Origin of the sequence: Wolbachia endosymbiont of Ctenocephalides felis wCfeT (assembly GCF_012277295.1) — a bacterium.
GTDB lineage: Bacteria > Pseudomonadota > Alphaproteobacteria > Rickettsiales > Anaplasmataceae > Wolbachia.
Window position 1 is genome coordinate 1441189 of record NZ_CP051156.1, and the last position, 54350, is coordinate 1495538.

41 protein-coding genes, 1 tRNA gene and 7 pseudogenes are annotated in these 54350 nt (G+C 34.6%); 24 read left to right on the top strand and 25 right to left on the bottom strand.

Features of this window, described 5'->3' with window-relative positions:
- Window positions 1-730: 730 nt before the first annotated feature.
- From HF197_RS07090 to HF197_RS07105, 4 genes are all read left to right on the top strand, one after another.
- Entirely contained in the window at window positions 731-2080 is a 1350-nt protein-coding gene (locus tag HF197_RS07090; protein WP_168464853.1) for an IS110 family RNA-guided transposase, read from the top strand.
- Between the two features lie 77 nt (window positions 2081-2157).
- Window positions 2158-3504, top strand: coding sequence for an IS110 family RNA-guided transposase (locus tag HF197_RS07095; RefSeq protein WP_168464813.1), 1347 nt, complete (start codon window positions 2158-2160; stop codon window positions 3502-3504).
- An 8-nt stretch (window positions 3505-3512) separates the two neighbouring features.
- A complete protein-coding gene (locus HF197_RS07100) occupies window positions 3513-3833 on the top strand; it encodes a helix-turn-helix domain-containing protein (RefSeq protein WP_218938895.1) in 321 nt (106 codons plus the stop codon).
- A 382-nt stretch (window positions 3834-4215) separates the two neighbouring features.
- A complete protein-coding gene (locus HF197_RS07105) occupies window positions 4216-5100 on the top strand; it encodes an arsenite methyltransferase (RefSeq protein WP_168464815.1) in 885 nt (294 codons plus the stop codon).
- Window positions 5101-5539: 439 nt separating this feature from the next.
- On the opposite strand, the pseudogene HF197_RS07605 reads toward HF197_RS07105, so the two are convergent.
- The 3 genes and pseudogenes from HF197_RS07605 to miaB all read right to left on the bottom strand — a co-directional run.
- Window positions 5540-6213, bottom strand: a pseudogene (locus HF197_RS07605) (transposase); the annotation flags it as partial.
- A gap of 439 nt (window positions 6214-6652) precedes the next feature.
- Window positions 6653-7063: a hypothetical protein gene (locus HF197_RS07110; RefSeq protein ID WP_168464816.1), complete on the bottom strand. Its 411-nt coding sequence runs from the start codon at window positions 7061-7063 to the stop codon at window positions 6653-6655.
- 170 nt (window positions 7064-7233) lie between these two features.
- Window positions 7234-8559 carry a tRNA (N6-isopentenyl adenosine(37)-C2)-methylthiotransferase MiaB gene (gene miaB, locus HF197_RS07115; protein WP_168464817.1) on the bottom strand — a complete coding sequence of 442 codons (1326 nt, stop codon included), beginning with the start codon at window positions 8557-8559 and terminating at the stop codon, window positions 7234-7236.
- A gap of 159 nt (window positions 8560-8718) precedes the next feature.
- Between miaB and HF197_RS07120 the strand changes: the two genes are divergently transcribed.
- From HF197_RS07120 to tnpC (HF197_RS07145), 6 genes and pseudogenes are all read left to right on the top strand, one after another.
- The gene (locus HF197_RS07120; protein ID WP_168463866.1) at window positions 8719-9675 is read left to right on the top strand and encodes an IS5 family transposase; all 957 of its coding nucleotides are present in this window, start codon (window positions 8719-8721) and stop codon (window positions 9673-9675) included.
- Between the two features lie 67 nt (window positions 9676-9742).
- On the top strand, window positions 9743-10018 hold the full coding sequence (locus HF197_RS07125) for a hypothetical protein (RefSeq protein WP_168464818.1): 276 nt from the start codon (window positions 9743-9745) through the stop codon (window positions 10016-10018).
- Window positions 10019-10031: 13 nt separating this feature from the next.
- Window positions 10032-10304 (top strand): 30S ribosomal protein S15, encoded by a 273-nt coding sequence (rpsO, locus tag HF197_RS07130; protein WP_168464819.1) that lies wholly within the window; start codon window positions 10032-10034, stop codon window positions 10302-10304.
- 13 nt (window positions 10305-10317) lie between these two features.
- The gene (pnp, locus tag HF197_RS07135) at window positions 10318-12570 is read left to right on the top strand and encodes a polyribonucleotide nucleotidyltransferase (protein ID WP_168464820.1); all 2253 of its coding nucleotides are present in this window, start codon (window positions 10318-10320) and stop codon (window positions 12568-12570) included.
- Between the two features lie 94 nt (window positions 12571-12664).
- Window positions 12665-13831, top strand: a complete 1167-nt coding sequence (gene ubiG / locus HF197_RS07140; RefSeq protein WP_168464821.1) for a bifunctional 2-polyprenyl-6-hydroxyphenol methylase/3-demethylubiquinol 3-O-methyltransferase UbiG — start codon at window positions 12665-12667, stop codon at window positions 13829-13831.
- An 86-nt stretch (window positions 13832-13917) separates the two neighbouring features.
- Window positions 13918-15278 (top strand): annotated as a pseudogene (gene tnpC, locus HF197_RS07145) (IS66 family transposase).
- A 72-nt stretch (window positions 15279-15350) separates the two neighbouring features.
- On the opposite strand, the gene uvrC reads toward tnpC (HF197_RS07145), so the two are convergent.
- From uvrC to HF197_RS07185, 8 genes and pseudogenes are all read right to left on the bottom strand, one after another.
- Window positions 15351-17201 (bottom strand): excinuclease ABC subunit UvrC, encoded by a 1851-nt coding sequence (gene uvrC / locus HF197_RS07150; protein WP_168464822.1) that lies wholly within the window; start codon window positions 17199-17201, stop codon window positions 15351-15353.
- A complete protein-coding gene (gene glyS, locus HF197_RS07155) occupies window positions 17185-19302 on the bottom strand; it encodes a glycine--tRNA ligase subunit beta (RefSeq protein ID WP_168464823.1) in 2118 nt (705 codons plus the stop codon). The genes uvrC and glyS overlap by 17 nt, the downstream gene beginning before the upstream one ends.
- A 3-nt stretch (window positions 19303-19305) precedes the next feature.
- On the bottom strand, window positions 19306-20145 hold the full coding sequence (locus tag HF197_RS07160) for a glycine--tRNA ligase subunit alpha (RefSeq protein WP_168464824.1): 840 nt from the start codon (window positions 20143-20145) through the stop codon (window positions 19306-19308).
- 55 nt (window positions 20146-20200) lie between these two features.
- Complete coding sequence (locus HF197_RS07165; RefSeq protein WP_168464825.1) at window positions 20201-20947, bottom strand: phosphatidylglycerophosphatase; 747 nt, start codon at window positions 20945-20947, stop codon at window positions 20201-20203.
- Between the two features lie 154 nt (window positions 20948-21101).
- A pseudogene (locus HF197_RS07170) lies at window positions 21102-22763 on the bottom strand (hypothetical protein); the annotation flags it as partial.
- A 70-nt stretch (window positions 22764-22833) separates the two neighbouring features.
- The gene (locus HF197_RS07175; protein WP_168464826.1) at window positions 22834-23730 is read right to left on the bottom strand and encodes a cation diffusion facilitator family transporter; all 897 of its coding nucleotides are present in this window, start codon (window positions 23728-23730) and stop codon (window positions 22834-22836) included.
- 112 nt (window positions 23731-23842) lie between these two features.
- Window positions 23843-24547 (bottom strand): ABC transporter ATP-binding protein, encoded by a 705-nt coding sequence (locus tag HF197_RS07180; protein ID WP_168464827.1) that lies wholly within the window; start codon window positions 24545-24547, stop codon window positions 23843-23845.
- On the bottom strand, window positions 24540-25322 hold the full coding sequence (locus HF197_RS07185; RefSeq protein WP_168464828.1) for an MlaE family ABC transporter permease: 783 nt from the start codon (window positions 25320-25322) through the stop codon (window positions 24540-24542). Before HF197_RS07185 ends, HF197_RS07180 begins: the two co-directional genes overlap by 8 nt.
- Window positions 25323-25578: 256 nt before the next feature.
- Here HF197_RS07185 and HF197_RS07190 point away from each other — a divergent pair, with 256 nt between their 5' ends.
- From HF197_RS07190 to tnpC (HF197_RS07200), 3 genes and pseudogenes are all read left to right on the top strand, one after another.
- Window positions 25579-26394, top strand: a complete 816-nt coding sequence (locus HF197_RS07190; RefSeq protein WP_168464829.1) for a YihY/virulence factor BrkB family protein — start codon at window positions 25579-25581, stop codon at window positions 26392-26394.
- A 12-nt stretch (window positions 26395-26406) separates the two neighbouring features.
- Entirely contained in the window at window positions 26407-27144 is a 738-nt protein-coding gene (locus tag HF197_RS07195) for an SDR family NAD(P)-dependent oxidoreductase (protein WP_168464830.1), read from the top strand.
- Window positions 27145-27225: 81 nt separating this feature from the next.
- Window positions 27226-28586 (top strand): annotated as a pseudogene (gene tnpC, locus HF197_RS07200) (IS66 family transposase).
- A 24-nt stretch (window positions 28587-28610) separates the two neighbouring features.
- Here the strand turns inward: tnpC (HF197_RS07200) and HF197_RS07205 are convergent.
- Window positions 28611-31751, bottom strand: a complete 3141-nt coding sequence (locus tag HF197_RS07205; RefSeq protein WP_174855544.1) for an FAD-dependent oxidoreductase — start codon at window positions 31749-31751, stop codon at window positions 28611-28613.
- Between the two features lie 173 nt (window positions 31752-31924).
- Here HF197_RS07205 and HF197_RS07210 point away from each other — a divergent pair, with 173 nt between their 5' ends.
- The 6 genes from HF197_RS07210 to HF197_RS07235 all read left to right on the top strand — a co-directional run bounded on the left by HF197_RS07210 (window position 31925) and on the right by HF197_RS07235 (window position 37764).
- Entirely contained in the window at window positions 31925-32332 is a 408-nt protein-coding gene (locus HF197_RS07210) for a GNAT family N-acetyltransferase (protein ID WP_168464831.1), read from the top strand.
- 288 nt (window positions 32333-32620) lie between these two features.
- Window positions 32621-33577, top strand: a complete 957-nt coding sequence (locus HF197_RS07215; protein WP_168463866.1) for an IS5 family transposase — start codon at window positions 32621-32623, stop codon at window positions 33575-33577.
- A gap of 476 nt (window positions 33578-34053) precedes the next feature.
- Window positions 34054-35430, top strand: a complete 1377-nt coding sequence (gene gltX / locus HF197_RS07220; protein WP_168464832.1) for a glutamate--tRNA ligase — start codon at window positions 34054-34056, stop codon at window positions 35428-35430.
- A 159-nt stretch (window positions 35431-35589) separates the two neighbouring features.
- The gene (locus HF197_RS07225) at window positions 35590-35946 is read left to right on the top strand and encodes a hypothetical protein (protein WP_168464833.1); all 357 of its coding nucleotides are present in this window, start codon (window positions 35590-35592) and stop codon (window positions 35944-35946) included.
- Window positions 35947-35993: 47 nt separating this feature from the next.
- Entirely contained in the window at window positions 35994-36503 is a 510-nt protein-coding gene (locus HF197_RS07230; protein ID WP_168464834.1) for a hypothetical protein, read from the top strand.
- A 178-nt stretch (window positions 36504-36681) separates the two neighbouring features.
- Window positions 36682-37764 (top strand): efflux RND transporter periplasmic adaptor subunit, encoded by a 1083-nt coding sequence (locus tag HF197_RS07235; protein WP_168464835.1) that lies wholly within the window; start codon window positions 36682-36684, stop codon window positions 37762-37764.
- Between the two features lie 79 nt (window positions 37765-37843).
- On the opposite strand, the gene HF197_RS07240 is transcribed toward HF197_RS07235, so the two are convergent.
- The 11 genes and pseudogenes from HF197_RS07240 to HF197_RS07290 form a co-directional block, all read right to left on the bottom strand.
- The gene (locus HF197_RS07240; RefSeq protein ID WP_168464836.1) at window positions 37844-38236 is read right to left on the bottom strand and encodes a hypothetical protein; all 393 of its coding nucleotides are present in this window, start codon (window positions 38234-38236) and stop codon (window positions 37844-37846) included.
- 163 nt (window positions 38237-38399) lie between these two features.
- Window positions 38400-38645, bottom strand: coding sequence for a hypothetical protein (locus HF197_RS07245; RefSeq protein WP_168464837.1), 246 nt, complete (start codon window positions 38643-38645; stop codon window positions 38400-38402).
- Window positions 38591-39951: pseudogene (gene tnpC / locus HF197_RS07250) on the bottom strand (IS66 family transposase). The gene HF197_RS07245 and the pseudogene tnpC (HF197_RS07250) overlap by 55 nt, the downstream one beginning before the upstream one ends.
- A 102-nt stretch (window positions 39952-40053) precedes the next feature.
- Window positions 40054-40129, bottom strand: a tRNA-Met gene (locus HF197_RS07255).
- A complete protein-coding gene (purB, locus tag HF197_RS07260) occupies window positions 40129-41421 on the bottom strand; it encodes an adenylosuccinate lyase (protein WP_168464838.1) in 1293 nt (430 codons plus the stop codon). Before purB ends, HF197_RS07255 begins: the two co-directional genes overlap by 1 nt.
- Window positions 41418-41984: a 50S ribosomal protein L9 gene (rplI, locus tag HF197_RS07265; protein ID WP_168464839.1), complete on the bottom strand. Its 567-nt coding sequence runs from the start codon at window positions 41982-41984 to the stop codon at window positions 41418-41420. The genes purB and rplI overlap by 4 nt, the downstream gene beginning before the upstream one ends.
- A gap of 7 nt (window positions 41985-41991) precedes the next feature.
- On the bottom strand, window positions 41992-42267 hold the full coding sequence (gene rpsR, locus HF197_RS07270) for a 30S ribosomal protein S18 (RefSeq protein WP_168464972.1): 276 nt from the start codon (window positions 42265-42267) through the stop codon (window positions 41992-41994).
- Window positions 42267-43031 carry a 30S ribosomal protein S6 gene (gene rpsF, locus HF197_RS07275; protein WP_168464840.1) on the bottom strand — a complete coding sequence of 255 codons (765 nt, stop codon included), beginning with the start codon at window positions 43029-43031 and terminating at the stop codon, window positions 42267-42269. The genes rpsR and rpsF overlap by 1 nt, the downstream gene beginning before the upstream one ends.
- A 48-nt stretch (window positions 43032-43079) precedes the next feature.
- Complete coding sequence (dnaE, locus tag HF197_RS07280) at window positions 43080-46463, bottom strand: DNA polymerase III subunit alpha (RefSeq protein ID WP_168464841.1); 3384 nt, start codon at window positions 46461-46463, stop codon at window positions 43080-43082.
- Window positions 46464-46621: 158 nt separating this feature from the next.
- Window positions 46622-47446: a CPBP family intramembrane glutamic endopeptidase gene (locus tag HF197_RS07285; protein ID WP_174855545.1), complete on the bottom strand. Its 825-nt coding sequence runs from the start codon at window positions 47444-47446 to the stop codon at window positions 46622-46624.
- Window positions 47447-47706: 260 nt separating this feature from the next.
- Entirely contained in the window at window positions 47707-48663 is a 957-nt protein-coding gene (locus HF197_RS07290; RefSeq protein WP_168463866.1) for an IS5 family transposase, read from the bottom strand.
- A gap of 603 nt (window positions 48664-49266) precedes the next feature.
- On the opposite strand from HF197_RS07290, the gene HF197_RS07295 reads away from it, so the two are divergent.
- From HF197_RS07295 to HF197_RS07310, 4 genes are read left to right on the top strand one after another with little or no spacing between them, the layout of a single operon-like run.
- Window positions 49267-50499 (top strand): IscS subfamily cysteine desulfurase, encoded by a 1233-nt coding sequence (locus HF197_RS07295; protein ID WP_174855546.1) that lies wholly within the window; start codon window positions 49267-49269, stop codon window positions 50497-50499.
- Window positions 50500-50501: 2 nt separating this feature from the next.
- Window positions 50502-50654: a hypothetical protein gene (locus tag HF197_RS07300; protein WP_168464843.1), complete on the top strand. Its 153-nt coding sequence runs from the start codon at window positions 50502-50504 to the stop codon at window positions 50652-50654.
- A gap of 13 nt (window positions 50655-50667) precedes the next feature.
- The gene (locus HF197_RS07305) at window positions 50668-51255 is read left to right on the top strand and encodes an MlaC/ttg2D family ABC transporter substrate-binding protein (protein WP_168464844.1); all 588 of its coding nucleotides are present in this window, start codon (window positions 50668-50670) and stop codon (window positions 51253-51255) included.
- The gene (locus HF197_RS07310; RefSeq protein ID WP_168464845.1) at window positions 51252-52580 is read left to right on the top strand and encodes a bifunctional folylpolyglutamate synthase/dihydrofolate synthase; all 1329 of its coding nucleotides are present in this window, start codon (window positions 51252-51254) and stop codon (window positions 52578-52580) included. The genes HF197_RS07305 and HF197_RS07310 overlap by 4 nt, the downstream gene beginning before the upstream one ends.
- A 6-nt stretch (window positions 52581-52586) precedes the next feature.
- Here the strand turns inward: HF197_RS07310 and HF197_RS07685 are convergent.
- A pseudogene (locus HF197_RS07685) lies at window positions 52587-52838 on the bottom strand (hypothetical protein); the annotation flags it as partial.
- Window positions 52839-52916: 78 nt separating this feature from the next.
- Here HF197_RS07685 and HF197_RS07320 point away from each other — a divergent pair.
- Window positions 52917-53503, top strand: a pseudogene (locus tag HF197_RS07320) (DUF6444 domain-containing protein); the annotation flags it as partial.
- A 16-nt stretch (window positions 53504-53519) separates the two neighbouring features.
- Here HF197_RS07320 and tnpC (HF197_RS07690) read toward each other — a convergent pair.
- Entirely contained in the window at window positions 53520-54347 is an 828-nt protein-coding gene (tnpC, locus tag HF197_RS07690) for an IS66 family transposase (protein ID WP_369800036.1), read from the bottom strand.
- Between the last annotated feature and the right edge of the window lie 3 nt (window positions 54348-54350).

The window sequence follows — 54350 nt, forward strand, 5'->3', positions numbered from 1 at the left end:
TCTTTTTTTGAAATTTTTTATAGTTTTATTTGTTAATAAAAATAGTAGATATAATTAATCTTTTAGCAATTATATTAAGGATAAATGCGTTAAAATACAATTTAATGCAATCAATAATAGAATAATTAAATTGACCTAGTGCAATAGGTTAGTATAAAATGGTTATATAAGCTTTTTTGTGGGTTAATATAATGAATAACTATATTACTAACGAAACACATTTTTCACAAACTATACAATTTAACAATATTGAAAAGGTGAAAATAGCCCGAACAGAAAAATCTGTCAAATCAGAAAGAAACTCCTATTTTCTACTTTCTTGAATATAATTTTATGGAGAAGCACTTTTGCAGTTATAACCGAACAACTCACTGGTGCCTTAAGTGCCCGTAAAATAGCATGGTTTTGGGTGGAACGGTCAAATCATTGGTGGAGCCTAATTATGACTACCCCGCTTAGCACCGAACAGAAAAATCTGTCAAATCAGGAAAAAACTCCCAATTTAAGTTTTTAGTAGTTTTTAAGTATAATTATAGGAAGCGCTTCTGCAGTTATAACCGTAATCTTCACTGGTGCCATAAGTGCCCGTCGTTTAGCGTGGTTTTGGAGGAACGGTCAGATCATTGATGGAGTCTTTTAGACTACCTCGGTTAGGAGATTGTATTATCAACCGCCCCAAGCTGAAGCGCTTTACTTATTATAAATTATAGGAGCTATCATGAAAAAAGCCATGAAAAAAGCAAAAAAAAGTAAATTAGAAGTAATGAACCCTAACGCAGCAGGAATAGACATTGGTTCAGCTGTACATTATGTATGTGTGCCAGAGGGAAGAGATGAGCAACGTATACAAAAATTTAGCTGCTTTACAGAAGACCTTCATAATATAGCAAAGTGGTTAAAGAAGTGCAAAGTTACTACAATAGCTATGGAATCAACAGGAGTGTACTGGATTCCTTTGTTCCAAGTACTTGAAACATATGGACTTGAGGTAAAGCTGGCAAATGCAAGACATGTAAAAAATGTGCCAGGAAGAAAGTCAGATGTCCAGGATTGCCAATGGCTTCAACAGCTACATAGTTATGGATTGATTCAAGGATCATTTAGGCCAGATGATCAAATGTGTGTATTACGTGGTTATGTTCGGCAACGTAAAAACCTAATTGAAAATGCATCTACACATATCAATCGTATGCAAAAGGCATTAATACAAATGAATATCCAATTACATAAAGTTATAAGCGATATTACTGGTGTTACAGGAATGCAAATTATTAAAGCAATAGTAGAAGGTGAAAGGAATCCTGAAAAATTAGCTGAATTTAGAAGTGTGAATATGAAGAATGATAAGGCTACTATAGCAAAAGCATTAACAGGCGATTATAGAGAAGAACATTTGTTTGTATTAAAGCAAGAATATGAAACATATAATTTTTTTCAAGAGAAAATAATTGAATGTGATAAAAGTATAGAAAATTATTATAAAACATTGGAAACGAAGTCTGATGAAAGTAAAGAGTTAGGTAGGGAAAAAAATAAGTCTAGAAGAGGCAGACCAAACTTCACTTTGCGTGAAGAATTGTATCGGGTAACTGGTACAGATTTTACCAAAATTCCTGGATTTGATGTGTTAACTGTGCAAACTATTATTTCAGAGGTTGGTATTGATCATAGTAAATGGCGATCAGAAAAGCATTTTACCTCATGGTTGGGACTCAGCCCTGGTAATAAGATTACAGGGGAAAAAGTATTAGGAACAAAAACTCGTAAAGTTATTAACCGCGCTACAAATGCTTTTAGAATGGCTGCTTATTCTGTGGGAGGTAGTAAGAGTGCATTAGGTGCGTATTGTAGGAAATTAAAAAAACGACTAGGACCAATAAAAGCAATTACTGCGACGGCAAGAAAATTAGCATGTATCTTTTATCAAATGTTGAAATACGGGCAGGAGTATGTGGAAAAAGGGATGGAATATTATGAAACATGTTATAAAGAGAGAGTTGTAAAAAACTTGGTCAAGAAGGCACGGGAACTTGGTTATATCTTGATTCAACAAGAAGAACTAATTGAGGGAGTTTCTTAGGAGAAGATTGTATAATCTAACTGTCCCAAGCTGAAGCGCTTCTCAACTACAAATTATTATAGAATGGAGGTTCCAAAATGGCAAAAGTAAAAAGAAAATTAGAGATAATGAATCCTGATGCAGCAGGAATAGACGTTGGCTCATCTGTGCATTATATATGTGTACCTGAAGGAAGGGATAAGCACAGTGTTCAAAAATTCGGGTGCTTTACAGAAGATCTTCATAACATAGCAAAGTGGTTAAAGAAGTGCGAAGTTACTACAATAGCCATGGAATCAACAGGAGTGTACTGGATTCCTTTGTTTCAAATACTTGAATTATATGGGTTCGAAGTAAAACTGGTAAATGCAAGACATGTAAAAAATGTACCTGGAAGGAAATCAGATGTCCAGGATTGCCAATGGCTTCAACAACTACACAGCTATGGGTTGCTCCAAGGATCATTTAGACCAGATGATCAAATGTGCGTATTACGTAGTTATGTAAGACAACGTAAAAATCTAATTGAAAGTTCATCTACACATACTTTGCGTATGCAAAAGGCATTAATACAAATGAATATCCAATTACATAAAGTTATAAGTGATATTACCGGTGTTACTGGAATGCAAATTATTAAAGCAATAATAGAAGGTGAAAGGAACCCTGAAAAACTAGCTGAATTCAGATGTTCGAATATAAAGAATGATAAATCAACTATTGCCAAAGCACTCGCAGGAGATTACAGAGGAGAACACCTATTTACATTAAAGCAAGAATTTGAACTATACAATATTTATCAGGAAAAAATAGTAGAATGTGATAGAAGTATTGAAGAACATTATAAAACATTTGAGACAAAGTCTGGTGAAAAAGAGTTATGTAATAAAATAAAGAATAGGTCTACAAAACATAGGCCAAATTTTGCTGTGCATGAAGAACTGCATAGAATAACAGGTACGGACTTCACTAAAGTTCCAGGGCTTGATGTATTGAGCATACAGACTATAATTTCAGAGACTGGTATAAACCACAATAAATGGCCAACAGAAAAGCACTTCTCTTCCTGGTTAGGGCTAAGCCCCTCTAATAAAATTACAGGAGAAAAAGTATTTAGCACAAGAACTCGTAAGGTTACGAATCGTGCTGCAGATGCTTTTAGAATGGCTGCTCACTGTGTATCAAAAAGCAACAGTGGAATGGGTGCGTATTGCAGAAGATTAAAAACGCAACTAGGAGCCCCAAAAGCAATTACTGCTACAGCAAGGAAAATAGCATGTATCTTTTATAGTATGCTGAAGTATGGACAAGAATATGTGGAAAGAGGCATAGATTATTATAACAAACTATACAAGGAAAAAGCATTGAAAAACCTAGGAAAAAGGGCTAGAGAACTTGGTTATGTTTTGGTAAAAAACGATGAATTAGTTGAGGGAGTTTCTTAGAAGAATTGTTGCAAATAATTAATACAATAATAAGTAAAAATCTTTGGTGCCAAGAACAAGGTGCTCAAATTCTAAAAATAAACCAGCCTATGATTTCTAAAATAAAACACCTAAAAACTCACGTCTTTTCTTTAAACCAAATTTTACTTTTTTTGCTAAGGTTGAATTATAGTATAAAGTTGGTAATAGATAACGAACTACAATTTGCTATAGAAGCACAACCTAGTATTTTGAAAACAAAAATAGCATTGATGTGCTTAATAACTGACATTATTACCAAAAACGGCTGGACACAGAAAAAGGCAGGAGAAACACTAAAAATTGATTAAGCGAAAGTATCTAATATCAAAAGGCTAAAAGTTACTCATTTTTCAATAAAGCTCCTAGTAAATTTTCTGATTCTTTTGGGGTACAAAATAAAGCTAATCTAATAATAGAGAGCAAGTCCTTGTATCTTTGAATAATTTTACATCTTCTAGTTTGAATTCTTGTGTGTACTTTCTTCCATTATACATATTATTATACCTCTTTTAAAAACCTATTTATAAAAATGACCTTCTCTTCACTTTTTTTTGATAAGGTCAATATATTTCTTTAAAAAGATGTTGCTTAATAAATAGATCTGGATATCCTATGCTAACATAAGCATGGTGTTTATACAAAACATCTAGCTTATAGTAAAGTTTTTCACTTATATTATAGGAGTGTATTATGTTAACAAATGCAGAAGAAGATATTAAAATAAAAGAAGCTGTACGTGAAACTTACGGTAAAGTTGCGGAAACAAATACTGCTGGCAAAGATTGTGGTAATACTATGAGTTGTTGTGGAGCACCTTCTGAAACTGATATTGAGTATTCTCGTGAACTAGGATATTCAGAAGAAGAAGCTAAAAGCGTTCCTACAGGTGCTAACATGGGGTTAGGATGTGGTAACCCTGTAGCAATTGCTAGTTTAAAATCAGGTGAAGTAGTTCTTGATCTTGGAAGTGGTGGTGGTTTTGACTGCTTTTTGGCTGCTAAAAGAGTTGGCTCTACAGGTCGTGTTATTGGTGTAGATATGACTCCATCCATGATTAGTAAGTCTCGTCTTAATGCTGAGAAAGGTGGTTACTCTCATGTAGAATTTCGGTTAGGTGAGATAGAGGCCTTACCTGTTGCTGATGCTAGTGTTGATGTGGTAATCTCTAACTGCGTTATCAACTTATCTACTAATAAACCGCAAGTTTTCAAAGAGATTGCTAGAGTATTAAAACCAGGTGGACGTTTATCTGTATCAGATATAGTTGCTACTAACCCTCTACCAGAAGCAATTAAAAAGGACTTAGCACTATATGCAGGTTGTATAGCAGGCGCAATGTCAGTTGGTGAACTTAAACAAGCATTAGTAGATGCGGGCCTTAAAGATATAAATATTCAAGTAAAAGAAGCAAGCCGTACGTTTATTGAGAAATGGACATCTGAGAGTGGTGCTGAAAATTATGTCGCTTCCGCAGTAATAGAAGCTAGGTCTCCAGCTATAGATCTTGCACAGCAACCTTCTAGTGCTCTTTCTTCAACCGATGTTACTAAACATTGTGGAGGATTATGCAAATAAAAATCTTATAAGTTTGTCTTACTTAGAAGATTATATCTTAGTTTATTATGTAGTGACGTTACTGGCATAGGTCTTGATAGTGTGTTTTCATACAATAAAACAACTAGGTTAGTGAGGAGTAATTGTTTTACGAGGAAGTGTTCAAGATGTGCTTACTGAATACTTCCCCTTCTTGATGAACTATTCAAGCAATAATTCGTGTTTGTGACAATTTACGATTTTGAGATAAGTGAGATATTTAAGAAGGAGTAGTCACTAAACTCTGTAATTTTTGAAAGTGGTTGGCTTTGTCTTATAGCTACTTAAGTTTTTCCTGGAGTCAATAATTTTACGCAACTATTTCGTAGGATTTTAGGCAATATTTTACTTCCTTTTTCTATTTTTCTTTACCTTCCTCATAGCTTTTACATGATTTTATTATGCTAGTATTGCTATTTCGATGCTCAATTTTATTAAAATCAGGAGAATAAGGTAAAGAATTTCAGCTTCTGCTCCTTTGGATTGATTTTTTTAGGTTTGTGGAAAGTAGCATTATCAAGAACTACTGTTTATCCAAGACGTAAAATTGGAGTTAAAAGCTCAAGCATTAAAAATATTCATATTACATAAAGATTAGCGGAGCAATTATTTTTCTTTTATTTAACGCTGCAATTATCCTAATCAGCTGCTTTTTTGACCCAGCCTTCAGCCTTTGTATTATCTATGCCAGATTTATCAACATATACAAGATTTCTAGGTTGCCCTAATCTTCAAAAATTCTTCCTATTTTTTCATTTCTTTCTTTATATCCATAGGTCTTTTCTTCACGTGAATCCGATATTTTTAAGTGTACGGTGAATCGTTTATCTACTAATATTGCCCAGAGACTTGCCATTTCTGACTAAGTTTTGCCACCGTATTTTTTTTGCAAATTCAGTAAAAACGTTTTAGTCTGTTATTTTATGATTATATCTCATACTCCATGGCTTTTTTGGCAAAAACCTCCTGTCTCTTCTCGTCTTTTTTTCTACTCATATAAAGTTGTTTTTCCTATCTTAAGCCTTTCAGCCAGCACCTCTCTGCTTCCTTCCTTCATCTATAGTTTCTTGCTTTTTTCCTTAAATCATAACTATACTGGCATCACACTCTCCATATCATGAATCCTTAATATTTTTTAACGCAACAGAAACTCTTATAGTTGTGATTTGCTCTTGAAAAATATTGGTAAAGCAGAACTGGCAAAAAATGTTTTATTGACTAAGTTTACTTTGACACCTATTTTATTAAAATTGACAATATTTTTTTTCTCAAGTTCTCAAAAGGGTAGGTACTAAAATTTAACATTTCATACCATAAAAGCTTAAGGAACATAGCCACTTTCAGCCATTTTACATAACCCCCGTGAGAGCAAGTTTTTCTCGTATACTAACCTCCACCATTCAAGAATTCGAACTTCATCTCTATACTAACGTATCCATTCAGGTGTATGGCTTAAGAAGCAATAGCCAGTAGGTTTTGAAAAGGATTTAACTTCTTTTGCCTCCAAGTCAAGTACATGAATACCTTTTTGATATTAATCAGATTTCTCCATTACCACTACATAGTGTGACGGATATTTTTTATAAGCTCCAGTTACTGCATCAATAGCAAAACCAGGTAACCATAACATATTTAACAAGGTAATCCCATTAAAACTGTCACCTACCATAGTATGCAGTTGTTTATAACCTGATTTTTGACAATCAGCTGACAATGGTCCTGAACCTCGTTGAACAATTACTACTCCAGGATTAGATGTAAGAAAGTTGCTTGCCCCTGATGCAGACTGTATAACACACCTTACTCCTTGAATCAAATTGCCTTCATCATCTGTTACTTTTACTTTGATTCCCTGAGTAGAACCAGAAAATATCGTTGCAAAGCATCCAGTGAGCAAAATCGTCACAGATAATACTAAGCAAACATTACGTAATTTGAAAGACATATTATCTTATCCCTTAAAATATATACTATAAATTATACTCATTTAACTATAAATAAAAACTAAACAACAGTAGCTTTATTCAGTATCCGTTCACGTAACGGTGTTAATTTAAGAAAAGATAAAAGAAAAAACGCTGTTATTCTATAAAAAAGTTTAAAATATTTACTCTTTTATAAATGCACCTGTCCAAACAAACTGCTTTGCCAAGCCTCCTGTATTTTTACATTCATTATTTGATCTATATAATTGCCTTCTGGATCATCAATGCAAACTGATTGCATGTAAGGGCTTTTACCAACAATTTGGTTCTGGTGCTTACCTTTTTTACCACTAAATAAGACAGGTACGATTTTGCCTATCATGCTTTGATTAAATTCAAGCTGTTTTTTGCGAATTAACTCTTGCAGACGTAGCAAACGCTCCGTTTTGATTTCTTCTGGTACTTGATCCTTTCTTTCTGCTCCTGGTGTTCCTGGTCTTGGGCTATACTTAAAACTATAAGCTTGAATGTACTTTACCACCTCCACTAATTTCATAGTTTCCTCGAAATCTTTCTCAGTTTCTCCAGGAAAACCAACTATAAAATCAGAGGAAAACTCTATTTCAGGTTTTAGTTTGCGAAATTTGCCTATTATTTCTAAATATTCCTCTACCATATGCTTTCTATTCATCGCATGCAATATTTTATCCGAACCAGATTGAACAGGTAGGTGGACAAAAGGTATAAGCTTTGGTTCTTGCGCATGTGCCAAATAGAGGGATTCATGCATATCCCTTGGATGAGAAGTGGTATAGAAAATTCTCTCAAGTTTCTCAATTTTAGCAATATGACTAACTAGTTTTCCTAAATCCCAAATTTCCCCCTCACATTCCCCATGATAAGCATTTACATTCTGACCGAGCAAATTGATCTCCTTTGCACCACTTGCAACTAATTTCAATGCTTCGCGAAATATCTCGTTCACAGGTCGCGAATATTCAGCACCACGAGTATAGGGAACCACACAAAATGTACAAAACTTATCGCAGCCTTCTTGTATAGAAAGAAATGCAGATGAGCCCTGGCTATTTCCATAGCATTCGTCTGGCAATTTATCAAACTTTGCAACCTCAGGAAAATCAGTATCTATCACATGACCTTTACTTCTACTTGCTTTAACTATCAATTCCGGCAAAGCAGCAATACTTTGTGGACCAACAACAATATCAACAAACGGTGCTCTCTTAAATATCTCCTCTCCTTCTGCCTGCGCTACACATCCAGCTACTACTATGGTAGTTTCTTTATTTTTTTTCGACAAGTAGATTCTTCCAAGCTCTGAATAAAGTTTTTCTGCCGCTTTTTCCCTAATATGGCAGGTATTAAGTATTACCAAATCAGCTTCCTCTGCACCACTGACAACATTAAACCCTAGAGGTTTTATTATGTTCTCCATTAACACAGAGTCATAAACGTTCATCTGACAGCCATAGGTTTTGATGTATAGACCTTTCATAAATTAGAGCTCTTGTATAATCATGAATAACAGCAACTATTTTGTTGTCATCCCAGTGCTTGACACTGGGATGGCTTTGTTGCATAGCTAAAGTAAAAAGAACTGGCAGTTACTGACGAAATTCATTATAAACAGGCATTTAACCGACAAAGGAAAAATATGCCAGTCAAAATGAAAGTCAGTAACTGCTACGAATATAACAAATTTCTCCAAGAAAGAGGAAATATTTTTTATTACGTCAACGATGCCATAGAAAATTGGTACGAAAAAAGTCCCAAAATGGCCGGTAGCAACAATATTTATAGTGATAAAGTCGTAATTCTAATTCACATAATAACTTATTTGTTTAGAATAGGCCTAAGACAAACGGTGGGGTTTATAGCGGGATACCTTGAGCAAATAGGAAAAAATTTGCAAGTTATCAGCTATTCCCAGGCTTCCAGAAGATTCAAAAAGCTTAACTTAAAAATTAATGATCGAAGACATGATAAAAACAGTATGGAAAATATTGAGATCGCCATAGATAGCACTGGAATAAGCATCTACAATAATATTCCAGGCCATAGTAAGGCAAACGGTACAGATAGAAAGTACCGTGGCTATAAGCAAACAAGAAAATTGCATGTAATGCTGGAGATAGGTAGCAAAAAAGTCATAGCTGCAAAATACAGTAGTGGAGTTTATTCTGACCACTATGGAGCCTGTGATCTTATTGCAAGGGCTAATGCTAAATACAATATAAGCACACTATATGCAGACAGAGCATATAATCGAAAGAAGTTATACAAATTGTGCAATGAGCTTGGCATAAAGACAAAAATTCCTCTGCAAAACAATGCAGTGGAGCATCCAAAGCTGGATTATATGGCTGAGAGAAATTCTACAATCAAGCTCATAAAGTCATATGGTGAAGATGGTATGAAGAAGTGGAAAAAAGAGATAAATTATGGGAAGAGATCTTATATAGAAAGTTTTTTCTCGCGACTGAAGCAAACATTTGGGTTTAGTTTTAGGAACAAATCTGAGATTAACCGTGAGAAAGAAATGCTACTCAAGTGTTATTTGCTGAACAAATTTACTGAAATAGGCATGGCTAAATTTGAGATAGCTTCATGAATTTATTATGCATTGCCTCCTATCCAAAGAGCGATGCAACAAAGCCATTCCAGCGTCACGCGCTGGAATGACATCATCTTGCAATGTTCGCACAGATGTAACTGGAATTACACCAAAAAGTGATCTCATTATTCCTATCGTATCAATCCTAAAATCAATGTCTAAAATTGAAATTTCTGCAGAAGAGGCAGAAAAAATCAAAAATGGCCAAGAAATTACATTAAATAACTTGCGTAATTTAAATAATTATGATATTTGTTATGTTATAGTGGGTGATGTACCTGTTGCAATCTGTAGTTTTATTAATGGTTGCGTGAAACCTGTTCGTGTTTTTAATATTTAGATATGAGGTTTAGATGTCGATAACATCCGAAAAGAAAAAGAGTTTGATTAATATATATGCAATTAAAGAAGGAGATACTGGGTCATCTTTTGTACAGTGTGCAATTTTAACCGAGAGAATTAGCAACTTAACCGAACATTTTAAAATGCATAAGCATGACCATCACTCTAAGCGCGGTTTACTTATATTAATAGGTAGAAGACGCAAGCACTTAAATTATATAAAGAGAAAATTTGGTAATGAGGCCTATCAGGAATTAATAGAGAAGTTAGGCATTAGAAAATAATCGAGGAATTAATATGTTTAAAATTATAAAAAAATCTATAGAATGGGGAGGTCGTGACTTATCCTTAGAAACAGGAAAAATAGCACGCCAAGCCCATGGTTCAGTAGTAGTAAGTTATGGTGAAACATCAGTTTTAGTTACTGTAGTACATAAGAAGAAAGAAGAAAGTGTTGATTTTTTACCTCTCAATGTGCAGTTTATTGCAAAAAGTTATGCTATGGGTAAGATCCCTGGTGGTTTCTTTAAAAGAGAAGGTAAGCCATCGGATAGAGAAACCTTAATTTCAAGAATAATAGATAGAAGTATAAGACCACTGTTTCCAGAGGGTTTTCATGATGAAATCAGTGTAATATGTAATTTATTAACTTACGATACAGTAAACTATCCTGAAGTTCCGGCATTGATCGGTACTGTTGCAGCTCTTGCAATTTCTGGTTTACCTTTCCACTCTATTATAGCTGGAGTGATGGTTGGTTGTGATGAGAATAATAACTATATACTCAATCCTTCCGTTCAAGAGATAAAATCAAGCAGTTTGGATTTATTCTTATCTGGTGATGAAAATTCAATTTTAATGGTTGAATCGGAAGTAAAAGAGCTTTCTGAAGAGAGTGTTTTAAATTCAATGAAATTTGGTCATGAACATCTTCAACCAGTTATTGAATTTATAAAAGAATTTGCTGACACAGTTGGCAATAAACCTGAAAATTTTATCCCTGTTGATGCATCAGACATAACAAAAGAACTTGAGAAGTACAGTAAAGACTTTGAAAAAGCGTATTCACTAACAGTAAAGCAAGAACGCGTTCAAGCTTTAGAAGCAATTAGAGAGAATATAGTAAATGCTCTAGTAGAAGCAGGAAAAGACGAAAAGTTAATTGCATATGCAGTAAAAAACTTCGAAAGAGCTTTAGTACGTGAAATAATTAGAAAGAAAGGCGAAAGAATAGATGGCCGTAAAAAAGATGAAATACGCCAGATAGAAGTGGAAGTTGATATTTTATCAAGAACCCATGGCTCAGCACTATTTACCAGAGGTAACACTCAGGCGCTGGTTGTTACTGCTCTTGGTACTACACAAGATGAACAAATTATAGATGACATTGAAGGAGATAGACGTGAGCACTTTATGTTGCACTATAATTTTCCTCCATTTGCAGTTGGAGAAGCTGCGGCTGCTCGTGCGCCAGGAAGAAGGGAAATTGGACACGGTAAACTAGCTTGGAAAGCAATTCATCCTGTTTTACCTGACAAATCTGAGTTTCCTTACACTATAAGAGTTGTGTCTGAAATTATGGAATCAGATGGTTCTTCCTCTATGGCAACAGTTTGTGGAACATCTCTTGCTTTAATGGATACAGGTGTACCAATAAAAGCACCAGTTGCTGGAATTGCTATGGGCCTCATCAAAGATAAGGATGAGTATGTAATACTTTCTGATATCCTGGGTGATGAAGATTACCTTGGTGATATGGATTTTAAAGTAGCAGGTACTAGTGAAGGTGTTACAGCTCTGCAGATGGATATGAAGATTTCTGGTATAAATTTTGAGATTGTTGAAAAATCCTTAGAACAAGCAAAAGCTGGAAGGTTGCACATTTTAGAGAAAATGAATGCAGTTATTTCAGAGCATAGCGATGATGTAAAAGAACATGCACCAAGAATGTTATCGTTTTACATAGATAAAGATAAAATCTCTGCAGCTATTGGTACTAAAGGGAAAAATATACGCAATGTATGCGAAAAAAGTAATGCAAAAATTGAAATAGCAGATGATGGTAAAGTTTCTGTTTTCGCTATGAGCAACACTGAGGCTGAAATTGCAAAAAATATGATGATTGAATCAATTACAGAATTGGAACAAGGTGCTATAGTTGATGCTAAAGTTGTAAGAATAGAAAAGTCTATTGTAGAACTTGAGCTTCTTAATGGAAGAAAGGCAAAGATGCACATAAGCGAAATAGCTAATGAGCACATAGACTCTATAGAAAGCATGTTAAAACTAGATGATACTTTTAAAGCACTAGTAATTGATTTTGAAAAAGGCAGATGCCCAAAATTGTCAAGGCGTAGAGTTAATCAGGAAACAGGAGAGTTTTTTGAAGGTGAGCTTTATAATGAGGAAAAAAGAGGCAATACGAATGACAGAGAGAATCATAATGCATTTGGTAGGAAGCCTGGAGGAAAGCGGCCTTCTCGCCCTCGTTCAGACTTTAGTAATAGAAACAGGCAACCAAAGTTTGATCCGTCATCAGGTTTTTATTAAAGCTTGTATAGAAATGACAATATATAAGAATTATTTTCTTGCTGGAATTTAGCAGGAAGATTAAGATCATGTTTTAGGTATTCTTGAACTACATATGTCATGTGTAATATCAATCGCTTCGGATCATGCCGGTTGTGAATTGAAATTATGGATAAAATCTTATCTGGAAGATTTGGGTTATGCAGTTACGGATCATGGTTGCACTTCTGAGCAAAAGTCTGTGGATTATCCAGATTATGCAATTAAAGTTACAAAGGATATAACAGATAAAAAAGCAAATTATGGAGTATTAATTTGTGGCACGGGTTCTGGCATGAGCATTGCAGCAAATCGCTTTGAGGGAATTAGAGCTGTTTTATGTAATAGTACCAAAGTTGCAAAGCTAGCTCGAGAACATAATGATGCTAATGTATTGTGCCTTGGAGCAAGATTTACTAACAATAAGCTGGCAAAAGAGATAGTGAAACAATTTTTAGAGACAGAATTTTCAAAAGAAAGCAGGCATGAAGAGCGCATCAAAAAGCTCGATGAAATCAATCATTTAGATGAGAAAAAAAAAACTTACAATGAAGGTGAAGTATCAAAGTTTGCCAAAATGGCTGATGAGTGGTGGAATGAGAATGGTAAATTTAAACCACTACACATGATAAACCCTGTCAGGGCATCTTACATTATTGAAAAAATAAAAGAACTAAAAGATTGTGATCTAAAGGGGCTATCGTTACTTGATATTGGTTGTGGTGGTGGTATTTTATCAGAATCAATGGCCAGAGTTGGTATGAATGTTGTGGGAATAGATGTATGTGAAGAAAGTATAAAAGTAGCACGATCACATGCGGAAAAAGTGGGGTTGAACATAAAGTATCAGAACACCTGCGTTGAAAATCATGATGAAAAATACGATATTGTTTTGCTTATGGAAGTAGTTGAGCATGTAGATAATTTGGAGCTTTTCATTAAAAGAGTGGTAGAATTACTAAAGCCAGGGGGAATAATTTTTATATCTACAATAAACAGGACTATAAAATCCTTTTTACTTGCAATAATTGGAGCAGAATATGTATTAAACTGGTTGCCAAAAGGGACACATACCTGGAATAAATTTTTAAAACCAGCAAAGATTGCAGGTTATTTGAGAGACCATAATATTACATTGTATAATATGGCTGGCATGGAATACAGCGTAATGAAGCGTGAGTGGGAATTAACCAAAGACGTTGATGTTAATTATGTACTCTGTGGAAAGAGGAGTGTTATATAAATCATACGTATCCATTCAGCTGGGCGGTAAAATAAAGAGTAGACAAGGAATGCTAAAAAGGTAAACTAGAGTGGCTGTGAGGTAATATGGTTGATCTTTTAGAATTTTGCGAAAGTTTAAGCAGACTATAGAAAAGTTAGAAACAAAAATAGAAGAGCTTAAAGCAGAAAATAAAGCGCTAAGGATCGAAAACGCTGAGTTAAAAGAAAGGCTTGGCTTAAATTCAAAAAATTCATCTATACCAAGCTCCAAAGAATTATATAAGATGAGGGAAAATAAGCCAAAAAGTGACAGGAAAGTAGGAGCACAGGTTGGACATAAAGGCAGTTACCGCCCTAAAATGGAGGCAGATGAGATGGTAAAAATAGAACTGCCCAATACGTGTGAGTGCGGAGGAGAAATTGCGGTATCAAAAGATCCGTATACTCATCAAAAGGTCGATTTGCCGGAAATCAAGCCGTATGTAGTTGAATATTAACTAGAGCATGGACGTTGCAAAAGATGTGGAAAAAGAAAAAGTAGCAAGCTACAAGAAGGAGTAACTGCGGACACATTTGGTCCAAGAGTTAAGTCAGTAATTACAGCATTAAGTGGATTTTACAAGAATTCGAAAAAAGAAGTGGCAAATATTATAAAGGACATTTTCAACCTGGATATCAGCGTCGGTAGTGTATCAAATAGCGAGGCTAGAGTGGCAGAAAAATGCCAAGAAGCATATGAGCAAATTGAGGAAGAGGTAAGCAAGAGCAAAATTTTACATATCGATGAAACTAGCCATTACAACAAAGGTAAACAGGGCTGGTGCTGGATGTTTGCGAGCAAAATAGGAAGTGTGATCAAATTGACAGAGTCAAGAGGGATGAAAGTCCTGGAAAATAGTAAATTTGGAAAGAATAACAACCTAGTAGTGACCGACAGATATGCAGCTTACAACTACTTTTCCAGCAAGAAAAGGCAGGTCTGTTGGGCACATTTAGCAAGAGATTTTGAAAGGTTGTCTCATAGTTGGAATAGCGAAGTGAAAGTTTTGGGGTATTATTTAAGGAATGTTGCTACTGAATTATTTGCATTGAAAAAAGCTCTGTTAAAGGATGAAATAGACACATTAAGGTTCATAAGAAGAGCAAGAAAATTACGCAAGCGAACGAGATATTACTTAAAGAATATATCAAATTTACCCGAGGCAATTGGAGCGTCTCGAGTAGCAAAAAATATCATGAAATCGGATCTGATGATGTGGAAATTTTTGGACGATCCAGAAAATATTCCACTGACAAACAACTATGCTGAGCGACAGATTCGGCATTACGTTGTTTACCGAAAAGTTTCATATTTTACACAATCGAAACGGGGAAATATGTTTCTTGAGAGGATAATTTCATTGTACTTGACTTGGAGGCAAAAGAAGTTAAATCCTTTTCAAAACCTACTGGCTATTGCTTCTTAAGCCATACACCTGAATGGATACGTGTTTTAGGCCAATCGTCCACAAAAGGGTGTCATCCCTGTAATGATAACTTTATTTCGGTAAATCTTGGTTGGCTATATCATAACCTTTATTAGTAGCTTTTTCATAATTCAAGTGCTTAAGAATTACTTCTGCCAAGCTTTTATTAATTCCAGGTACATTTTGGATTTCAGATAAAGAAGCTTTACTGATATTTTCTACTGAGCCAAAGTAAGACATTAATGCCTTTTTTCTCCTGTTACCAACGCCAGGTATTTTGCTCAAATGTGATACAATAAACTGTTTATCACGTTTTTTCCTGTGTGTAGTAATTGCAAAACGGTGGGCTTCATTGCGCAGTGATTGTAAATAAAGCATGAGCTTGCTGTCATTTGCTAGACTGAATTCTTCCCTGCCCAGCGTATAAAATCTTTCGTTTCCTGCATTGCGGTCAGGGCCTTTTGCCATGCAAGCAAAAGGAATGTGAATACCTAATATATCCAGAACATTTTGCACTATGGAAACATGCCCTGGTCCACCGTCAATTAGCAAAAAGTCAGGTATTAAATTTTTCATATTGCCAGAAAAACGTCTAGTCAATACCTCTCTCATCATTCTATAGTCGTCACCTGAAATTTCCTCTTTAATGGTAAATTTTTTGTACTCACTTTTTAAAAAACCTTCCCTACCTGCAACAACCATGACACCAATCTGCTGATTTCCAGAGATATGGCTGTTATCATAAATCTCGATGCGCTTTGGAATATCTGGCAATGAAAAAACTTTACTTAGCTCTTCAAGTTTTTCTAGATTGTTTCTATAATCTGTCAATTTCTGTTCTAAACTATGTTGAGAGTTGTTATAAATAAACTCTAGCAACTTACGTTCTTCATTATTTTGTGCATGCAGAACTCTTATTGATTTTTTAGCAACTGCGCATAATGCTTGACCTATAGTCTCCGTATCCTGAGTGGAATCAGGAACATAGATTTGAGTGGGCGGTACATTAACTGAATTATAGAAATTGATCAAAAATGTAGATAAAATTTCTTCATCTAGGTGATCACTACAATTCTCAATAAAGTGAGGTACAGCTCCATAATTGCAGTTATTTCTAAATGACAGCACATTAATACATGCCAAATCTGCTTCGCGTGCAATGCTAAAAAAGTCTGCATCTTTCTCAAAAGAAAAATCAGTAGTCTGCATCTGAATTTGCTGCAGAAATTTTAGTCGATCGCGATAAACAGCAGCAAGTTCGTAGTTCATTTCATTGCTGCATTTTTCCATTGATGAAAGTAGTTGCTTTTGCACTTCTTTATTTTTTCCAAGCAGTGTGTCCTGTGCTTGTTTCACTGATTGACGATAATCATCTTTTGCGATTTTATTTACACATGGTGCTGAACAGCGCTTGATTTGATATTCAATACATGGTCTTTTTGTTGAAGAAAAATATTGATCTGAACAAACCCTCAAGAGAAAAGCTCTTTGTAATGATAGGATAGTGTTTTTAACAGCAGCAGCAGATGGGAAAGGGCCGTAGTAAAAAAATTCATCCTTTTTAAATTTACCTCTATATTTTGCTATTCTTGGGTATTCATGCTTGGAAATTGTTATATAAGGATAGGATTTTCCATCAGTAAGCACAATATTATAAGGAGGTTTCAGTGACTTTATTAACTGTGCTTCAAGGAGTAATGCTTCGATTTCATTCTTAGTAATAAAAGTTTCAACCTTTACCACTTGTGAAATCATTACTTTGATTCGCTCAGAAAGGCTTTCAAACTGAAGGTAATCGGATAACCTTGATTTTAAATTCTTTGCTTTACCAATGTATAAAATTTTATTCTTATCTCCTATCATCTTATACACGCCACAAGACTCTGGAGATGATTTTATTTGTTCTCTATATTGCTTGAGCATTGATGCATTGCTTAACCTGTATGAGACTGAAATCTGCCACTAAGTGAAAGATAGAAACTACATTGGCAAGCAAAGATAGTCTATTTCTTCTCAATTCACTAGAATCACAATTGATTTTTACATTGTCCATAAATTGATTAATAAATGGAGCAAAACCAGTAAGCTCATCAAGTGCTGCATTAAAGTGGTTATTTTTTATTGCCTGCTTTATGCTTTCATGAGCAGTAACTACATAATTTGATAATTTTGTTTCTTCATTCTCAATTAAGAATCTTTTACTATAGGATGCATTGTATGTAGTATTATCATTTTTTTCTGCTTTGCTAACTATATTACTAACTCTCTTATAAACACTTATAATTTGTTCACCTTCTGATGTGTTAAGGTAGCCATCTAGTATTTCAGTTTGCTTTTCTGCTATTAATAGATCGCTAATGTCAACTCTATATAGTATTGAATCTACAACATCTTGCCTTATATTTCTATTTTTCAAAATAACCTTAAATCTTTCTAAGCAAAACTTAAGAACTAATTCTGCAATTTGTTTTCTAGCCGGCTTATTGGACTGATCTACATCCTTAGCAAAGGCAAGTCTTGGATATAAAGATACTGACTTATCTATCAGCAGCTTAATTTGAATATGCAAGTTATTTTCTAGTATTGCTCTAATAATACCAATTGCCATTCTCCTTAAACCAAACTGATCATATGAACCAGAGATTTTTTCGCCTGCTGCAATTAAACCAACAAGGCTATCCACTTTATCAGCAATTGATATAGCTATTACTTCTGGTGATTTAGGACATTCTTGATCAGGCCCTATTGGTTTATAATGCTCAATTATAGCTTCCACCACTTCCTTATCTTCTTGAAAATGAGTAGCATAATATCCACCTATCACTCCTTGCAGTTCTGGAAACTCTCTGACTATCGATGTTGCAAGATCTGCTTTTGCTAAATGTGCAGCTCGCTCAACCTTAATCAATGATGCGTTTGGAATACATATTGCTATGTACTTCGATAAAGCGGTAATGCGCTTAACCTTTTCTCCAACACTGCCAAGTGAAGCATGAAACAATATAGAATTTAACTTTTTAACGTAATAATCTAAGTTTTCTTTTTTATCTTGAGATATTAAGAATTGCGCATCAGCAAGACGCGCTTCCAATATTCTTTCATGCCCTCTAATAACTTGATCATTATTAACATTCACCACAGTTACAAAGTGAGAAATTTCTTTTCCATTGCTCAGAGCAAGATACTTTTGCTGTGTATTAATTATGCTAAGTATTACTTCTTTTGGCAGCCCGTAAGATTTTTCCTGATTCACCTTTCCAAACAGTACAATTGGCCACTCTATTAGCCCAGTTAATTCATTAAGTAAGTAATCATTTCTTTCAAGCTGTACATTGTGCTCTTTTGTAAACTTGTTAATCTGATCTAATATGAATTGCTTTCTTTTATCTCCATGAAGAATGACATTATTTTTTTCTAATAGCTCAAAATAATCTTTAGGTGTATTAACAGTTAACGGCTCACTATTTGAGAGAAATCGGTGACTATATGTAACATTAGATGCTGTCACTCCTGCGAAAGATACAGGTATTATCTCATCATTTAAAATGCATAAAATGCTTTTGATTGGCCTAATCCATCTCTCCTTTCCTGTGCTCCATCTCATATTCTTTGGCCAAGAAAAATTCTTTAACATTTCTTCTAATTGATTTTTTAGAAACTCTTGGATGTTAAATGAACGGTTTTCCCTTTTAACAAAATAAAAATCTTCATTATTTACTTTGCGGACTAGTAAATCTTTCTCAGTTTTTTTATTCTTTCTTAAGAAGCCCTCGATTGCACTTTTTGGTGCATTAACATTTGGCCCTTTAATTTCACTATTAGAGTCTTTAAGTTCTATAGCATTTATGTTATCAACAAAAAGGGCAATACGGCGTGCTGTGATAAAAACATCTATAGAGGTATACTTTACATTATTTTTATTAAAGATGTTAGCGATATAATTCTTAATCTGTGCTGCAGCCGAATTCTGCATTCTTGATGGTATTTCCTCTGAAAGACATTCAAATAATAACTGTGCTGACATATGCTATTTACCCATATATAATTCACAACACTTTTTTGTCAGGTATCTAACCCTACCAATATATGCTGCACGCTCATTTACGCCAAGCACACCTCTTGCATCAAGTAAATTAAGTAGATGACTGGTCTTAATGCATTGATCATAAGCTGCTATAGGTAATCCTTTTTCAACGAGAAATTTACATAATTTTTCTGTATCTTCAAATTGCTGCTGTACTACCTTTGGATCATAATAGTCTAATGCTAAATGAGAAAATTCATATTCCCTTTGCTTGAAGATATCCCCATAAGTAACGTTATTGCCATTCCAAATTATATCGTAAACATTGTCTATGCCTTGTATACACATTGCCAAACGCTCCAGCCCATAGGCAACTTCACCAGGGATTATCTTGCAATCAATTCCTCCAACTTGTTGTATATAAGTAAGTTGTGTTACTTCCATTCCATTGCACGTGACTTCCCAACCAAGCCCTGATGCACCAACACTTGGGTTTTCCCAATCATCTTCAATAAACTTGATGTCGTATTTGTCTGTTGATATGCCAAGAGCCTTTAAGCTATTCAAATAGACATCTTGTAGATTGCTACCAGATGGCTTAATAATAACCTGATACTGGTGATGTTGATATAAGCGATTTGGATTATCGCCATAACGACCATCAGCAGGTCTTATTACTGGTTGAAGGTATGCAATTTTTGCTGGCTTTTCATCAATTGCTGACATGATTGTTGCTGGATGTAGTGTACCAGCTCCAACTTCGGATGTATATGGATGGAGTATAGTACATCCTTCACCAGACCAAAAATCTTGCAATCCTTTTATTATGCTTTGTAAGTCCATGCAAATTGCACATTTTTTATACTAAATATATAAATCAATCAGAATTATTCAATGTTTATTTTTTAATAATATTATGTAAATAATAACTAAGGTCGGCTGAGCTTTCTTGAATATACTGGGTTATAGCTTTATTAAGAATAATTGCGTCATGCATAGTTAAATCGCAGAATATAAATGCTGTTAAATACAGTAGAATCGCTGCATAAAACATATGAAAAACTCCCTCAAATGTAATTGATACCGCATTGTTGTAACCAAGCTGTAGTGTATTTAAAGGCCATGGTCTTATTGCCTCTACAACATTAAAAAATACGTAAGGTATCATTATCAAGAAAACACAATGCATGAAGTCATTAAACCATAATGGACACATAAGTATACCCTTACATATAGTTTTATAGAATTTGCTTATAGTATTATAAATATATAATATTGCTGGCATTGAAAATGCCACAGTTAGTGCTTGCCCGGATGCTAGATGCACTACTATGTTCTCACTACTACTTGCTCCAGGATCTTGAGCATGCACAATGAATATTCCAATTAGTTGTAGAATTATAATGATTATTGATAACTTTATGAATATAGAAGCTACAACTATACTAGATGTTGGCGTCTGATAGAGCAGAAACTCAGCACCATATGTGAACATTAATATAGTGCCTGTTACAAATAATATAAAAAAGGAGGACCAATAATTCTGCCAAACTGGTAAATATCCAATGCCTAGAAAGGAACTTACTATTTTAGCAGGAAATACCTTACCAAACACTTTTCCAATGATTATCGAAAAAGATTCCATGAATCGCACCTCAGTAATGCTTTTTTTACATAGTACTTCATTGTAATTAGTTTATCAATAATTTGAAACAATATATTTATTACTAAATAAGTATATTGTTTCAAATTTCTAGCTATTGTTCCTTGGCCACAGCGCTAAACGTAGATACTGATGGTTCTCTTAAGGTTTCGCTTATTGCTGTATCTGTTGTTTGTAGCTTTTTCTGTAAAATCTTTTTTATCTTTTTCTCACCGTGATGTTGACTAAGTTCTGAGCATATCCTGCTATATCTTTGTTTTTGTGGTAAATGCCTTAGTTGATCTAACATTCTTACCACCTGGCCCTCGATGGCTCTATCGGCTCTTGACTTAAATTCTCTAACTTCCTTACCAACTATTTCATTAGCTATTCTTCTAGCTTCATCCACAGATGAATCTTTTAATGAAAAATCTGTTTTAAGTAAATCTCTGTTCAGAAATTCTAAAAAAACTTTTTCTTTTATATCTGCTATTAATCTTACTATACGCTCATCCTCTAGCGTAAAACCCCCGGCAGCGCAACATTTTACATTTACTTTTCGTGTGATGTAAGAGGCCAAATTATCATCTGGTAATTCCATTAATTCTATACATACAATATCTCTTATCAGTGTAAGTACAATCTGTTCTGTATAGTTTGAAGTAAAGTCAAGAAGCCCTCTCATCAATGGTATACTTGCTTCCTCAATGAAATCATCCACGATCTCTTGACTTTTAGTATCCTCAGGGTCGTTTCTAACCTTATGCCAAGCATTCAAGATCTCTTTGTAGTTTTTCTTCTTCTCTAGCATTTTTATCATGAACGCACGTGCTTCATGCTTTGCTTCGGAAAGGAGCATTTGTCCGGGTGGTCTGAACCAAATCTCTGGGTCAGAATGGATGCCTTCCAGTGTACTTAACATTCTGTAGATAATGCCAGTAAAGCAGGTGTTGGGAATTCGTTCTTTTCTAGAGAAAGTTTGGCTATCAAGCAGATTTACAATTAGTGCATCCTTCTTATTCTTTATGGCCTCGATATCCCCATCATTACAGGCTCTCAGAACTAAAAGAAGAATTTGCCCACCTGTGAAACCAGAACTATGCCTTTCATCACCTTTGCAAAAATCTTCTAAGAATGTGGTTAGCCTGCCCTTATCTTCGTCACTAAATTGACGACTGCTAAGTTCATCTAGGTTATTTATATATTCAATGAATTGCTGATATTCTTCATCATTAATAGTATCTTCTGATAATTTTTCGTCATATTTCTCCTTTAGTTCATAAATATTTCTATTAATGTCGTCGTTTAACGCGTGAGGAAGTAAGTGCTCAAGCTTGGTATCAAAACTATTGACCATGCCGCGCGCATTTTCTTTTATGCCCTCCAAAAAGAAATTTATTGCAGCTTTAAGTAGTGTAAATGGATTAAAATCTTTTGGCCTTAATTCGCTTTGTAATAAAATTAAAATCATTGCTAGCGGTATTGCCGCAAACAATGAAATAAGCAGAAAAGTAGTGGTAAAAGCTACATATGTTATAGAAGCAGAAAATAAGAGAAAAAATGCTATCTTAATCGTATTGTTCTTAAAAAATATTTCCCAGTACTCTTTATTGCTTATTTTTTGCCGTTTCGCGGCTTTTATTTCCTTGTAAAGGTAAAACGTTTTTATTTCAGATCTAAAGAAAAATGTAGCAAAAGACAGAAAGACATTAGCAGGATTAACTATTATGCTTAAAGAAACGAAAGTTGCAAAATAACCAGCAAATTTTGCTCTGCTAGATTCTCTTGAAGGAAATTGTAACTGAGAAATACCTATCATACACCACACCACCTATGTTATTACTAGTTAGTGATAACATCATTATACAATGTATGTCAATATGGTAATATTAATGTTTCAGTATCTTGTGATCTACACATTCATCGTGTTCAATCTCAACTGTAGAGTGTGCGATTGCAAATTGATTGAGCAATATTTTTTTTATTTCATATAAAACATCAGTATGTTTTGCACTTTGAGTAACTTTTGCGTGCATAGTAATTATAAGATAATTATCAGATAGCGACCATGCGTGTATGTGATGTACATCTATTACTTCAGGTAACTCTAGTGTGATTCTATCTTTTATTTTCTCAGTGCATATGCCATCTGGTGTGCCCTCAAGAAGTATGTGACAAGAATTTTTAAGAATTTTATAACCACTATTTAAGATTATTACACTGACAAACACTGATAAAATAGGGTCTATTATTTGCCATCCGGTGAACATAATAATTATGGAAGCAAGTATGGCAGCTATGGAACCCAAAATATCTCCAATCACATGCAATACAGCACTTTTTATGTTTATATTATTCTCGCATTTACTGTGTAATATGAAAAAGACTATTATGTTTGAAATCAGGCCAAGTGTAGCAACAGTCATCATTATCTTCCATTCAACATTAACCGGGTAGATAAACCTTTTTACTGATTCAAACATAATAACTATTGCAATGAGGAATAAGGTTAAACCATTAACAAATGCTGAAATTATTTGCAGTCGATGATATCCATATGATCTCTGTAAATCAGATTTCTTAGCTGAAAATTTATGCGCTGCCCAGCTTAAAACTAATGCAAATAGATCAGTGAGCATATGTCCAGCATCTGAGAGCAATGCGAGTGAATTTGAAATTATTCCACCTACTATTTCCATAAACATTGTTATTGCAACTATAATTATGGAATAGATCAAACGTTTTGATTCTGCTGCTGAATGTTTTCCGTTATGCACTGCTGTCATATAAAACTTTATAAACAAAAAGTGTAGGTAATAATATCAAAAAACTTGCCCTTTAACTGTATAAAAGTCAATAATAATTTCTTTTCCCTCATATACTTAAATTATACACTTGTCATTTACTTTTAAAAGCTCCTGTAGTGAACTGCTGTATGTATTTGTTTTTAGTGTTCTGTATTTCCTGAACAGTTCCATAAAAGATAATCTCTCCTTCATATAGCACTGCTATTTTATCTGCTATTTTAAACGCACTATGAATGTCATGTGTTATTGTGATAATGGTATGCTTGGATAATTTTATTATGATATCATTTACAATATCTGACATAATTGGATCTAATCCTGAAGTTGGTTCGTCAAGAATTAGAATTTCTGGATTGTGTGCAATCGCTCTTGCAAGCGCTACTCTTTTTTTCATGCCTCCCGATAATTCTATTGGAAACATATCTGCTATACCTTCTTCCAACCCAACGTCTCTCAGCTTTTCAATTACTAATTGTTTTGCTTCTTTTTTGCTAATATTAAAGCGCTTTTTGTAATTAAAAGATATATTTTCCCATACTGTAACATAGTCAAATAAGGCAGAGTTTTGAAATAAAACGCCAAAATTATTTTTGTTTTTGCTGTTTATTTTTATCGAGCCAGAATCTGGTGATAACAAGCCAATAATTGTTTTTGTTAGCACAGATTTACCACTTCCAGAACCTCCAAGTATTACCAGTGACTCTCCCCTTAATATGTCAAAACTTAGATTGTTCAATACTGTTTTATCATTAAATGATAGATTCAAATTTGATATTGATATTATGGGATCATGCATAGATTAGAGTAATTAGGTAGTTTATTAGAATTATCAGTATGGATGATATAACAACTGTTGATGTTGTGGCTATTCCAACTCCTCGAGCACCTTCTCTGCAGTGGTAACCATAATAGCAACTTGTAATGGAAATTATAGCGCCAAAAGCAGTTGCTTTCACTAGTCCAGTAAAAAAATCGTATGTATTAAAGAATTGGGCTGTGTATTTTATATATATATTTGCATTATGGTGAAATTCAAAGACTGCTGTAACGTATCCTCCAAACAACCCTATTAGATCTGCACATATTATAAGTATAGGGAATACTATTACTGATGCTAAGATTCTTGGTGCAATCAAATATTTAAAAGGATTAATATTTAAAGTTGTAAGAGCATCTATTTGTTCAGTAAGGCGCATTGTACCAACTTCTGCTGCAATTGATGACCCGACTTTCCCTACCATTATTAAGCTAATCAAAACTGGGCCAAGCTCTTTTATAATAGTAATTGTAACGATTTTGGGTACCACTTGTTCTGGATTGAGCAATGAACCGCTTATACTACTCTGTAAAACTATTACTGCCCCTATAAAAATTCCAGTTAATCCAACAATTGGCAGAGAAAAGAACCCTATCTCTATAATTTGTCTTGCTACATTACTGAAATAATATGGTGGAACAAAGCAGTGATATATAGATTGAATGAAGAATACGAACGCGCTACCCAGCCTCAACAAAAAATTGATGAAATATCTACCAATTATTCTAACGCTATTTATGTCAAAAAAGCTCACTTTATTTATCTTAGCTAGAAACTAGTTTTACTTATTTTACTAAAATTTTTATTAACTACACTGTAAAGTATAATTTATATATGCTTTGAGCTCAATGTTTCTTAGTGCTTTTTGTACAAAATTCTAAAACTTAAGGTAAAGAAAGTGCTGTAAAGTAAGGAAAAAAGGCTTAAGCAAGAAAGACTAGAAATATTTTACTTAAAAATGTATGTTATTTTATTTAGAATATCTTAACTTGTTTGTTTATAACTTCTCAGTGCTACAAAAATTTTACAGCATTATTTATTGTCTTTATCGTGCTTTAATTGACACAATTGATAACGATGGAATGGAACATGCGGGATATTTATCATTTTTAATCTTGCTATCGATATTTCCATTTCTCATTGTTTTGATAGCTTTAGCGTCAACATTCGCAAGCTTCTTAGATCAATATAACATGGGTTGGTCATCTATTATTGATAGTATGCCCCACGAAATTTTAGCACCTTTAATGCCGAGAATTAAAGAGATAATCTCAGGTCCACCGCAAAATTTACTAACTTTGGCAATTGTGGGTTCTATTTGGACGGCTTCATCAGCAGTTGAAGGGTTGAGAACAATATTGAATAAAGCCTATAAAGTCCCAGTTTCACCACCATATATATTAAGAAGAGTATTAAGCATATTACAGTTTTTAGTAATTACACTTGTTGTTACCTTAACCATAGTATTTTCTACATTAATACCAATGCTAATTGATTTTTCCAATCAAGGAATGAGTTATACTAAGTACTTTTTCACGGAATTTGTGCTATTTGTTGTGGTATCATGGCTATATTTCATGCTGCCAAATGTAAAACACAGTCCATCAGATATATTTCCTGGATCTTGTGTAGCTGTTATTCTTTGGACGATTTCTGCTTCAGCCTTTAAGCAATACTTAAAAATCTCTTTTTACCAGCTAAATATGATATATGGTAGCTTAGGAGGTATAATAGCATCTTTACTATTTTTTTATATGCTAAGTTTAATTTTTATATATGGAGCAAAATTTAATTTCCAGCTAAAATACTTTAATGAATCTCGCTAAGGAAAAAAGAGGATGGGTAAATTAGAAGGTAGAGTAGCTTTAATTACTGGAGCATCAGGTGGAATTGGCTCTGCTGTTGCAAAAAGATTTGTAAAAGAGGGAGCTAATGTAATCCTGGTTTCAAGAGCTATTGACCACCTTAATCCGCTATATGAAGAAATTGGAAAACTTAAAGAGTTTAGAGAAGGCTCTGTTAAGCTTATACAGCTTGATCTTTTGGATTTTGAGAATGTAAAATTACTACCAGGTATGATAGAAAACCTAAAACTATCAGAGTCTAGAGCTCTTGACATATTGGTTGCATGTACGGGGATGCTAGGCAAACTAACTCCAATTGGTGATTCTGCAGTTGAAGAGTTTCATAATGTAATGGATACAAATTTTAATGCCAATTGGTATTTACTGAAGAGCTTAGATCAAATATTAAAAAAATCCAATGCTGGAAGGGTAATATTTGTCACCTCTGAGGTAACTCTTTCCCCCTCTTCTTATCCATACTGGATTCCATACGCTGCAAGCAAAGCAGCACTAGAAATAATGGTTAAGATATATGCATCTGAAACAAAACATGCGAAATTATGTGTAAATGCTTTATATCCCAATGGCCCTGTTGGTAGCAGTATATATGAACAAGCATTTCCTGGAAAAGAGATATCTGAATTAACATTACCTGATGAGCTAACAGACAAGTTTGTAGAATGTGCTTCTGAAAATTACAGCGCTTCAGGGGAAGTTTTGCCGCTTAATTAGTTGTATCCATTCAGCCGGGCGGTAAAATAAAGAGTAGACAAGGAATGCTAAAAAGGTAAACTAGAGTGGCTATGAGGTAATATGGTTGATCTTTTAGAATTTTGCGAAAGTTTAAGCAGACTATAGAAAAGTTAGAAACAAAAATAGAAGAGCTTAAAGCAGAAAATAAAGCGCTAAGGATCGAAAACGCTGAGTTAAAAGAAAGGCTTGGCTTAAGTTCAAAAAATTCATCTATACCAAGCTCCAAAGAATTATATAAGATGAGGGAAAATAAGCCAAAAAGTGACAGGAAAGTAGGAGCACAGGTTGGACATAAAGGCAGTTACCGCCCTAAAATGGAGGCAGATGAGATGGTAAAAATAGAACTGCCCAATACGTGTGAGTGCGGAGGAGAAATTGCGGTATCAAAAGATCCGTATACTCATCAAAAGGTCGATTTGCCGGAAATCAAGCCGTATGTAGTTGAATATCAACTAGAGCATGGACGTTGCAAAAGATGTGGAAAAAGAAAAAGTAGCAAGCTACAAGAAGGAGTAACTGCGGACACATTTGGTCCAAGAGTTAAGTCAGTAATTGCAGCATTAAGTGGATTTTACAAGAATTCGAAAAAAGAAGTGGCAAATATTATAAAGGACATTTTCAACCTGGATATCAGCGTCGGTAGTGTATCAAATAGCGAGGCTAGAGTGGCAGAAAAATGCCAAGAAGCATATGAGCAAATTGAGGAAGAGGTAAGCAAGAGCAAAATTTTACATATCGATGAAACTAGCCATTACAACAAAGGTAAACAGGGCTGGTGCTGGATGTTTGCGAGCAAAATAGGAAGTGTGATCAAATTGACAGAGTCAAGAGGGATGAAAGTCCTGGAAAATAGTAAATTTGGAAAGAATAACAACCTAGTAGTGACCGACAGATATGCAGCTTACAACTACTTTTCCAGCAAGAAAAGGCAGGTCTGTTGGGCACATTTAGCAAGAGATTTTGAAAGGTTGTCTCATAGTTGGAATAGCGAAGTGAAAGTTTTGGGGTATTATTTAAGGAATGTTGCTACTGAATTATTTGCATTGAAAAAAGCTCTGTTAAAGGATGAAATAGACACATTAAGGTTCATAAGAAGAGCAAGAAAATTACGCAAGCGAACGAGATATTACTTAAAGAATATATCAAATTTACCCGAGGCAATTGGAGCGTCTCGAGTAGCAAAAAATATCATGAAATCGGATCTGATGATGTGGAAATTTTTGGACGATCCAGAAAATATTCCACTGACAAACAACTATGCTGAGCGACAGATTCGGCATTACGTTGTTTACCGAAAAGTTTCATATTTTACACAATCGAAACGGGGAAATATGTTTCTTGAGAGGATAATTTCATTGTACTTGACTTGGAGGCAAAAGAAGTTAAATCCTTTTCAAAACCTACTGGCTATTGCTTCTTAAGCCATACACCTGAATGGATACTAATTAGTTAGCTTCAGTAGGACACCCAGTTGGACCCATGAGAACTACTTGCTCGCCTTCCTTTAAATACCTGCAAAGATTGGTAGAACCACCAGTTTCAAGAATAATAGTAGAGATTATCCCTTTTTCCTTATCTACTTCAGTACCTGTTACTGCCATTCCTTCCATAGCAAATGTTATATCACTTTTGCTATTCATCTCAAAATTTTGCAATCTAAAAAATTGCCCTGGCTTAAAATTTTTTGCTGCAAGTGGTGCTTTAATTACTATTTCTATAACTTTATTAGTTAAATATTGAACTTTTATAACCTTTGCGGTGAATTGTTCTTTAATTTTATTAAAGAATGCCTTATTAGCCATTGCCACTGAAGTAGGAGTGTGAGTAGTGTCATCCCAGTGCTTGACACTGGGATCCAGAAATTTTGATTGTGCATGGCCAACAAATGTAAAAGTTGTTTTGAATGGGATGGAGCAAAGACTGGATCCCAGTGTCAAGCACTGGGATGACACCATATTTGAGTTCACATCATGATGTTCATGCAGTTGTGTGCTTGGTACTGGCTTATTATGAAATTGCTCATTTCCATTTAAGAGCTGAGAAATAATAGGATAGCCATTCTTGGCACTGGCCATGGCTTTTACAACACTGCCGCTATATGAGGGATGAAGATCGCCGAAAAAGCTAATTGCCTTACTGCCTTGTTTATAAGCTAATATCCTATCTTTACTCTCCATCTTAGGGGAAAATATTGGATCTATCTCTTCTCCAAAAGAATTTAAGTGAGTGAAATACCCATTACTTAATTTAAAATGTTCTTTATCTTCAGCTGCAACAACTGTATTTGGTTCAGTACCTGCTGCTATAAAAATAGAGCGCGCTTTTATGTATTTTACTTCAGCAGATTTTGTATCTGTCACTTTTATTGACTCAGCGTGATTATGTTTGTCTGTCATAATTTCAACTGGTTCTAAGTTTTCAATAAAATACACTCCCTCTGAAAGCGCATTTTGCACTTCTTCACTATTTAATCGATAGCTTGGTGACTCTCTCAACTCTTTTCTATATATAACCTTTGCTCCTCCTAAGCTCTGCATGAGCTCTAATATTTTTGCCTTTCTGTTTTCTTGTTTTGCTAATTCTTGTTCTTTTCTAAACAATCGTGCATGTGCTATAAACTCGTTCGCAATTTCATGCTCTTCCTCTGTCCAATCCTTTTCAACGTAATCTTTGCTATATTTATCTACTAGTGCCTCATATCGATGGAGAAACTTTTCCACTTGAACTGGATAATATGCTAAAGCTTCAGTGGCAGTGTCAATTGCTGTCAGCCCCGCACCAATTACCACTATTGGCATACGAACTTGTAGATTTGCTATAGAATCAGATTTTAAAGCGCCAGTAAGTTGCAATGACATAAGAAAATCAGATGCCATACGCACTCCACGAGCTAGCATATTTTTTATTTTTATCATTCGTGGTTTGCCAGAGCCAAGTGCCAGAGCTATATGATCGAACCCTAAGTTAAATGCATCATCAACGGTAATCGTACCACCAAAACGAATGCCTCCGTAAATTGCAAAATTTTTGCGCCTTTCAAGTAACAATCTAATAATCTTCAAATAATTCTTATCCCACCTGGAAGTGATGCCATACTCTTCTACTCCGCCAAATCCACTAGCTATGCGCTCACTTAATTTTTCATATTTAAAATTTTTAATTAGCTGAAAATTATCATGCAAAGGCTCAATTTTTAACCCATCTATAGCAACAACATTATGTCCATCGTTTAGCAAGTGATGAGCTAAATTAAAGCCCGCCGGACCAAGGCCTACAACTAGCACATTTTTTCCAGTGCTTTCTTTGGGCAATGGACGTTGAAAATTTAAAGGATTCCAACGACTGAGCAAAGAATATATTTCAAATCCATACGGTAAATTGAGCACATCATCTAAAATTCTCGTCTCAATCATTGGTACGTTTACAGGTTCTTGTTTCTGATATATGCACGAATTCATGCAGTCATTACATATTCTATTTCCAGTTGCAGCACACAATGAATTATCTATCATCACAATTGCCAAGCTTGCTATGCTATATCCTTCGCTTTTCACTAGATTCATTTCAGATATTTTTTGTTCTAGTGGGCAGCCATGCAGCTTTACTTTGAGTGGAGATTTTTTGAAAGTACTGTTATCACTCGTTAGTCCCTTTGAGCAGCTATCCTTATTCTGCTTGTGGCAGAATATGCAGTAATTAGCGTTATCTAATGCCTTATCTAAACTCGTTTTTTCATTTGTTAGGTCAAAACCGTATCGCCTTTTTGTTTCATTTGAGTATAGCACTTCAACTTCATCAACTTCTTTTTTGGATAATGACACAAGATTTTCATGGTCGATTTTTTTATGAATATTAAAGAGTATACTCTGCCTATTTTTCACTCTCCATGCTGCGTACTGCGCTGCAAATTCTATTTCCTCTTTATAATTTTCTTGATCTCCAAACCAGCGCATCACTTGTTCAGCAAAAGCTTTCTCCGTTATCGGTCTAGTGAAAAATTGGTTTAATTTTTCAGTAATATAATCAATATCTATACTTGCCACATCAGCATATTTCTTTAATGCATAACGTTGAACAAATAACCTTTTGCATTTATATAATTCAGCAAATTCATGGTGTTTTTTCTTAAGTTCTTCTACTTCTTCTTTAATATTGAAAAGTTTTGCAATAAATTCATCAAGTAAGTATGAAAGATCTATAATTAACTGACTATTATCTGTCATCCCAGTAGCTGACACACAGTTGTACGAACATTGTGACATTAGCTCTAAAATGGTGTCATTCCAGTGCTTGACACTGGAATCCAGTCTTTTTGCCATTCCATTCAAAACAACTTTTACGTTTGTTGGCCGCACCCAATCAAGATTTCTGGATCCCAGTGTCAAGCACTGGGATGACATAGGAAGAGAAGATCCCAATGTCACGCGCTGGGATGACATAGGAAAAGAACCTGCTTTTTCTCTTGCCTTAATCAACGAGTGAAATAAATTCTCATCACGCAATTTAACATAATCAAGAAAAGCTTCATCAATCTCGACTAATCCATCACGAGTATATAAACTTTGAAAAGAAACTAATTGTTGCATTATCTTGTTTCCATACAAGAGATGGAATTAATTTATAGAAGAGATCAAATTTCTTAGTGTAAAATCTCAATCCTTAATTATAAGGATTTATTTGTTTATGCGCAACTATACATTATATTAAAATTGTAGTATTTACAGTAAAAAGCTATTTCATACTTTAACGGAGGTAATGGATGAAATTCACAGTAACTACGTCTCTAGACAGTGAAAAGATTGACTTTCTGTCTGAAAAACTTAATGAGGAATTTATTGATAAAGGTGCATGCTCTCAATTTGCCTTCTTTACTCACGATGAAAATGATCAGGTAATAGCTGGTTGTAGTGGATTAGTAATATATGGTTCAATTTATACTGACCTGCTCTGGGTACATCAAGATCACAGAAAAAAGGGGTTGGGTTATCAACTTATGGAAAAAGTTCATGAGTATGGTCGTAATATGCACTGTAAAATAGCAACTCTTGTCACTATGAGCTTTCAAGGTGCAAAAGGATTTTATGAAAATCTTGGATACGAATGCGATTTTGAGCGCTCAGGTTACGTTGATGATTCAACTTTAATGTTCTTAAAGAAAATATTGTAAACGAATTAGGTGACTTTTACAATCCTATGACTTGATCCACAACTGTACGAATTTTGTGTTTTAGGCCATTTACCAACAAAAGGGTGTCATACCAGTGCCCAGACACTGGTATCCAGCCTTTAAATTCCATTCAAAATAACTTTTATATTCATCATTTATGCCCAATTGAAACTCCTGGATTCTAGCGTCACGCGCTAGAATGGCTTTGTTGCATAGCTAAAGTAAAAAGAACTGGGAGTTACTGACGAAATTCATTATAAACAGGCATTTAACCGACAAAGGAAAAATATGCCAGTCAAAATGAAAGTCAGTAACTGCTACGAATATAACAAATTTCTCCAAGAAAGAGGAAATATTTTTTATTACGTCAACGATGCCATAGAAAATTGGTACGAAAAAAGTCCCAAAATGGCCGGTAGCAACAATATTTATAGTGATAAAGTCGTAATTCTAATTCACATAATAACTTATTTGTTTAGAATAGGCCTAAGACAAACGGTGGGGTTTATAGCGGGATACCTTGAGCAAATAGGAAAAAATTTGCAAGTTATCAGCTATTCCCAGGCTTCCAGAAGATTCAAAAAGCTTAACTTAAAAATTAATGATCGAAGACATGATAAAAACAGTATGGAAAATATTGAGATCGCCATAGATAGCACTGGAATAAGCATCTACAATAATATTCCAGGCCATAGTAAGGCAAACGGTACAGATAGAAAGTACCGTGGCTATAAGCAAACAAGAAAATTGCATGTAATGCTGGAGATAGGTAGCAAAAAAGTCATAGCTGCAAAATACAGTAGTGGAGTTTATTCTGACCACTATGGAGCCTGTGATCTTATTGCAAGGGCTAATGCTAAATACAATATAAGCACACTATATGCAGACAGAGCATATAATCGAAAGAAGTTATACAAATTGTGCAATGAGCTTGGCATAAAGACAAAAATTCCTCTGCAAAACAATGCAGTGGAGCATCCAAAGCTGGATTATATGGCTGAGAGAAATTCTACAATCAAGCTCATAAAGTCATATGGTGAAGATGGTATGAAGAAGTGGAAAAAAGAGATAAATTATGGGAAGAGATCTTATATAGAAAGTTTTTTCTCGCGACTGAAGCAAACATTTGGGTTTAGTTTTAGGAACAAATCTGAGATTAACCGTGAGAAAGAAATGCTACTCAAGTGTTATTTGCTGAACAAATTTACTGAAATAGGCATGGCTAAATTTGAGATAGCTTCATGAATTTATTATGCATTGCCTCCTATCCAAAGAGCGATGCAACAAAGCCAGCTAGAATCCAGATTTTTTTAACTTGATCCTATAATCAAGTTATAGTATGACAAAGATGCTTTAGTATTAAAACATTTTTATTAATTTCATAACTATAACCACCCATTCTACTTCCTTTAAAAATATCATTATTAATATATAAATTTTATCTAATATTCTTAATTTTCGTCGACTTTTTAATAAGATTATGGGAAATTATATGAAAATCAGTTATTTCCAAAACGGAAATAACTAGTCTTTAAAAGTATATTGCTGCATGATGGTAGCGTTAAAGTTGTAATTTTGGAGTTTATGGAAGCTTTGGTGTTTGTATGGTTATACACTTGACACTAGAATGATAACCTAAATTTCTTAATAAGATACCTAGTACTTAATTGTTATCGATGTAAATTTCTGCTATCATAGATCTACATTACTGTGATAGCTAAATGCCAGAAGTAGTTACTAGATTTGCACCATCACCTACGGGGTTTTTACACATCGGTGGTGCGCGTACAGCTTTATTTAGTTGGCTATATGCAAAGCATCACGGTGGCAAGTTTCTCCTGCGAATTGAGGACACCGATAGAAAGCGCTCAACACAGGAAGCAATTGATGCAATTATAAAAGGACTAAAATGGCTTGGTATCAGCTATGATGGAAAAATAGTATATCAGTCTAAAAGAATAGAAAGACACGTTGAAGTAGCAAATCTTCTTCTTGAAAGGGGTAAAGCATATCACTGTTATTGCCCTGAAGATGAGATTGCAGAAAAGAAGGCTAAAGCTAGAGAAGAAGGTAAAATATACAGGCACAAGTGTACTCACAGCATTGACAAGAGCATAAAACCTGCTGTCCGCTTTAAAGTGCCAGATTCACAGGACATTGTTGTTGATGACAAAATATACGGACAAGTTAAAGTGAGCAGTGAACAACTAGATGATATAGTGATTTTACGTTCTGATAATACTCCCACATATCTTTTTGCTGTGGTAGTTGATGATCATGATGCTGGGATAACTGATATAATACGCGGCTCTGATCATCTAACTAATACCTTCAAGCAATTACTTATATATTGCGCACTTGATTTTGATGTTCCAAACTTTGCGCATGTGCCACTCATTCATGGAGAGGATGGGAATAAGCTATCCAAAAGACATGGTGCAACAAGTTTATTGAGCTATGAAATGATGGGAGTATTACCCGAAGCAATGCGCAATTTTCTACTCAGGCTTGGCTGGAGCCACGGTAATGATGAGATTATTAGTGATAAGCAGGCAATAGAGTGGTTCAACTTAGAAAGTATTGGTCGTTCGCCAGCGAGGCTTGATTTTAATAAGTTAGAACATTTGAATAATCATTACATTAATAGTATGAGCAATGAAGATATTATTAAATATCTATTAAATGTATTTACTCCGATGTTAAAGCTTACTGATACAAAAAAAGACTACTTACTAAAAGGATTAACGGAGTTAAAAAAAAGATCTAACTACCTGAGTGAATTGTTATGTTCAGCTAGTTTTTATATAATGGATTTACCGCTCAATTTAACTGAGGAAGCTCAGCAGATTGTTAAATCTAATATTAACATTATATATTTGCTCACATCATTTCTTTCGAATGTTAGTGATGAAAATTGGAATAAGAGCTTTTTATCCGCTCAAATTAAGGAATTTGCGAAGTTACATGACATCAAAATGAGTGATGTTTATCACTCACTTCGTGCTCCTATAACTGGAGTAATGGATGCACCTGGAATTATTGATATTATGGTGATTTTTGGCAAGAACGAGTGCGTAAGGAGATTAGGCAGTTATTGATTTCCAGTATTCTATATATGGCTGCTAAGGAACTTAAGGTGAGTGTATGGAAAGTTCTAAAGGGTGAGCTATAAAAGGAATAGTTAACAGGTAAGCAAAAATTAATATTCAATCTTAATAATATTAGTTTATGAGTCAATATCTTTATGAGGTAATATTATGCATACAAATACATTTTTTTATAAGTTTCTATTTTACGCCAACCTTGTTGCACTAAAAGCAACTAAGCGTCATGAGCCAACAGTTAAAATGAATCTCTTTACTATTCTGGGATTTAAAAATGGAGAAGATTGTGAAAATAAGATAAGGAAATTTATTGATAAAGAAATTTGGCAATTATACATTGATTGTCTAGGAAAAGACGTAGATCATCCAAAATTGAAAGTAGTAGTGCTCAGCATAATAACTAATGTGGCACGTAACTGCAATGGTAAAGCTTATGGTAAAATCAACTCAACCTTGTTGTATAAAGACCAAGACAGCAAAGAAAAAGCAGTGCAACCAAGGGAGTTCTAGGTATCTTAAAGGAAACCGACCCCAAAAAGGCCTTTGATGAGCTTTTGGTGGTAAAAAAACAAGCTGAAGATTTTGTGAAAACTGATTTTTATGAAGCTCAGAAAAAACAACTTTTTGCAGAGACTCTGAAATACATAAAGTCATTGGAAAAATTATCTGAAGTGAAGAGAGAAGGATTTGCTAGGGATTTCTTGCACAACCGTATCAATTCGCTGAGTAAAAAGTATCCAAAATCGCAGGCTAAAAGAGAAGATACTATAAAAATACTATCAGATGATAGATTAAGGAAAGGATACAATGAGCATGTTACACTGGGAACTGCATTACCAATGATATCTTATGAAGAATGCAAAAAACTATGTGATGAGATGGATCAGCAAAAAAGCAAATGGGAGGATCAAGATAAAGTGAAAGAAAACTTAAATAAAGTGGACGGACCACAGGATTCTTATATCAAAGAAAAAGAACAACATCCATTTGAAGGTTCTGCATGTCAGAAAATGACAGAGTTAAACTGTTCACACATTAACACTAAAACTGAAATAACCAAATTGTAGTTCAGGTTAATGAATTAGCCAAAAAACAAGTTCAATAACTAAGTTTTTTGGCTAATTCACCTTCGGTTCATTAACATTAGACTTCTTGTTTTCAACGTTATATAAATTCCACATAGAAAATTTCTTTATAATTGAGAAAACATGCTTATATTATATTGATAACTTAAAAATTTAACTTATGAAATTATCTCTTATGGAGTTGATCAGCAAGTTCCGTGAATTAAATATAAGGAATAAAGTAATCATTGTGTTCAGCATGGTTCTTATTTTACTGTTCCTAATTAACAATGTGCTTTTTTATGAAAAACAGGCTGAAGAAGGTAATAATGACGTTAATAATTTTGCAGTAAAAATTCAAAAATGTATACCGCAAAACAGGACCATATATTCAAGTTTTTCTGGTACAGTTAATCCATTACATAGAACTGGTCTTATCTCGAGGGTAAGTGGTAAAGTCATGGCGATCTATGTATCTGATGGTGAAAAAGTGCAAGAAGATACTACAGTATTAAAAATAGAAGATTATGACAGGATTGAGCAAATTGAAAGAGCTCAAGCCATGCTAAAACAGCGTGAAATTGAGTATGATTCTTCTACGAAGCTTAATCAAAAAGGCTATAAAGCTCAAATACAAGTAGAGGCAGCATTTGCTGCATTACAAGGTGCAAAAGCTGATCTAAAAAGATTAGAATTGGATCTAGAAAACACCACAATTAAATCCCCTATAGATGGCTATATTGATAAAATCAATGTAAGCACAGGTGATTTTGTTAATGCTGGACAAAAAATAGCTGATGTAATGAACTTTGAACAAGTTCTTGTTGTATTGTACGTTTCAGAAAGTGAAGTAAGTAAAATAACGCTAAACAGCATAGCTAAAATTAATTTGCTGGATGGTAGAGAAGTAAATGGTGAAGTAAGCTTTATTAGTAAAATTGCTGAACAGAAAACCGGATCTTATAGAGTGGAAGTGAAGGTAACTGATAATGAAATGATATCTTTACAAGGGCTTACTGCTAGAGTGAAACTACCTTCTGGTGAAAAATTTGCTTACAAAGTGCCATCTTCTGCTTTAAGTCTAAACGATGAAGGCTCGCTTGGAATAAAGATTGCCGACGATGATAATTATATAGCATTTGTACCAGTTGAGGTTGTTGATCATGACAGTAATGGAGTTTGGGTGGTAGCAGACAATGAAGATAAATCTATAAGACTAATTACATTGGGCCATTTATTTGTAAAACCTGGTGATCAGATTTGATCAAATGATTTAGATTCAAAAGAAAGTTAATGAAGATTAAAGGCGGGGAATCTTGATCAAGATTCCCGCTGTAGTATGATTAGAACCAGCTTACTTGTTTTTGATTCTCACACAATTCATTTACTGCGTTGAAGGTTAACTGATGTAAAGCATCTATATTAGCTTTTAAAACATTAACTTTTGCTTCTTTAAGCTGACATTGAAAGTCATGTGTTAGCTTGTTTAATTCAGCGTTTAAATGACCTTGCACTTCTGATCTGTATCCAGCAATAAGATCGTCTATACTGCTTATAACTTCCTTTTTAATTCCTTCAAGATTGTAATCTCGCACTGTTTCAAATTCTTCCAGTAGTTTGTTAAATTTGTTTTCTAATTGTACAAGATCTTTTTTAGTAGCAGAAGCATCAAAGATACCATAAGGTGCAGGGATTGTCTTTTTGCCGAAGCTGTGTTTAGTGTGATATTTTGTCATAGTGTGACTCCTTTAAGTTTAAATATACAAGTTAATATTATAATATATTAGTGTTAATATTATACTAATAAACATATAATATTAATAAACTTATATTTATTTAAAATGAGTCTAATGAAATTGAAGATAGGGAATCTTGACAAAGATTCCCGCTGTAGTATGATTAGAAAAGGTAAGAAGCTGGTTCTGTACACACTTCATTTTTTGCTAGGGTAATTAGTGATTCTGCATTCTCATAAAAATTATCTGCAGTAGCTTTTAAAGTATTGGCTTTTACTTCTCTAAATTCACATTCAAAGTTTTGTACTAGATTGCTTAATGCATTATCTAAAAGTATCCATTCAGGTGTATGGCTTAAGAAGCAATAGCCAGTAGGTTTTGAAAAGGATTTAACTTCTTTTGCCTCCAAGTCAAGTACAATGAAATTATCCTCTCAAGAAACATATTTCCCCGTTTCGATTGTGTAAAATATGAAACTTTTCGGTAAACAACGTAATGCCGAATCTGTCGCTCAGCATAGTTGTTTGTCAGTGGAATATTTTCTGGATCGTCCAAAAATTTCCACATCATCAGATCCGATTTCATGATATTTTTTGCTACTCGAGACGCTCCAATTGCCTCGGGTAAATTTGATATATTCTTTAAGTAATATCTCGTTCGCTTGCGTAATTTTCTTGCTCTTCTTATGAACCTTAATGTGTCTATTTCATCCTTTAACAGAGCTTTTTTCAATGCAAATAATTCAGTAGCAACATTCCTTAAATAATACCCCAAAACTTTCACTTCGCTATTCCAACTATGAGACAACCTTTCAAAATCTCTTGCTAAATGTGCCCAACAGACCTGCCTTTTCTTGCTGGAAAAGTAGTTGTAAGCTGCATATCTGTCGGTCACTACTAGGTTGTTATTCTTTCCAAATTTACTATTTTCCAGGACTTTCATCCCTCTTGACTCTGTCAATTTGATCACACTTCCTATTTTGCTCGCAAACATCCAGCACCAGCCCTGTTTACCTTTGTTGTAATGGCTAGTTTCATCGATATGTAAAATTTTGCTCTTGCTTACCTCTTCCTCAATTTGCTCATATGCTTCTTGGCATTTTTCTGCCACTCTAGCCTCGCTATTTGATACACTACCGACGCTGATATCCAGGTTGAAAATGTCCTTTATAATATTTGCCACTTCTTTTTTCGAATTCTTGTAAAATCCACTTAATGCTGTAATTACTGACTTAACTCTTGGACCAAATGTGTCCGCAGTTACTCCTTCTTGTAGCTTGCTACTTTTTCTTTTTCCACATCTTTTGCAACGTCCATGCTCTAGTTGATATTCAACTACATACGGCTTGATTTCCGGCAAATCGACCTTTTGATGAGTATACGGATCTTTTGATACCGCAATTTCTCCTCCGCACTCACACGTATTGGGCAGTTCTATTTTTACCATCTCATCTGCCTCCATTTTAGGGCGGTAACTGCCTTTATGTCCAACCTGTGCTCCTACTTTCCTGTCACTTTTTGGCTTATTTTCCCTCATCTTATATAATTCTTTGGAGCTTGGTATAGATGAATTTTTTGAATTTAAGCCAAGCCTTTCTTTTAACTCAGCGTTTTCGATCCTTAGCGCTTTATTTTCTGCTTTAAGCTCTTCTATTTTTGTTTCTAACTTTTCTATAGTCTGCTTAAACTTTCGCAAAATTCTAAAAGATCAACCATATTACCTCACAGCCACTCTAGTTTACCTTTTTAGCATTCCTTGTCTACTCTTTATTTTACCGCCCGGCTGAATGGATACCTTGATAATTCATTATGGTAAAATGGTGGCTGAGGAGGGACTTGAACCCCCGACCAAGAGATTATGATCCTCCTGCTCTACCAACTGAGCTACTCAGCCTAATTGAAAACCTTGCTATATATGTGGTCTATATGCTTTGTATAATAAGCAAAATCAAATAATGATTCAAGTTTTTCAGTATTGATAATCTCAAGTAAGAACTTATCTGTTTTCAACTCAGTAAGAAAATCACTGTTATTTTGCTTAACTTTCATCGCGTTGCTCTGCACGATTTTATATGCCTCTTCTCTTGTTAAGCCACTATTTACCAACTCAAGCAGTACACGTTGCGAAAAAACTAAACCTTTTGAAGAATTTAAATTTTTTTCGATATTTTCCTTATGAACAACTAGATTATCTATCAAATCTGTTAACCGAACTAGAGCAAAATCCATTGCTATGCAAGCATCAGGGGCAATGCATCTTTCTACAGATGAGTGCGATATATCTCGCTCATGCCATAGAGCAACATTCTCCAGCGCAGGAAATACATAACTGCGTACCAAACGTGATAATCCTGTCAAATTCTCACTTAGAATAGGATTGCATTTGTGTGGCATAGCAGAGCTTCCTTTTTGTCCAGTGGAAAAATATTCAGAAACTTCGTTAACTTCAGTTCTTTGCAAATGGCGAATTTCAACTGCAACATTTTCTATTGAACTTGCAATCACTCCTAAAACTGAAAAAAACATAGCATGTCTATCACGAGGAATAACTTGAGATGAGATAGTTTCAGGTATAAGTCCCATTTCCTTCGCTATATATTCTTCAACAAATGGATCAACATTTGCAAAATTACCAACTGCACCTGATATCTTACAAGTCGAGATTTCTTTTTGTGCGTTAATCAGTCTTTGTCTACTACGCTCAAATTCAGCATAAAATCTAGCAAATTTTAGTCCAAGAGTAGTTGATTCTGCATGCATACCATGACTGCGCCCAGCACATACGACATTTTTATATTCCTCAGCTTTCTTCTTTAAAGCTACAAGCAAATTCTCAAGGTTTTTAAGTATAATATCACACGATTCTTTTAGCTGCACTGCAAGACAGGTATCAAGCACATCAGAACTCGTCATTCCATAGTGGAGATAACGAACATCAATACCTGCTGTTTCAGCAATGTAAGTAAGAAAAGCTATGACATCATGCTTTACAGTTGATTCAATTTCATTAATACGTTCAATGTTAAACTGAATAGTGCTAGAGAGCTTTTCAGCAACATTTTCTGGAATAACCTTAAGCTTTGCTTGTGCTTCGCATGCTAACCTTTCTATTTTAAACCATATATTAAATTTGTTATTTTCCTCCCAAATGGAGGACATTTCCTTACAACTATAACGAGGAATCATTTCTGATCAGCTTCATTACTGCTTACAGCTTCTTCATTTGCATCTTGCTCTGTTTCTTGCTGGCTAGACTTCTGACTTTGTAATTTTACTTGCTTTAATTCATTAGCATCTGTTTCTGACCTAACAACGTGCACAGAAATTGGTACAATTACTTCACTATGCAACTCTATATTCACATTATAATCACCTAAATTTCTTATTTTTATTCCATTAAAAGATATATTTCGGTGGTCTATTTCATATTCTTGTTCTTGAGATAGAGACCTTGCAATTTCTCTTGTTGTTACAGAACCAAAGATTTTACCATCTTCTGAAGCTTGCTTTACCAGTATTACAAACTTACCAGCAAAAGATGCAGCTAGCTCATTTGCTGAATTTAATTTCTTCATATTTTCTTTTTCTAAAAAAGAGCGCTGCTCCTCTAGTTTTGCTACATTTTCTTTATTAGCCTTTATTGCCTTTTTTTGTGGAAAAAGAAAATTACGCGCATAGCCAGGCTTTACCTTTACAATTTCACCTAACTTGCCAAGGGTTCTTATATTTTCCTTTAAAATCACTAACATAAACTACCTAAATTTTTTTAGTACAGTAAGGAACAAGAGCTAAAAAACGTGCTCTTATAACTGCTAAACGCAATTTTCTTTGTCTTTTTGCACACACACCTGTTAATCTTCTAGGCAATATTCTGCCATAATCAGAGGTAAACTTAGATAATAAATCTGTGTTTTTATAATCTATATCCTCATCTCTTGACTCAGCAAGAGGACAAACTTTAGAACGCCTAAAACCAGTCCTATTATTTACAGACACATAAGAATTATTGGCATTGTTCCGCCTCTTTATCATCATGAGTTTTGTTCCTCAGATTGTTTATTCATCATATTAGATTTACCTTCAAAAAATTTATCAACTTGTACAGATAAGTGACGAATTACATTTTCGTTAAGTTTTATCCTACGCACAAACTCATCCATAATGCTTGAAGTAGAGCTTACACACATCATACAGTAATGGCCACTTTTTGTCTTGTTTATTGGATATGCAAAATCCAATAAACCCCAATATTCATATTTAACTAGCCCTGAAGCCCCAATATTTTCCACAAGTATTTCTAGCGCTCTACTTACACTTCCTATATTGAAATCCTTAAAAATGCTTAGAAAAATTTTTATTGTGTGTTCTATAATACTTTCCTTAACAGCTTTTACCATTTTATGAATAAAAGTACTTTTAGTCATTTGTTTACTAACTTCTGGGAACTTTTCTGTTACTCCTAAATCCTTTAATTCATCCTTTAATTCTTTATCAATTTTCAACTTTATTTCTTTTAAATTTGAAAAATCTTCTTCCAAATCAACCCACAAAATTTTTGTAAGACTTTCCAAGAAATCACAGTAGGAAACTAAACTCTCTTGAATCTTCCGAGCATTCGCTTCTAACTCTTGTTTTGTAAGTTTATTATTCCACTTTTCTAGAATACTTTTTACTTGCTGAAAAATAACATCTGACTTGATGTTTTTTAATGAAACACCGAGCTCCTGAGCCATTCCTTCTACTTCTTGTTGGAGTAACCCCTGCTGTGCTATAAAAGTAAATTCATAAAGATTCACTATCTCTTCCTTTAATACTGATTAAATATTTCATTATATATGAGTTTTTTATATAAGCAAGTTATTTGTGTTAATTTCTACTCCTTTAATCCAGCTAAAATTAGAAATTTCATAAATAACTTGAGGGGCAAGTGAATATGAACCTGGCAATAAGATACTGACTTTATTTTTTTCAAGAATAAATTTTAGCATTATCCTAGTTTTTCCTTCATCTTTTAACACTGCGTTCAACTCTGTTGCAGCTTTTTGCGAATCTGAGCATTCAGTAGTCAGAACCAGTTCTTTTATCATAAAAGTAATCCTTTCTTTAAACTCAGATATGTCCTTTCCAACTAGCCTTGTTGTATTCTCCGAGACTTCAAGATCAATAACGACAAATGTTCCAGGTAAAAATAAATCCCTTTTTTCCTCTATTATATTATCATTATAGAACGCTATCTCAGAAACATTATATGGGTCAGAAAGTGTGAGTATTGCAAACCTCCCACGCTCTGAGGTTCTCATACGTGCATTTAATATTACTCCCGCAATTTTTGCTGTTTTATTTTTTCCAATAAATCCAATATTTAATTTCTCTAAAAGAGTTGTAAATTTTTTAAGCGGATGGTTGGTCAAATAAAATCCCAATGAAAATAATTCATGCTCTAATTTTTCTTCTTCGCCAAAATCTTCTATATCTTCAAGTTTTGGTTTTAAAACATCAATATTACCAAATAAAGCAGCTTGATTTGACTCTTTGTCTTGCTTGTTTTTATTTGCAAAATAAACCAATGTATCCATTGACTCATACAATTGCCTTCTGTTTTTATGCACACTATCACATGCTCCAGCCTTAATCAGGCTCTCCAACGCTCTTTTGTTTATTACATGACCTGAATTTTGGATAAATACCCAGATGTCTTTATATGCACTTGAACGTATGTCTACTATTCCTTGAGCTATAGAAAAGCCAACATTACGCAGAGCAGCAATTCCATAGCGTATGCATTTGTCCTCTATTGAGAATTCAGCTTGTGATTTGTTAATATCAGGTGGAAGGACAGTAATACCACTGAATTTGGCTGCATGATAAAATAAATTTAACTTATCTCGATCATCAATATTTAGATTCATTAAAGCCGTAAAAAATTCCAGTGGATAATTAGCTTTTAGGTAAGCTGTTTGATAGGATATTATCGCATATGCAGCGGCGTGGGATTTATTAAATCCATAACCAGCAAACTTTGCTACTAGATCAAAAATGTAGCTTGCTCTGTCATAATCAACCCCATTTTTTGTTGCACCTTGAACGAAAAGTTCACGTTGTTTATCCATTTCTTCCTTAATTTTTTTACCCATAGCACGCCTCAGCAAATCCGCTTCAGCTAAGCTATATCCAGAAAGAATACGTGCTATTTCCATTACCTGTTCTTGGTAAATTATTACTCCAAACGTTTCCTTTAACACTCCTTCAAGTAGTGGATGAATATAATCTGGCTTTTCAAGTCCGTGTTTTCTTGCAACGTAAGTTGGAATGTTATCCATCGGTCCAGGACGATAAAGAGAGATTAAAGCTATGATATCCTCAATGTAATCTGGTTTTAATTTAATTAGAGCTTCTCTCATTCCAGAGCTTTCAAGCTGGAATACGCCAATTGCATCGCCGCTTGAGAGCATTTCGTAAGTTTTGCTATCATTTAAAGGAACTGAAGAAATATCAATCTTTTTTTCGTTACGATTAATTAAGCGGCAAACATGGTCTATTAGCGTCAAAGTACCAAGCCCAAGAAAATCAAATTTTATCAGCCCAGCTTTTTCCACATATTTCATGCTATATTGGGTGATTGGCAGAGATGAGTTTGGATCATAATACACGGGAACAAAATTTTCTAATTTTTGGTCGCATATTACGATCCCAGCAGCATGAGTTGAAACATGTCGATATATTCCCTCGAGCTTTAGCGATATATCAAGCAGTTTTGCAATTACTTCATCGCTGTCACGTTCTTTTTGTAAATTTTGGTCCAATTCAATTGCCTGTGATAGAGTAACTGGATTCACCGGATTGAACGGCACCATTTTAGATATCTTATCTACCTGAGAGTAAGGCATCTGCAGCACCCTACCAACATCGCGCAGCACAGCTCTTGCTTGCAATTTTCCAAAAGTAATTATTTGCGCAACATAACCATATTTTTTCTGAACATAATCAACAACTTGGTCTCTTTTTTCTTGGCAGAAGTCGATATCAAAGTCAGGCATTGAAACACGATCAGGGTTTAAGAACCTTTCAAATATCAGGCCAAATTTTATGGGATCAAGATCGGTAATCTGCAAGCTCCAGGCAACAATTGATCCAGCACCAGAGCCCCTTCCAGGGCCAACTGGAATACCATTTGCTTTACTCCAGCGAATAAAATCAGAAACTATAAGAAAGTAACCAGAGTAATTCATTGAAGTAATTACACTCAGTTCATAATCCAGCCGATCGTAGTATTGCTTAAGGTTGGCATCCATTGAGGATTCAGTATCACCAAGTTTAGTGTCATTCCAGCGCGTGACGCTGGAATAGGATTGTGCTATACGCAATTTTAACCCAGCAGTGGCCTGTTCTCTTAACTCTTCATTTTCAGTTTTACCTTTTCCGCAAGGAAATTTAGGCAAAATAGGTTGCCTACTTCTTGTCATATAAGAGCATCTTTGTGCTATTACTAGAGTATTATAAAGCGCTTCTGGAATATCGCTGAATAATTGTTCCATTTCTGCCACAGATTTGAAATAGTGCTCAGCAGTCAATTTTTTCCTATTATTTTCCAATGCATAACTTCCTTCTGATATGCAGGTTAGTATGTCATAAGCCTCATAATCAGACCTATTGGGAAAAAACACATCATTTGTTGCAACTAGTGGAATATTGTTCTTATAGGCAAAATCTATTAAAATTTCTTCAGATTCTAACTCTTTACTTAAGCCGTGGCGTTGCAATTCAACATATAGGCGGCCATTAAATGCGGCCATTAATTGATCAATTGCTTTTCCATCTTGCTTCAATAATAACTGTGCTAGTATTCCGTCAGTCAAAGCAATCAATCCTGAATTGAAATTTAGTAATTCATCAAAAGTGATGTAAGAAATATCACCATCATTTTTACGCTTTTTGAAAGATTCACTAACTAAAGTGACTAAATTGGCATACCCTTGTTCATTTTTTGCAAGCAGCAGTATAGATAAATTCTGGTCTGAATGTTTTACTATGATATTACACCCAATTATTAGCTGTATCCCTTTGCTTGCTGCGTATTCTGCAAACTCAAGTGAGCCGAATAAATTGCCTGAGTCGGTCATTGCAACTGCTGGCATCTTATTTCGTATGCACAGGCTGATTAGTTCCTCAATTTTGACAGAGCTTTCAAGTAACGAATAAACGCTATGAACACGTAAATGTATGAACATAAATGTTTTAGATCAGTGATAAGAAAATAGCATTGATTTATTTCTGAATACACAAATTTTTGTATCTGTAAAGGTCACCTAATTTGTTGACACTATTAGTTGTACAGGTTGCTTTAAAATATAAAGTAAATTGCCCTTCAAAGTTGCAACCGGCTGTGCTACGCACTACTTAAACGACGCTCTCGGGTTTTATCAAAGCAAATAACGCCCATTGCAACGGTGAGCTGAGCAACTGCTGCTAATATATAACCGATTACTATAGTGGCAGTTGATGCGGGAGGACCTATTGTAAACAATGTAATAGCAACGACAGTGAAATTATTTGTTGCATGAGCAATAGTGACTGGCCAAACAGAATTATCTTTTTCAAATAGCCAGGTGAACATTATGGACATTGTACAAATCACAAGAATGTAAGAACACATAATCGGAAATGTAAATCCATCTTTCCATAACATCGCAGATTCAGCTGAGCCAGGGGCAATATATAGTGGTATATGCCATATTGCCCAAATAAAACCGACAATAATTGCTCTTGCATAAAAGTTCGGTATTTGGCTTCTAAGCTTTTTAAGCAGATAGCCACGCCAACCAATCTCTTCGCCAAGAGAAGTGATAATTAGCATTATAAAAGTCGACAGTAAGATAAAGAATATCTGTACTGCATTAAGATATTTCACTTTCTCTAACGTGTATACATATTCTCCTGTTGCCACAAATGTGAAAATTAAGATAGCTAGCAGAAGCGCTATAACCCTAGCTGCCAGCATAATCACAAACCCTAATGAACAGTTCTTTAGAGAACTAAGTTTAAAAAGATCACTTACTCTTTGTTTATTGCAAGCTGTTAGTAAAATTGCAACTAAAGCCGGGATAAATGTTGTAAGTGCTGCGTATTGTGTAGGTAAACTCCAAGCTATGATACATGTTAATAAATAGGTAATTGCAACAAATAATGTACAATTAACAATGGTTGAATTCATGTGCACACTAATTTCCTTTCCGCATTATTGATATTTGTTTGGAAGTTGTCAATAGAATATGTTTTCTAGTATAAATAGAGTATTTTTTTTAATTACTATTAATAATTGAATTTTTGTGTATATTTCTCCTTATAGTTATGTAAATTGCGCTATTTAGTTGGCACACCTTTCTCGTGTTTCTAAATGGTGTCATTCTAGCGCGTGACGCTAGAATGGCTTTGTTGCATCGCTCTTTGGATAGGAGACAATGCATAATAAATTCATGAAGCTATCTCAAATTTAGCCATGCCTATTTCAGTAAATTTGTTCAGCAAATAACACTTGAGTAGCATTTCTTTCTCACGGTTAATCTCAGATTTGTTCCTAAAACTAAACCCAAATGTTTGCTTCAGTCGCGAGAAAAAACTTTCTATATAAGATCTCTTCCCATAATTTATCTCTTTTTTCCACTTCTTCATACCATCTTCACCATATGACTTTATGAGCTTGATTGTAGAATTTCTCTCAGCCATATAATCCAGCTTTGGATGCTCCACTGCATTGTTTTGCAGAGGAATTTTTGTCTTTATGCCAAGCTCATTGCACAATTTGTATAACTTCTTTCGATTATATGCTCTGTCTGCATATAGTGTGCTTATATTGTATTTAGCATTAGCCCTTGCAATAAGATCACAGGCTCCATAGTGGTCAGAATAAACTCCACTACTGTATTTTGCAGCTATGACTTTTTTGCTACCTATCTCCAGCATTACATGCAATTTTCTTGTTTGCTTATAGCCACGGTACTTTCTATCTGTACCGTTTGCCTTACTATGGCCTGGAATATTATTGTAGATGCTTATTCCAGTGCTATCTATGGCGATCTCAATATTTTCCATACTGTTTTTATCATGTCTTCGATCATTAATTTTTAAGTTAAGCTTTTTGAATCTTCTGGAAGCCTGGGAATAGCTGATAACTTGCAAATTTTTTCCTATTTGCTCAAGGTATCCCGCTATAAACCCCACCGTTTGTCTTAGGCCTATTCTAAACAAATAAGTTATTATGTGAATTAGAATTACGACTTTATCACTATAAATATTGTTGCTACCGGCCATTTTGGGACTTTTTTCGTACCAATTTTCTATGGCATCGTTGACGTAATAAAAAATATTTCCTCTTTCTTGGAGAAATTTGTTATATTCGTAGCAGTTACTGACTTTCATTTTGACTGGCATATTTTTCCTTTGTCAGTTAAATGCCTGTTTATAATGAATTTTGTCAGTAACTCCCAGTTCTTTTTACTTTAGCTATGCAACAAAGCCCGCTAGAATCCAGGTCTTTTTGACTTGATCCTATAATCAAGCCATAGTATGACAAAGATGCTTTATTATTAAAACGTTTTTATTAATTTCATAAGTGTAGCTCTCCATTCTACTTCCTTTGAAAATATCATTACTAAAATACTTTATTATTAAAATACTTTTATTAATTTCATAGGTATAGCTACCCATTCTACCTCCCATTAAAAATATCATTATTAATATATAAATTTTATCTAATATTCTTAATTTTAGTCGACTTTTTAATAGGATTATGGGAAATTATATGAAAATCAGTTATTTCCAAAACGGAAATAACTGGTCTTTAAAAGTATATTGCCGCATGATAGTAGCGTTAAAGTTGTAATTTTGGAGTTTATGGAAGCTTTGGTGTTTGTATGGTTGTGTTTGGAATAATGTTCGTACATCTTTGTGTTTAAATTGCTAATTTTACCTTGAAAAAATTGAGTTTTAATGCTATTAAATAGTTATAGACTTTGTCTTATGTTAGTTATGAACATGAAAAGTGATAGCACTAAAGTAAAACTGCCGATATTCCTCGATTATCAGTCTACCACCAAAGTAGATCCTAGAGTTTTAGAGGTGATGATACCATATTTTGGTGAGTTTGCCAATCCGCACTCTCGTAGCCATAAATTTGGCTGGACTGCTGAAGAAGCAGTGGAAAAAGCAAGGCAATATATTGCTGAATTAATAGGCGCGGATAGCAAAGAGATTGTGTTTACGTCAGGCGCAACTGAGTCAAATAACTTGGCAATTAAGGGAGTGGCTAACTTTTATAAGAACAAAGGTGATCATATAATCACTGTTTGCACTGAACATAAATGTGTTCTTGATTCCTGCCGACATCTGGAAAATGAAGGTTTTAAAGCTACATATCTGCCTGTTAAGCAAAACGGAATTATAGATTTGTCAAAACTCGAGGAAGCAATAACTGAAAAAACAATTCTAGTCTCAGTAATGATGGTAAATAATGAAATTGGAGTAATCCAGCCTTTGAAGGAGATAGGTGAGATATGCAGAAAACATAACATATTTTTCCACACTGATGCTGCTCAAGCCTTTGGGAAAATTCCAATTGATGTAAATGAGTTAAACATTGATTTAATGAGCATTTCTAGCCATAAGATTTATGGTCCTATGGGAATAGGTGCATTATATGTTCGTAGAAAGAATCCACGTGTAAGATTGACGCCACTTATTAGTGGTGGTGGCCAGGAAAGGGGTATGCGCTCTGGCACAGTTCCAACTCCCCTTGCAGTTGGTTTTGGGGAAGCTGCACGTATCGCTAAAGAAGAAATGCAAGAGGAAGAAATTAGACTGGAAGGATTGAGAGATATTTTATACCAAAGAGTAAAAGAGGCATTTCCTGATGTTGTATTAAATGGTGATTATGAGAATAGAATACCTGGCAATTTGAACTTAAGTTTTCCTTACATTGAAGGTGAGTCACTTATTATGGCAATAAAGGATTTAGCAGTAAGTTCTGGTTCTGCATGCACGTCTGCATCACTTGAGCCTTCTTATGTTATAAGATCACTGAATAATGGCCATGATCTTGAGCACTCTTCAATTAGATTTGGACTTGGTCGATTTACCACTAAAGAAGAAGTGGAATACGCGTCGAGCCTTGTGGCTAAAAATGTTGGTCGACTGAGAGAAATGAGTCCGCTTTGGGAAATGGTGCAAGATGGTATAGATTTAAGCACCGTAAAGTGGGATGCTCATTGATTATGGTTGCGATTTTATCAATAGCTGGTGTTGGAGGAATAAGCAGTAAACACTTATTCTTTACTAATCCGTGGCAGATCTGCCAAATCAAGCAAAATTTTGTTTGCTTGCAAACCCTGCTTCCTTTAAGCTTTATAAGGGCTAATATTTTTTAAATATTACAGTTTTATGAATATTATCAAAGTTTTAGTGCTCTTTTTCTGCATTACGGTTTCATCAAATACATACACTCATTGCGCAGATCATAAAATTTTCATACAAACTATGAAGCAGCAAGTAGATAACATATTTGCAAAGGGAAATAAGGATCGGAAGTACATATATTCAAAGCTCCAGGAAATGATTCATGATCATGTTGATCTTAAAGGAATATCCAGGTTTGTTATGGGAAAGCATTGGACTATGGCTCCAAAGAGAGAAAAAGCAATCTTTTTAAGAGAATATGAAATATATCTAACGCGCTTATGTACTAAAATTATATATAAGTATATGAATGATAGTGAAATGACTGTGATGAGTACAAGAGTAGTTGACGATAACACTTGCTTAGTCAATACGAGATTTTCTTATGGCAATGAAGAGTTTACAAATGTTGACTTTAAAATTACTAAAGATGGTAACTCCTTCTCGATAAGTGATGTTGTGATGAGTGGTATAAGCATTGCTATTAATCAACGCTCTCAATTTAACGAAAAGATTGATATGCATAGTATTACAAATGTAATAGAAGAGCTGAAATGTAGCAATAGTCTATGATATATATGCCGCATTGGCCTAAACCACTTGGTAAAAGGCCTGGTGACTTTTCTCTGAGTCGCATGAAAAGCTTTTTAAATGGGCTCGATAATCCTGAGAAGAAAATATCACAGGCAATTTACATAGCTGGTACCAATGGAAAGGGGTCAACGCTATCGTTTATAAGATATATAATGCAAGCAGCAGGATATAGTGTTCATACATACACCTCTCCACATTTAATTCATTTTAATGAAAGGATAGTTATTGCAGGTAATTACATTGATGATAATGAGTTATATAATTTACTAGAAGAATGTCGTGCGGTTGTTGCAGAGCAGCATATCACTTTATTTGAAGCTGCAACAGTTGCGGCCTTTTTAGCTTTTTCCCGCCATGAGGCAGACATTGCCTTAATTGAGGTGGGTATGGGTGGAAGGCTTGACGCAACAAATGTGATAGATAATCCAATTTTAACAATAATTACGTCTATAGGGCTTGATCACACCGAATATCTTGGTCCTACTATGGAAATTATAGCAACAGAAAAAGCTGGAATAATGAAGCCTAATGTTTCTTGCGTAATAGCACCACAAAACAAGTCTGTGATGAATACGCTGGAGCATCACGCAATAGGGGCAAAATCTCCTTTATATAGAGGTGGTTATGAGTGGAATTGCACGCAACAAAATGGTAAAATGTTTTTTCAATCAGCTATTCAATCAATAGAGTTTCCTTTGCCAGCATTAAGGGGTGGTCATCAAGTAATAAATGCAGGAAATGCCATTGCAGCATGTAGTATTTTGAGTGGCAAACATGGATTTAATATTGGAGAGGAAGATATTGCTTCGGGTTTGCAAAATGCCTATTGGCCAGCACGGTTAGAGCACATAAAAGAAGGGAGATTAGTTTCTTTGCTGCCAAAAGATTGGCAATTATTTTTAGATGGTGCACACAACAGCGATGGCGCAAGAGTATTGTCTGAATGGATAAAGGATAACTTTGCTGAAGGTATCTATGTGATTTTCGGCGTTACACGCAATAGAAATGTAGAGGAGTTTTTGACATATTTAAAGCCATATACAAAGTTGTTATGTGCAGTTTGCGTAAAATCAGAACCCAAAGCAACAAGCACAGATTTGATCAAAAAAGGAGCTAATAACATAGGAATAGAAGCAATTGAGTGCGAATCAATCAGCGATGCAATATTAAATCACATATTAAAAGCATCTACTCAAAATATAAAAACTATACTAATTTACGGTTCACTGTTCTTAACCAGAGATTTGGCTATAGAAAACAATTATCAATTAAGAGATGGTCAAGTTGCCTCCTCTACTGGTTAAAAAAGTTTAGTGAAACTTGACCAATTTTGCTATAGTTTTAGTGATAATGCCTGGAGTGTCTGAAGGAACTTCCAAGCTAAGCAATTCTTTTATAGCAGATTCACTGTTTTCATTTGCTATGAAATTATGCAAAATGTTTTCTATATTCTTAGTGATGTCGTGCTTTCTTATAGGATGATCTAGCGGGTATCGCTTATTGATAGTCTGAATACTGGAATACTCGACAAAAGCCTGATCTTTAAATGCAAGCTGTCTTAGTATCCATTCAGCCGGGCGGTAAAATAAAGAGTAGACAAGGAATGCTAAAAAGGTAAACTAGAGTGGCTGTGAGGTAATATGGTTGATCTTTTAGAATTTTGCGAAAGTTTAAGCAGACTATAGAAAAGTTAGAAACAAAAATAGAAGAGCTTAAAGCAGAAAATAAAGCGCTAAGGATCGAAAACGCTGAGTTAAAAGAAAGGCTTGGCTTAAATTCAAAAAATTCATCTATACCAAGCTCCAAAGAATTATATAAGATGAGGGAAAATAAGCCAAAAAGTGACAGGAAAGTAGGAGCACAGGTTGGACATAAAGGCAGTTACCGCCCTAAAATGGAGGCAGATGAGATGGTAAAAATAGAACTGCCCAATACGTGTGAGTGCGGAGGAGAAATTGCGGTATCAAAAGATCCGTATACTCATCAAAAGGTCGATTTGCCGGAAATCAAGCCGTATGTAGTTGAATATCAACTAGAGCATGGACGTTGCAAAAGATGTGGAAAAAGAAAAAGTAGCAAGCTACAAGAAGGAGTAACTGCGGACACATTTGGTCCAAGAGTTAAGTCAGTAATTGCAGCATTAAGTGGATTTTACAAGAATTCGAAAAAAGAAGTGGCAAATATTATAAAGGACATTTTCAACCTGGATATCAGCGTCGGTAGTATCCATTCAGGTGTATGGCTTAAGAAGCAATAGCCAGTAGGTTTTGAAAAGGATTTAACTTCTTTTGCCTCCAAGTCAAGTACAATGAAATTATCCTCTCAAGAAACATATTTCCCCGTTTCGATTGTGTAAAATATGAAACTTTTCGGTAAACAACGTAATGCCGAATCTGTCGCTCAGCATAGTTGTTTGTCAGTGGAATATTTTCTGGATCGTCCAAAAATTTCCACATCATCAGATCCGATTTCATGATATTTTTTGCTACTCGAGACGCTCCAATTGCCTCGGGTAAATTTGATATATTCTTTAAGTAATATCTCGTTCGCTTGCGTAATTTTCTTGCTCTTCTTATGAACCTTAATGTGTCTATTTCATCCTTTAACAGAGCTTTTTTCAATGCAAATAATTCAGTAGCAACATTCCTTAAATAATACCCCAAAACTTTCACTTCGCTATTCCAACTATGAGACAACCTTTCAAAATCTCTTGCTAAATGTGCCCAACAGACCTGCCTTTTCTTGCTGGAAAAGTAGTTGTAAGCTGCATATCTGTCGGTCACTACTAGGTTGTTATTCTTTCCAAATTTACTATTTTCCAGGACTTTCATCCCTCTTGACTCTGTCAATTTGATCACACTTCCTATTTTGCTCGCAAACATCCAGCACCAGCCCTGTTTACCTTTGTTGTAATGGCTAGTTTCATCGATATGTAAAATTTTGCTCTTGCTTACCTCTTCCTCAATTTGCTCATATGCTTCTTGGCATTTTTCTGCCACTCTAGCCTCGCTATTTGATACACTACCGACGCTGATATCCAGGTTGAAAATGTCCTTTATAATATTTGCCACTTC

Bases quoted from the DNA above. Each gene is read 5' to 3' on its own strand.
- HF197_RS07090 (WP_168464853.1), top strand. From the start codon at position 731: ATGAAAAAAGCAAAAAAAAGTAAATTAGAAGTAATGAACCCTAACGCA.
- HF197_RS07095 (WP_168464813.1), top strand. From the start codon at position 2,158: ATGGCAAAAGTAAAAAGAAAATTAGAGATAATGAATCCTGATGCAGCA.
- HF197_RS07105 (WP_168464815.1), top strand. From the start codon at position 4,216: ATGTTAACAAATGCAGAAGAAGATATTAAAATAAAAGAAGCTGTACGT.
- HF197_RS07110 (WP_168464816.1), bottom strand. From the start codon at position 7,063: ATGTCTTTCAAATTACGTAATGTTTGCTTAGTATTATCTGTGACGATT.
- miaB (WP_168464817.1), bottom strand. From the start codon at position 8,559: ATGAAAGGTCTATACATCAAAACCTATGGCTGTCAGATGAACGTTTAT.
- HF197_RS07120 (WP_168463866.1), top strand. From the start codon at position 8,719: ATGCCAGTCAAAATGAAAGTCAGTAACTGCTACGAATATAACAAATTT.
- HF197_RS07125 (WP_168464818.1), top strand. From the start codon at position 9,743: ATGACATCATCTTGCAATGTTCGCACAGATGTAACTGGAATTACACCA.
- rpsO (WP_168464819.1), top strand. From the start codon at position 10,032: ATGTCGATAACATCCGAAAAGAAAAAGAGTTTGATTAATATATATGCA.
- pnp (WP_168464820.1), top strand. From the start codon at position 10,318: ATGTTTAAAATTATAAAAAAATCTATAGAATGGGGAGGTCGTGACTTA.
- ubiG (WP_168464821.1), top strand. From the start codon at position 12,665: ATGTCATGTGTAATATCAATCGCTTCGGATCATGCCGGTTGTGAATTG.
- uvrC (WP_168464822.1), bottom strand. From the start codon at position 17,201: ATGCTCAAGCAATATAGAGAACAAATAAAATCATCTCCAGAGTCTTGT.
- glyS (WP_168464823.1), bottom strand. From the start codon at position 19,302: ATGTCAGCACAGTTATTATTTGAATGTCTTTCAGAGGAAATACCATCA.
- HF197_RS07160 (WP_168464824.1), bottom strand. From the start codon at position 20,145: ATGGACTTACAAAGCATAATAAAAGGATTGCAAGATTTTTGGTCTGGT.
- HF197_RS07165 (WP_168464825.1), bottom strand. From the start codon at position 20,947: ATGGAATCTTTTTCGATAATCATTGGAAAAGTGTTTGGTAAGGTATTT.
- HF197_RS07175 (WP_168464826.1), bottom strand. From the start codon at position 23,730: ATGACAGCAGTGCATAACGGAAAACATTCAGCAGCAGAATCAAAACGT.
- HF197_RS07180 (WP_168464827.1), bottom strand. From the start codon at position 24,547: ATGCATGATCCCATAATATCAATATCAAATTTGAATCTATCATTTAAT.
- HF197_RS07195 (WP_168464830.1), top strand. From the start codon at position 26,407: ATGGGTAAATTAGAAGGTAGAGTAGCTTTAATTACTGGAGCATCAGGT.
- HF197_RS07205 (WP_174855544.1), bottom strand. From the start codon at position 31,751: ATGCAACAATTAGTTTCTTTTCAAAGTTTATATACTCGTGATGGATTA.
- HF197_RS07210 (WP_168464831.1), top strand. From the start codon at position 31,925: ATGAAATTCACAGTAACTACGTCTCTAGACAGTGAAAAGATTGACTTT.
- HF197_RS07215 (WP_168463866.1), top strand. From the start codon at position 32,621: ATGCCAGTCAAAATGAAAGTCAGTAACTGCTACGAATATAACAAATTT.
- gltX (WP_168464832.1), top strand. From the start codon at position 34,054: ATGCCAGAAGTAGTTACTAGATTTGCACCATCACCTACGGGGTTTTTA.
- HF197_RS07225 (WP_168464833.1), top strand. From the start codon at position 35,590: ATGCATACAAATACATTTTTTTATAAGTTTCTATTTTACGCCAACCTT.
- HF197_RS07235 (WP_168464835.1), top strand. From the start codon at position 36,682: ATGAAATTATCTCTTATGGAGTTGATCAGCAAGTTCCGTGAATTAAAT.
- HF197_RS07240 (WP_168464836.1), bottom strand. From the start codon at position 38,236: ATGACAAAATATCACACTAAACACAGCTTCGGCAAAAAGACAATCCCT.
- purB (WP_168464838.1), bottom strand. From the start codon at position 41,421: ATGATTCCTCGTTATAGTTGTAAGGAAATGTCCTCCATTTGGGAGGAA.
- rplI (WP_168464839.1), bottom strand. From the start codon at position 41,984: ATGTTAGTGATTTTAAAGGAAAATATAAGAACCCTTGGCAAGTTAGGT.
- rpsR (WP_168464972.1), bottom strand. From the start codon at position 42,267: ATGATAAAGAGGCGGAACAATGCCAATAATTCTTATGTGTCTGTAAAT.
- dnaE (WP_168464841.1), bottom strand. From the start codon at position 46,463: ATGTTCATACATTTACGTGTTCATAGCGTTTATTCGTTACTTGAAAGC.
- HF197_RS07285 (WP_174855545.1), bottom strand. From the start codon at position 47,446: ATGAATTCAACCATTGTTAATTGTACATTATTTGTTGCAATTACCTAT.
- HF197_RS07290 (WP_168463866.1), bottom strand. From the start codon at position 48,663: ATGCCAGTCAAAATGAAAGTCAGTAACTGCTACGAATATAACAAATTT.
- HF197_RS07295 (WP_174855546.1), top strand. From the start codon at position 49,267: ATGAAAAGTGATAGCACTAAAGTAAAACTGCCGATATTCCTCGATTAT.
- HF197_RS07300 (WP_168464843.1), top strand. From the start codon at position 50,502: ATGGTTGCGATTTTATCAATAGCTGGTGTTGGAGGAATAAGCAGTAAA.
- HF197_RS07305 (WP_168464844.1), top strand. From the start codon at position 50,668: ATGAATATTATCAAAGTTTTAGTGCTCTTTTTCTGCATTACGGTTTCA.
- HF197_RS07310 (WP_168464845.1), top strand. From the start codon at position 51,252: ATGATATATATGCCGCATTGGCCTAAACCACTTGGTAAAAGGCCTGGT.